This window comes from Kitasatospora sp. NPDC094019 (genome assembly GCF_044764505.1).
In the GTDB taxonomy this organism is placed as follows: Bacteria; Actinomycetota; Actinomycetes; order Streptomycetales; family Streptomycetaceae; genus Kitasatospora.
Map to the genome: position 1 here is coordinate 1 of NZ_JBIWIF010000004.1, position 55870 is coordinate 55870.

The following is a 55870-nucleotide window of genomic DNA, read 5'->3' on the forward strand; positions in this document are numbered from 1 at the left end:
CCCGGCGGGGGGGGGCCCGGCCGGCCCCCCCCCCCCGCCGCGGGGGCGGGGGGGGGGGCGGCCCCGGCCCGGGCCCCCCCCCACCGCCGCGTCTCCTCCGCTACACCTCCGCCGCGGGACCCGCGACCAGCGCGTCACCGAGCGCGGTACGGCGGTACAGCACCGCGCGGCCGGAGCGCGCCCGGGCCAGCAGACCGGACGCCCGCAGGACGGCGAGGTGGTCACCGACCGCACCCGGGGCCATGCCGAGGCTTCGGGCGAGCTGACTGGTGCTGGCGGGCGTCCCCAGCTCCGCCAGCAGTCGCGCCCGGGAACGCCCGAGGAGGGCGCCCAGCGTGGCCCGCGCGTCCGGGCCGGGGGCGGGCCGCTCCCGGAGCGCCGAGGTACCGCGCGCCGGATACACGAGCGCCTTCGGCCAGGGCTCGTCGTAGAACGCCGCCACGCCCGGCCGGACCAGTACCGAGGGAACCATCAGCAGTCCTTCCCCGGAGAGGTCGACCACCCTGTCCTCGGAGTGCAACGGCACCTGGAGGCTGAACCCGTTCCACACCAGTCCCCGGTCCAGGCCCTCGATCGCCTCCCGCCAGCCGCGCTCACCGATCACGCCGACACGGTGGACCACGTCGCGTTCGCAGATCGCCCGCAACCGCGACCAGTCGGGAGCCAGCAGCTCGTTCCAGGCGCGGTCGAGCGCGTCACCGACCAGGTCGACCACCCGGTCCGAATCCAGCAGCGCCCGCACCTGCGGGTCGCGGACCGGCGCCAGGCGTCCCAACCGGTCGATCTCGTCCCGCGCGACCGGGAGCGGGGTGGCCCGGACGGCGGCCAGGTCGTCGGCCCAGGTCTGGGCGAGACCGCGGGGCGGCGGGGCGACGAAGTTGGCTCCCGAGGAACCGGTCTGCAGGGCCAGCACGGCGTCCAGCGCCGTCTCGCGGCGGAGGCGCCGGAAACCGGGCGCGAGACGTGCGGCCCACCCGCCCGGCAGCGACGCGTTCCCGCCGTCGAGGCCGCGCAGCAGGCCGCAGAGCTCGAAGGCCGGCGACAGCGCGAAGCGGCTTCGCAACAGGTCCTCGGCGGTGGCGGTGTAGCGGAGCACGCCTCCACGGTAGACCGCGCCGGGCCGGACCTTACGTGCTGGGGCGAATCATTCGCGGCGCACCGGCCTTCGACCGGACGCTCCTCGCATGACGACAGCTCCCCCGAGTTCTGCGGCGCCGTCCGCCGAGCGTCGAACGACCTATCGCGAAGTGCTGGCCGAACCGCGCTTCCGGCTGCTCTTCCTGACCCGGGTGGTCGGCATCACGGCCGGATCGCTGCGGATCACCACCTTCTCGGTGCTGGTCTTCACCGGCACCGGCTCCGCGTTGCTCAGTGCCCTCGCCTTCGGGGCGGGCTTCCTCCCCCAGCTGTTCGGCTCGCTGCTCTTCGGCTCGCTGGCCGACCGCCTGCCGCCCCGGGCGCTGATCGTCGGCGGCTTCGTGCTGGAAGGCGCGGTGGCGGCGCTGCTCGCCCTGGGCCGGTTGCCGACAGCGGCCGGTCTGGCCCTGGTCGCCCTCGTCGCGCTGGCCGCACCGGTGTTCAACGGCGCCTCGGCGCGCCTGGTGGCCCACTGGCTGCGTGGTGACGCCTATGTGCTCGGACGTTCCCTCAACACCATGGCCTCCAGCGGAGCCCAGCTGTTCGGCCTGGCTCTGGGCGGCGTGGTCGTCGAGGCCCTGGGCCCGCGGCAGGCGCTGGCGCTCGGCGCGGCGCTGAACCTGCTGTGCGCGGCGGCCGTCCGGTGGCGGCTGCCACGTGTTCCGGTCGAGCGGGAGGACCGGGGGAACGCGAGCGTCGGCACCGTCCGGGACAGCCTGCGCGGCGGCGGCACCCTGCTGCGCGACCGCGCCGTACGCCGGCTGCTGCTCGCCCAGTGGCTGCCGAGCGCCTTCGTCACGGGCGCGGAGGGACTGATCGTCGCCTACACGGGCACCCGCGGCTTCCCCCCGGGCTCCTACGCGATCCTGCTGGCCTGCCTGCCGGTCGGCATGATCGTGGGCGATCTGCTGGTCGGCCGCCTCCTCCGGCCGCCCGCACGGGAGCGCCTGGTGGTGCCGCTGATCGCCCTGATGGGCGCGCCCCTGCTCGGCTTCGCCGCGGAGCCGAGCCGCCCGCTCGCGGCGGCGCTGCTGCTCTGCACCGGTTGCGGCTTCGCCTACGGCCTCGGCCTGCAGAGGGAGTTCCTGGCCGTCCTCCCCGAGCACGGCCAGGGCCAGGCTTTCGGCCTGCTCGGCTCCGGCCACATGACCCTGCAGGGCGTCGGCCCCGTCTGCTTCGGCGCGATCGCGGCGGCGAGCGGCACCGGCGGCGCGATGGCCCTGGCCGGCGCCGGCGCGCTGCTGACCGCCACCTGGGTCCTTTCTTGGCGGCGCGACAACCCCCCGGCGGCCGCCGACCGTCGTGCCGCGCAGCGGAAGGCGGGCGCTCAACAGGTGTCGTAGACGACGCGCGTCGCGCACCCCGCCCGAGGACGACCCACCGCGGTCTTCGGGGCCGAGGTGACCGAGGTGACCGAGGTGACCGAGGTGACCGAGGCGGCCGAGGCGGCCGGGAGCGAAGTCCCGGCGGCGAGAGGCCGAAGGCCCGGCGGATCCCGGCGGCGAGGGGCCGGCCGACCCCGGTCCGCCCGGTCCTCGCGGACGGTTCGAGCCCCCGCGGGTGTGCTCGCCGGACCAGTGGCGCGGCCCGAAGCGGACAGGAGGGACCGGCCGTGCGGGTGGCCGCCGTTCCGGTGGCTCGTACGTGGCCCCGGTCTACAGGCGGGCGTAGAGGGCGGAGGCGTCGTCGTGGGCCTTGCCCCGGGGCCAGCGTTCGCAGTCGGCGTCGGCGCGTTCGACCGCCCGGACCTGGGCGATGAGTTCGGCGGGGCCGGACTCGCCGAGCAGACGCAGGGCGTCGCCCCAGCTGCCCAGGCCGAAGCGGTCGGTGAAGCGGGCCGCGCCGTCGGAGAGGGCCGCCACCGCGCGCAGTCCGGTCAGCGGGACGAAGCCGGTCTCGGCGTGGGCGGCGGCCCTGGGGCTGGCGGCGGCGATCCACGGGCCGCTGCCGGAGTTGCGGGCGGCCCGGACGGCCAGCGCGTACTCCAGGTGCAGGGCGGCCCGTTCGGCGGAGCCGGGCACCGTCGACCAGACCTGCCGGCGCAGTTCCTCGCCGCCGGGGAAGCGCTGGTTGTCGCCGATCACCCGGGGCGGGCCCTCGGCCGGCTCCAGCACCAGCAGCGAGTCGCCGAGCACCAGGTACTCCAGCGAGGCGCCGTGCCGGCGGGCGGCGACCACCATCGCGGCGGGCGTGTTGGGGTGGGCGAGGTCGCAGCGGCCGCCGTGCAGGGCGGCCGTCTCCGCGATGGCGTCGGCCAGGCACTCGGCGATCGAGCGGTCCGGTCGGTCGGTGAGCCGGGTCAGCAGGTGCACCCCGAGTCTGCGGACGTACCAGGCGGTGCCGTGGCGGCAGCCGGACTCCAGACCGGTCGGCGAACTCGAACCGTCGAGGAGGACGAGTGCCTCGGAGGTGGCCGCCGCGAAGTCCTCGCTCTCGCGGTCCGGCCGCCGTGCTTCCCCTGCGAGCTGTACCTGCATCCCGACAGTGTGCGCGCCGGGTGCGGCGCGCGCCCAGACCCGTGCACGCGCCGCGCCGCGCGCCCCCGGTGGCAGCGCGGGTGATCCGGCCATACCGTCGGAGCACGAGTGGACATTTCGGCCGATCAGGGCCGTCCGGGTTTGGGACCACCTTCGGGGGATCCCCGCCCCCGGCGCTGACGAGGGCGAGGAGCGAGAGATGTTCTGGCAGTTCATCGTGCTGTTGGCGGCGACGATCGGCTTCCCGACCGCCGCGCTGCTGTTCCTGATCGGCGGCCCGCGCTTCCCCGACGAGCGGCGCGACGACCGCCGGGCCACCGGATCGCCGAACCGCTAGCCCGCGGAGCGGTCGGGCCGCCGGGCTAACGGACCGGGGCCCGCCAGGCCGGGTCGCGGCCGAGCAGGGCGAGCGCGCGGTCGAACGGACCGGCGCCGTCCGGCACCGCCCGGACGGCGCCGAACGCCTGCCCGGGTCCCCGGGCCGGCACCCCGGCCGGGACCGCCCCGGCCACCGCCAGCAGCGCTCCGACCAACGGCGGCTCGGCCTGCACCGCCGCCACCAGCCGGGCCGGCGAACCCAGCGCGGCCGCCACGTCCCAGGCGTGCACCAGGGTGTCCAGCAGGTGGAAGCCGATCGCCCGGTCGAGCGGGAACGGCCCGCCGTCGCCGATCTCCGGCAGGCACAGCGGGGCCGGCTCCGCCGCGGCGGCGGCGGTGGCGAACGCGGCGGTCAGCCGCGCCGCCGACCGCCGGAACGCGCCCGCCGGATCACCGTGGACCGGGACGTCGCGCCAGCGCGTCCGGTCCGCCCCGGCGCCGAGGGCGGCCGCGGCGAAGCCCCGGTGCTGCCCCACCTCGTGCTCCAGCAGCCGCCGCAGCGGCCACCCGGCGCACGGCGTCACCAGCACCAGCTGCTCCGGCTGCACGGTGTCCACCACGGCGGCGGCCAACTCCATTGCGCGGCCGTGCAGTTCGAGGACGCTCATATCGCGCCCACCGCCTTGCCCAGCCCGTCCGCCGGGCCGTCGACGGCCCGGCGGACGGGGTCGGTCCCGGCGGCCAGGAAACCGGTCACCTGGTCGAGCACGGTCGGCTCGGTGAGGATCCGGCGGTGGCCGAGGCCCCGGGTGGCCAGCAGTTCCAGCCGCTCGCCGTAGGCCGCCCGGAGCCGGCGGGCGTGCGAGAACGGGACCACGTCGTCGTCCTCGTCGTGCGCGACCAGGATCGGCGGCGCGATCTGCCCGGGGTCGCGGGCGGCGTCGAAGTGGGTACGGATGTCCGCCACCCCGGGGAACATCGCGCCGCTCGCCTCCCGGCGGCGCAACTCCCGCTCCACGGTGGCGTTCAGACCCAGCCGGTCGCAGAACGCGGTCGGCAGCCAGGAGAGTTCGGAGGCGCCGGCGAAGGCGACCAGCCGCCGCGCCCGCAGGCCCTCGCGCAGCGCCAGGAAGGCCGCGTTGGCACCCAGCGAGTGGGCGACCACCGCCTCGAACTCCCCGTACTCCTCCTGGAGCCGCAGGGCGACGGCACGGTGGTCCAGCACGGTCGCGGTGCGCCCGCCGGAGTCGCCGTGCCCGGGGGCGTCGTAGCCGACCGCGGTCAGGCCGAGCGCGCGCAGCCGGGGCACCAGCTCCGCGAAGCGGGAGGCCCGGGAGCGCCAGCCGTGCATCAGCAGGACGGGCCGGGCGCCGTCGCCCCAGCGGTGGACGACCACCCGCACCTCCCCGTGCCGGAGCGTCCCGGCGACAGCCCGGTCGTGGACCTCGCGTTCGCGGGGGCGGACCCGGCTGCGGCGGAAGGGGTGGCGGTAGAGCTCGAACGCGGCCCGGCCGGCGAGCCCGGGGGCGGCCAGCGAGACGGTGTTCAGGGTGGTGCGGATCAGTGCGACGGCCGGGTCCATGCGCAACTCCTGTGGGTGCCGGGGGATGCCGGGGTGCCGAAGGGGCGAGAGCCGAACTCGGCGAGATATTAGCACGACCGTTCGTGCTTTTTTCAGTCCGGCCGACGTCCCCCGCTACCCTGGCCACACGGACGAGCGGACGGAAGAGGCCGGGGAACGGCCCGAGGACTGGGGTGAGCGGTGGCCGGATCGACCACGGACGGACGGGTGCTGCGCGGCGAGGAGACCCGGCGGACGGTCCTGCGCCGGGCCGTCGCGATCGCCTCGGTCGAGGGGCTGGACGCGCTGTCGATCGGCCGGCTCGCCACCGACCTCGGCCTCAGCAAGAGCGGCGTCTTCGCCGGCTTCGGCTCCAAGGAGGAGCTCCAGCTCGCCACCGTGCGGGCCGCCCGGCGGATCTTCGCCGACGCGGTGCTCGGACCGGTCCGCGACGAGGCCCCCGGTCTGCGCAAGGTGCGGCTGCTCTGCGAGTCCTGGCTCGCCTACTCCCGTGCCCGGGTCTTCCCCGGCGGCTGCTTCTTCTACGAGGTCAACGCCGAGTACGACGCCCGGCCGGGCCCGCTGCGCGACGTCCTCGCGGCCAACTGGCGGGAGTGGCACGCCACCGTGCTCGGCCTGGTCACCGAGGCCGTCGGCACGGGCGACCTGCGGCCCGACTCCGAGCCGGAGGACATCGCCTTCACCCTGATCGCCCTGCTGGAGAACGCCAACCCGCAGGCCCTGCTGTTCGACGACGACACCCCGTACGACCGGGCCCACCGCGCCGTGCTGCGCCGGCTGCGCTCCGACGCCACCGACCCGGACGGGCCCGCGTTCGACTCCTGAGGGCCGGTGCCCGGAACGCCTCCGCACGCGGACCCACCGCTCGCGGCCGATGGACGCCCGGCCGCTCCGCCCACGGCTCAGGCGCCGTCCAGCACCCGCTCCAGGACGACCGCCAGCGCCAGCAGCCGCTCGTCCGCCCCGGCCTCGCCGACCACCTGGAGCCCGAGCGGCAGGCCCGCCGCCGTCACCCCGGCCGGCAGGCTGAGCGCGGGCAGACCGGCGTGGCTCCAGGGCAGGGACATCACCGCGCTGCCGGTGCCACCCAGCCCCAGTGGGGCCGGACCGGTCGCCGAGGGCGCCAGCAGCAGGTCCACCCCGGCCCGGTGCCGCTGCTCGGCCAGCCGCTCCCGGAACGCCGTCCGGGCGCGCAGCGCGGCCGCCCGGTCGGCCGGGTCGACGGTGCGCCCGTGCCGGATCGCCGCCGCCGTCTCCGGGCGGTAGAGCTCGCCGAACCGGGCGAACCAGTCCGCGTGGCTCGCGGCCGTCTCGAACCGGTTGACCGTCCGCGCCTGCCGCTCCAACTCGTCGAAGTCCGGCAGCAGATCGAGTCGGCGGACCGTCAGTCCGCGCGCGGCCAGCAGGGCCAGCTGCCGGTCGAACGCCCGCCGGGCCTCCGGTCCGGCCCGGTCCAGGTACGGGCCGACCGGGACGCCGAGCACGGGCGCCTCGTCCGCCCACGGCCCGCCCCCCGCGCCGTCCCCGGCCCCGTGGTCCCAGTCGTCGCACAGCAGCGGGGCGGCCAGCGCGACGCCCGCCAGATCGGCGGTGAACAGGCCCACGGTGTCGAAGCTGGGCGCGTTCGGGATCACGCCCGCCGTCGGGATCCGCCCGAAGGTCGGCCGGAAGCCCACCACCCCGCAGTAGGCGGCCGGGCGGACCACGGAGCCGATGGTCTGGGTGCCGATCGCCAGCGGCACCAGTCCGGCCGCGACCGCCGCCGCCGAACCGCTGCTGGAGCCGCCCGGAGTGTGCTCGGGGCGGTGCGGATTGCGGGTCCGGCCGGGCGCGCCGCCCGCGAACTCGGCGGTCACCGTCTTGCCGGCGACCAGCGCGCCCGCGGCCCGCAGCCGGTCCACCACGGTGGCCTGCGGCCCGGCCAGGACGCCCGGGGGCAGCACCGAACCCCCGTGCGTGGGCAGGCCGTCGACGTGCACGACGTCCTTGACCCCGACGGCCACGCCGTACAGGGGCGGCGCCTGCGCCGGGTCCGGACGGTCGGCGGCCAGCGCCCGTACCTCGGCCTGCAGGCGGTCGGCCCGGCCCGGTTCGGGCACGAAGGCGTGGATCAGCGGGTCCACCTGCTCGATCCGGGCGCAGAGCCGGTCGACGTGGACGGCCAGGGCGGGGACGCCCGCCCGCAGCGCGGCGGCCTCACGGACGAGCGAGCGCGGCCGGACCAGGGACTTGTCCATGGCGACCACGGTAGCCCCGGCCGGCCCGGAGCGGTCCACCGGACCGCCGGCCGGGGCCCGGCCCGTCGGCCGACCGCCCGCCGGGGCTCAGCCCGTCGGCCAACCGCCCGCCGGCTGCTCGCCGGGAGGTCCCGGCCGGTGCTCGTCCCCCAGGTAGGGGGACTCGCGCAGCACGTACGCGCCGCACGTGTGGCAACAGGTCTCGGGGGTGCGCCCCCAGTCCGTCGCCTCCCGGGCGGGTGCCGCCGCGTCGATCTCCCGGCCGCACATCGCCGCGTCCTCGCCGCCCCGGACCATGTGCCACAGCCGGACCCCGGCGGACGCGCCGCCGGCGCCGAACTCGGCCCGCATCTGGTGCATCATGCCCCCATCGTCCGGCGGGCCGCCGGACCCGGCAAACGGAGCGGGGGGCCGCCGGGCGTCCGGTGGCACCGGGCCGCCCGGCGGCCGCGGGTCAGACCAGCCCGCCGTACAGCCGCAGCCGGGCGATCCCGCCGTCCGGGAAGACGTCCAGCCGGACGTGCGTGGCCGGGCGCGGGGCGTCGACCAGCAGCCGGTGCACGCTGTCCGGCTGGAGCCGGGTGCGCGGCACCAGCTCGAACCACGCCCCGGGGTCGGCGCCCCGCTCGTCCCGGCCCCAGAGCGCCGCCCAGCCGGCCGCGTTGCCGACGTAGTAGCCGGTGTCGACCTCCACCGCCCGGACGGCGCCCCTCCCGGCCAGCCGCAGCCGGACCCAGTCGTGGCCGTCGTCCCGGCGCCGCCGGTTCTCCCAGCCGTCGCCCATCGCCGCGGACCGGCCGGGCAGGGCGAGGTTCACCGGGGAGGAGAAGAAGCGGTCCGAGGCGTCCTCGACGGCTCCGCCGTTCTCGACCGCGGCCAGGTCGAAGGTGCCGAGCGCGGCCAGCCAGGCCGGATCCGGACGCGCCTCGCCGTGCACCCGGAAGCGCGCGATGCCGCCGTCCGGGAACTGGCGGAGCCTCAGATGGGTGAAACGGCGGCGCTCGGCGACGGCGAAACCGTTGGCGGCGTGGCCGCGCACCGGCGAGCGGGGGACCAGCGGCTGCCACTCGGTCTCTGGGGCCAGCAGCTCCTCCGGCCCCGGGGTGCCCGGGAGTTCGGTGCCCTCGACGCCGATCTGCAACGGGAAGTTGCCGCGGAAGTGCGCCGTGTCGACGACCACACCGTGCACAACTCCCGGCACTCCCAGCCGGATCAGCGCCCAGTCGTGGTCCTCGACGGCCGGGTGCGGCTGCCCGGCGGCGGCGCCGCGCCGCCGCCGGGTCTCCCAACCGTCCATGATCTGGCCCTTGTTGCCGAAGGTGTGCGGGCGGAACTCGGCCGCGCCCGGCAGCAGCAGGTTCTCCCGCTCGGCGAACAGCTCGTCGTTGGCGGCGACGACCGCGCCGCCAAGCCGGCGGTCGGCCAGATCGACCAGGGCGGTGAAGGGGAACTCGGCGGCGCGGTAGTCGGCGTAGGGGTCGCCGCCCCCGTACGCCGGGGCGGCGGCGTCGGACAACTGGTCGGGACGGGGGTCAGGGGTCCGTTCGGTGGTCATGCCTCCACCCTCACGCCGGGTGACCCATCAGGTCCATCACAAAGAACTGAGCAAACCGTTCAGTCCGACTGAAGGGTCCTGGCGACGGCCGCCAGCTCCGCCAGCACCCGGCGCAGCGGGGGCGTCCGCTCCGTGCCCGCCCGGACCCCCGCCACCACCCGGCGGGTCGGCAGGTCCGCCGGCAGCGCCCGGACGACCGCCGCGCCACCCCGCCCGGCCGAGGCCAGCCGTGGGACCAGCGCCACTCCCAGCCCGGCCGCCACCATCGCGAGGATCGCGGTCCAGTCCGCGGCGGTGTGCGCCCGCTCCGGGGCGAAGCCGGCCTGGGCGCAGGCCGCCGTGGTGATCTCCCGCCAGGGCCCGGCCGCGCCGTAGATCCACGGCTCCGCCGCGAGGTCCGCCAGCCGCAGTCCCGGTGTCCCGGCCAGCGGGTGCCCCGGCGGCAGCGCGACGTCCAACGGGTCGCTGAGCAGCTCCGTCCCGACGAATCCGGGGCCCCGGCCGACCGGTCCGACGGCCAGCGACAGCGCCAGGTCGACGTCCCCCGCCGCCAGCAGCCGGACCGCCTCGTCCGCCTCGGCCTCCACCACCCGCACGGTCAGCCCCGGAGCGGCCTCGCGCAGCCGGGCCACCGCCGGGACGAGCAGCCCGGTGATCGCGGTGGCGAAGGCCCCCACCCTGACCTCGCCCGCCTCGCCGTGCAGATAGCCGGCCAGCTCGGCCTCGGCCCGCTCCAGCTGCCCGAAGACCACCGCCGCGTGACGCAGCACCAGCCGGGCCGCCGGGGTCGGCCGAACCCGGCGGCCGTAGGGCTCCAGCATCGGCGCGCCCACCTGCCGGGCCAGCGCCGAGATCTGCTGCGAGACCGCCGAGGGCGACAGACGGAGCCGCTCGGCCGCCGCCGTCACCGTCCCGCACTCGTCGACCGCCCGCAGCACCCGCAGCCGCCTCAGGTCCCACTCGCCCACCGCACCCATCGCGCCAGGGTAGGCCGTCCCGGACCGACTTCCGCCCCCTGGGCCGGACGGGCTCACCGAGCGCCACCCCGACCCCGAGCAGCACCGGCACGCCCTCGGCGAGCACCTCGCCCGGTGCCCCCCGGTACCACCGCCGCGCCGAAGCCGACCATCCTCCCGGCGCCTCCGGCGCCCACATTCACGAACCGCCACCAGGACGTTCGAAGGGTCGGTACAACCGTGCGGACCCTTCGAACGTCCCCCATGCGCAAGCGGTTTCGTCCGACCTCCACCGGAGCCCCCCTGTGCGCACTTCCCGTCTGGCGGCCACCGCCACCCTGTTCGTGCTGACCGGCGGAGCGCTGGTCGGCGGGACCACCGGCGCCGCCGCCGACAGCGGCCCGTCGCCCTCGGCGAGCGCGACGGCCGAACCGACGGCGAGCGCCACCGTCGCCACGCCGTCGGCCACCGCCGGCGAGCTCACCCCCACCACCTCCACCACCGTGACGCCGTCGGCCACCGGCACGCCCCCGGCCACCGCGACCGCGTCCTCCCCCGGCACGGCACCCGCCACTCCTTCGGCCACCTCGACGCCGACCGCCGGTTGCGAGTCCGAGCACCGGGTCACGATGCCGACCCACGCCGTGCCGAGCGCGGCGACGCTGGTCAGGAGCGGCCAGCCGCAGGACCTCGCCTTCTCCTTCTACAACGACAGCGACACTGTGCTGACGGACTTCCGGGTCACCTACCGGATCGAGGGCCCGCGGGGCGGCGCCCCGTTCAAGCCCCTGGTCAGGATCCAGGGCGGCCCCTTCACCCCGGTCGAACCGAACGACGGCACCGGGACGACGGCCGTCGGTTCCTTCCAGGTCCCGGCGCACGAGATGGTCACCGCCGAACTGAGGTTCACCGACGAGCCGGGCACGCTCTCCGGGGACTACGCCGTCACCGTCGCCGGCACCTCGGAGCCGCTGCCGTACGGGGACGCGAAGTACCAGTGCGACCGGCTGCTCGGCTCGCTCACCAGCAGGCTCACCCTCGCCGACCCGGCACCGGTCACCACCGTCCCGGGCACGGACACGGGCACGGACACCGCCGCGACCCCGGCCCCGGCCTCCACCGAGAGCGCCTCCCCCACCGTCCCGACCCCGCCCGCCCCCACGGCCGGCACCGGCCCCACCGGCGACAACCGCACCGGCACCCGACTGGCCGGCACCGGCACGGGCTCCGGCGACCTCCCGCTCGCGATCACCGGCGGCATGGCGATCGCCCTCGGCCTCGGAGCCGTGATCGTCGCCCGCCGCCGCAACCGGGCGGCCCCCACCACGACCACCCGCGACTGACCCCGGCCGGATTCGACCGGCGGATCCGAGTACCGGGTCCGACCGGCGGAGTGCCTCCGCCGGTCACGCCCACCGGGGCCGGAGTCAGGGGCGGCGGGACGGGAGGAAGGAAGCGGGGACCAGAGCCAGGGCGAGAAGGAGCGCGGCGACCGCGTACACGAGGCGGAACCCGGAGGGGGTCGTACCGCAGGAGCTCAGGAGTACGGACAGGAGGGCCGTCCCCACCGATGCCCCGACCTGGGAGTTGATGCTCAGGAGGGTGCTCGCCGCAGCCAGCCGGTCCTCCGGGAGGTCCCGGGTGGCGGTGGTCATCGTCGGCATCAGGGTCGTGCCCGCGCCGACGCCCATCAGCATCGCCGCGCCGACGACCCGCCAGGCCGGCACTCCCTCGGTGCCCGTTTGCAGGGCGGTCAGGGCCATGCCGAGGGCGCCGACGGCGATGCCGAAGCGGATCAGGTGGCGCGGCGTGACCTTGTCGATACGGCGGGACGCGATCTGCATGGTCAGGCCGACGGCCAGACCGACCGGTGCGCCGAGGAGCCCGGCCGCCGTGGCGCTGAGTCCGCGTGCCTGCTGCCAGTACATCGGGGCGAGCAGCATCGATCCGAAGTACCCGCCGGTGAAGAGGGCGAGGGTGCCGATGCCCGCGGCGAAGGTGCGGTGGCGCAGCAGCCTGAGGTCGAGCAGCGGGCTGTCGGCCGTCAGGGCGCGGCGGACGAAGGCGGCCACGAGCATCGCACCGGCGAGGGCGGGCAGGAGGGTGCCGGGGGCGGTGAAGTCGCCCTGTTCTCCGCCGCGGGCCAGGCCGTGGAGCAGGAGGGCGAGGCCCGGGGAGAGCAGCAGCAGGCCGGGGACGTCGAGCCTGGGCGGCTCGGGGGTCGCCGGGCGCGGCGGGTCGGGGCGGAGCAGCTTGGCGGCGAGGAGGAGCGCGACCGCTCCGACGGGCAGGTTGACGAGGAAGATCCAGTGCCAGGAAGCGGTGTCGAGCAGCCAGCCGCCGAGGGCGGGGCCGGCCACCGGGCCGGCCAGGACGGGCAGTCCGAGCAGGGCCATCGCCCGGCCGAGGCGGGCCCGGTCGGCGGTGCGCATCACCATCGCCATGCCGACCGGGGTGAGCAGACCGCCGCCGAGCCCCTGGACGGCCCGGAAGGCGATCAGGCTGCCGACGTCCCAGGCGCACGCGGCGAGGAGGGAGCCGAGGGTGAAGAGGGTGAGGGCGGTCAGGTAGGTGCGTCTGGCGCCGTACCGGCCCATCGCCCAGGCGGCGGTGGGGACGACGGCGGCGAGCGCGAGGGTGTAGGCGGTGGCCGTCCACTGGACGGTCGTCAGCGGTGCGTGGAGTTCTTCGGAGAGGCTGCGCAGCGCGACATTGACGATCGTCATGTCGAGCACGGACATGACCGAGCCGGTGATGACGACGGCGAGGATGCGGTTGAGCGCGGCGGAGGAGCTCGGCGGAGGAGGTTCTGCCGTTGCCCGGACGGCCCGTTCGGCGGATCGGCTGATGACGGCCATGGCCCTGTCCCTCTCAGCCCTGGTAGGGGCGGGTGGTGCGGGCGGAGCGCAGGGTCCGGCCCCACCAGGCGAGCTGGCCGAGCATGCCCTTGGCGGCGCCCTCGCTGACGGCCGCGTCGCGCGGGGCGCCGTCCTCGCCGAGACCGGACCAGGGGCCGTGCAGGCTGACCGAGTCCCGGACCGTGACGGCGTGCAACTCGGCGAACACCAGGCGCAGTTGCTCGACCGCGCGCAGGCCGCCACCGAGGCCGCCGTAGGAGACGAAGCCGACCGGCTTGGCCTGCCACTGGGTGTAGTGCCAGTCGATGAGGTTCTTCAGGGCCGCCGGGAAGCTGTGGTTGTACTCGGGGGTGACGACGACGAAGGCGTCGGCGGCATCCAGACGGGGCGTCACGTCCGCGAGGGCGGCGGCGGCCTCCGGGGCCGGGGCGCCGCCCCAGCCGGGCATGACGAGCGGCAGGGGGACGTCCGCGAGGTCGATGACGTCCAGGTCCAGGCCGGGGTCGCCGTCGGCGGTGCCGAGGAACCAGTCGGTGACGGCGCGACCCTGGCGGCCCTCGCGGACGCTGCCGACGATGACGGCCACGCGCAGCGGGGCGCCCCCGGCGTTGGCGTCGGCGGTGTCCAGGACCGTGGCGGTGGTGGCAGGCATGACGAAGTCCCCTCCTGAGGCGGTTCGGCCGCCCCGTGCGGCCTTCCTCCGGTAAACTACAACGAACGTTGCAGAAATTACAACGGTCGTTGTAGTCGATGAGGAGGCGGACATGGGGAGCGACAACCGGACCGGAACGGGCGCGGCGCCCGAAGAGGTCTCGCCGCGGAAACTGGCGAAGCAGCGGGCCATGGCGAGCGCGGCCTGCGCGGTCTTCGGACGCGAGGGCTACACCCGCGCCTCGGTCGACGCGCTGGCGGCTGCCGCCGACGTCTCGACGCGCACCCTCTACAACCACTTCCCCGGTGGAAAGGCGGAGCTCTTCCGCACCGTCGTCACGTGGACCTCCGGTGAGGTGCGGGACACCCAGATCGCCCGGATCCGCGCCCTGGTCGACCCCGCCCGGCCGCCCCGCCCGGAGGACCTCGAACGGGATCTCGGCGCCCTCGCCCGTGCCCTCGTCGGCATGATGACCGACTTCCCGAACCACTTCGCCCTCGTCCGGCACATCCACGCCGAGGCCGACCACGTACCGCCGGAGCTGCTGGCCGCGTGGCGGGACGCGGGCCCCAGGCCGGCCGGGGAGGCCCTCGCCGAGGCGATGACGGTCCTCGCCGACGCCGGGCTGATCGACGTCCACGGGGACCCGGCCACGACGGCCGGGCACTTCACGGCCCTGATCTCGCACGCGATCGTGCAGCTGTCGCACTACGGAGTCCTGCCGCTGCCGCAGGAGGAGACCGACCGCCTGATCGACACCGGTGTCGCGGCGTTCCTCCGGGCCTACCGGGCCGGGTGACGGCACGACGCCCCCGGCGCCACCGGCGTCCCCGATGGAATGCCGGTGCTACGAGGCCGCCCGCAGCAGCGCGCCGTCCTGCCACTTGAGGATCTTGTCGAAGCTGACGATCGCTCCCCGGAGCGGGTGGTTGCGGAGTCGGACGTGGTCGGTGAGGGCGTGGATGAGGAACAGGCCCCGGCCGGACTCGGCGGTGAGGTCGGGCAGCGAGTCCAGGTCCACCGGCCGGAAGGTCGGCACCGGGTCGGCGGCCGGCGGGAGGACGTGGGTGTCGTAGGGGCGGCCCTCGCGGCGTGGGCGGTGGGTGGTGAGCAGCGGGCCGGGGACGGTGGCGCGGCCGCGTCGTCCGCCCGGCCGGCGGGGCTGGGCCCGGCCCGCCGGGCGGGCCGGCGGCGCGGCCGGGAGGGCGAGGGGGGCCGGACGGTCGGGGCCGGGCAGGCCGGGGCCCGAGTCGGTCACCTCGATCCGCAGCAGGTCGCCGCTGATGGACGCGGTGACCTGGTAGCCGTCGTCGGGCCGCCCGCAGGCGCCGTGCTCGACCGCGTTGGCGCACGCCTCGCTGAGGGCGACGCCGAGATCGTGGGCGATCTGCGGATCGACGCCCGCGGTCGCCATCGCGCCCAGCAGTATGCGGCGCGCGAGCGGCACGCTGGCCGGGTCGCGCTTGAGGTGCAGAGTCCACCAGATGTCCACGGGAGGTCCCTCCTGGCTGCGGCTCCACATATAACGAGGTATCTCCGGACGGTGCGGAGGTGAACCGTGCCGGAGGCCCGCTACCGCCCGTTCGGCGGATGGACGGGGGGACGGGCATGTGCCGAGCAGCGCACACCGAGGGCCGTGCGCGGGGCCGAACGGGGCATTCGTAGGGATTTCCCACCCTGCCGATCCGGTGGGTGTGGGCGATGAGATGATGTCCCGGCCATGAATGCCCCAGCCGCCGCCCCGCACCCGGGCGCCCCCGCACCGGACGCGCCGGTGGGGGACGCCGCCTGGGACCTGCGGCTTGCCCGGGCGGTTCCGTTCGCCCTGGTGTGCACGCTGGTGGCGGCCGCCGGGCACGCGCTCGCGGCCGGTGGCGAGGTCGCCCCGCCCACGCTCGCGGCCGGGTTCGCCGCCGTCCTGGTGCTCGCCACCGCCCTCGGCGGGCGGGAGCGCTCGCTCGGCGCGATCGCCGGGGCCCTGGCGGCGGGCCAGTTCGGCCTGCACCTCCTCTTCCACACCTACGGCGGCCACGGGGCGACCGGTGCGCACCACCACGGCGACCCGCTGGGCCACGGCCCGCTGACGCTGCCGCAGGTGGCCAGCCGACTGGTCTGCAACGAGGCCCGTCCGGGCACCCTGATCGGCCTGCCCGGGAGTCCGACCGCCGAACAGGTGGTGGCGGGCGCCGGCCTGGACCCGCAGGCGTACGCGGCCGCGCCCTGGTGGCAGGGCGGCGTGCTCGGGATGACGCCGGCGATGCTGGCGGCCCACCTCGGCGCGGCGCTGCTGGCCGGCTGGTGGCTGCGGCGCGGCGAGGCGGCGCTCTGGCGGCTGGTGCGGATCACCGCCTCGGCGGCCCGGACCGGAGCGGCGGAGCCGCTGCGGACGGCGTGCGCGCTGGCCGCGGTGCTGCTGCGCGGCCTGCTCGGGCTGCCCGGCGGACCGGTCCGCCGGGCCGGTGGCCGCGACGGGGACGACCCGTTGCCGGCCGGTGCCGTGCTGCGGCACAGCGTGGTGCGGCGCGGGCCGCCCCTCGGGGCCCTCGCGTACTGACCCGCCCCCGAGTCCCCGGTGTCCCCCCACCGGTACCGGTCCGGTGGCGGTCGGGAGTACGCGGCGCCGTGCCGTACCCGCCCGGTCCCGTGCGGTGCTGCGGCCTCCCCCCACTTCTTCCCCCGCCGCGCGGCCCCACCGGGGCACGGACCCTTCCGTGCCCGGGAGCGGCCGAGCCTCCGATCGGAGACACGAACCCCATGCGTTCCCTTCCCGCCCGTCGTACCGCCGCCGTCGTCCTCGCCGCCGCCGCTTCCGTGGTCGCGCTGGCCGGCCCCGCCTTCGCCCACGTCACCGTGAACCCCGGCAGTGCCGAGCAGGGCGGCTACACCGCCGTCGACTTCCGGGTCCCGAACGAGAACGACGCCGCCGGCACCGTGAAGCTGGAGGTCAACCTCCCGCTGGACCACCCGCTGGCCTCGGTCCGCACCCAGCCGCTGCCGGGCTGGACCTCCACCGTCGAGAAGGCCAAGCTGGACAAGCCGATCAAGGTCCACGGCAACGACGTCAACGAGGCCGTCTCCAAGATCACCTGGACTGCCGACGCCGGCGTGAAGATCGCCCCCGGCCAGTTCCAGGAGTTCCGGGTCTCGCTCGGCCCGCTGCCGACCGACACCGACACGATGGTCTTCAAGGCCCTGCAGACCTACGACAACGGCGACGTCGTCCGCTGGATCGACGAGGCCAAGGCCGGCCAGCCGGAGCCGGCCAAGCCCGCCCCGGTGCTGAAGCTGACCAAGGCCGCCTCCTCCGACGGCCACGGCGCGACCGCCTCCGCCACCCCGGCGGCCACCCCCGACAACCACACCGCCGGGCACGGCGACGCCGCGAAGAACGAGACCGCCTCGGACGACAAGGCCAGCGACTCCACCGCCCGGGTGCTCGGCGTGGTCGGCATCGTGGTCGGCGTGATCGGCACCGCCGTCGGCGTCCTCGGCCTGCGCCGCCGGAACGGCGGCTCGGCCTCCTGATCCCAGCACCGGCGGGGCCGCGCCCGGCACCCGTCGCGGCCGCGCCCGCGTCCCGGGCGCGGCCCCGCCGGTGATCCACCGCACACGATCGGACCTTCCCATGCACCGCTCCGCCCGTACCCCCCGCGCCGCCCGCCTGGCCGGGGCCACCGCCGTCGCCCTGGCCGCCGCGCTCGCGCTGACGGCCTGCGGCTCCTCCGGCTCCGACACCGCCGGCCCCGCCAAGGTCGTCCAGCAGAAGAGCGACTCGCCCTACGAGGGCACCGTGCTCGGCAAGAACTTCGACAAGCCCGACCTCCAGCTGACCGACACCTCCGGCCAGCCCTACGACCTGCGGCAGAAGACCGGCGGCCGGACCACCCTGCTGTTCTTCGGCTACACCAGCTGCCCGGACGTCTGCCCGACCACCATGGGCGACATCGGCGTGGCGATGAAGAAGCTCTCCCCGGAGGAGCGGCAGAAGGTCGACGTCGTGTTCGTCTCCACCGACCCGCAGCGCGACACCCCGCAGGTGCTGCGCGCCTGGCTGGACTCGATGGGCAGCGACTTCATAGGTCTGACCGGGGACCTGGCCAAGGTGAAGGCCGCCGCCAAGGCGCTCGGCATCCTGATCGAGGACCCGGTGACCAACGCGGACGGCAGCGTCACCTCCACCCACGGCGCCCAGGTGCTGGCCTTCCTGCCCTCCGACGACAAGGCGCACGTGCTCTACCTGAGCGGCACCGAGGTGAAGACCTTCGAGCACGACCTGCCGCTGCTGGCCAAGGGGGTCGCCGCATGAAGGGCGCCCTCGGCTTCCGCCGGACGGCGCTGGCAGGGGCGGTGCTGGCGACGGCACTGGGCGGCGGCGCCTTCCTGGTCGCCTGCGGGAACGGCGGCCAGGACGGTGGCGGCGCGGCCGCCGGCGGAGGGGCGGCCCGACTCAGCGTCGCCGACTCCTACATCCCGATGCCGCCGGCCGGTGGCATGGCGGCCGGCTACCTGACGGTGCGCAACGAGGGCGGCGAGGGCGACGAACTGGTCAAGGTCTCCAGCCCGGGCGCCTCCTCGGTCACCATGCACCGTTCCACCGCCAGCACCATGGAGCAGGTCGAGAAGCTCGACGTCCCCGCGCACGGCGCGCTGCAGCTCGCCCGGGGCGGCACCCACCTGATGATCATGGGGTGGCAGAAGGCCCCGGTCCTGGGCGACGAGCTCGAACTCGACCTGACCTTCACCCGCACCGGCACCATCTCGGTCAAGGTGCCGGTCAAGGAGCTCACCTACCGGCCCGGCCAGCAGTAAGGGATCGCACGATGCTGATGGGACGGACGACGCCGGAGGCACGACCGGCGACGGCGGGAACGACCACCGCAGGGGCGGCGACGCGGACGACGGCTCGGACGGCGACGCGAACGGCAGCTCGGACGACGGCTCGGACGACGGCTCGGGCCGCGAAGCCGAGGCTGCTGGGCCGGCGGATCACCGGACTGCTCGGCGTGCTCGGCGCCGTCCTCGCACTCCTGCTCGCCGGCGCCGGACCGGCCGCCGCGCACGCCGCGCTGCAGTCCACCGACCCGGCGCAGAACGCCGTCCTGCCCACCGCGCCGCAGGCCGTCACACTGACCTTCAGCGAGGCCGTCTCGCTCTCCTCGGACTCGGTGCGGGTGCTCGACCCGGCCGGCCGGGCGGTGGACTCGGGCAGCCCCGCGCACGCCGACGGCAAGGACAACACCGCCCGGGTCGGGCTCGGCCCCGGACTCGCCAACGGCACCTACACCGTCGCCTGGCGGGCCGTGTCGGAGGACTCGCACCCGATCGGCGGGGCCTTCACCTTCTCGATCGGCGCGCCCTCGGCCACCACCGTCTCCACCACCGCCCTGCAGAGCGCCGAGGCCGACGGCCTGGTCGCCGCGCTCTACGGCACCGGCCGGACGGTCGCCTACGCGGCGTTCGCGCTGCTCGCCGGGGCGGCCGCCTTCGTCCTGCTCTGCTGGCCGGCCGGGGCGGCCCGACGCCCGGTGCAGCGCCTGCTGATGACCGGTTGGGTGGCCCTGCTGGTGTCCACCGTCGCAGTACTGATGCTGCGCGGACCGTACGAGCGGGGCTCCGGCGTCGGCAAGGCGTTCGACCTGTCGCTGGTCCGGGCCACCCTGGACGAGCGGATCGGGACGGCGCTGGCGGCCCGGCTGCTGCTGCTCGCGGCGAGCGGGGTGTTCCTCTCCCTGCTGGTCGGTCAGCTCGGGCTGCCGCAGGCCCGCACCGCCAGGACCGCCGGGCCGGGTGCTACCGGATCCGGAACCGCCGGCGCGGGGACGGCCGGCGCGGACGCCGATCCGGAGGAGGCCGAGCTGCGGGAGCTGGAGCGGCGCGCCGCCGAACGCCCGCAGCGCGAGGCCCGGCTCGGCCTCGGGGTCGCCGGACTGGTGCTGGCCGTCGCCCTCTCGGCGACCTGGGCCGGCGCGGACCACGCCTCGGTGGGCATCCAGGTCTGGCTGGCGCTGCCGCTCGGCATGCTCCACCTGGTCGCCATGGCGCTCTGGCTGGGCGGCCTGGCCGCGATGCTGGTCGGGCTGCGCGAGGGGATCGGCGCGGACGTCGCGGACCGCTTCTCCAGGATCGCGTTCGGCGCCGTCCTGGTCCTGGTCGGCACCGGCGTCTACCAGTCCTGGCGCGGCGTCGGCAGCTGGGGCGCGCTGACCGGCACCGACTACGGGCGGCTGCTGCTGGTGAAGACCGGCTGCGTGATCGCCATGCTCGGCGCCGCCTGGATGTCCCGCGGCTGGCTCGCCCGGCTGCGCGCCGCCCCCGAGGAGGCGGCCGAGGTCGCGCCGGAGCCGGTCGCGGTCACCGCGACCGCCGCGGCCGCGTCCGGTACCGACAGCGCTTCCGGCGCGGACGCGGACGCCGAGGACCCGGTCCGGCAGGCCCAGCTGGCCCGTCAGCGGACGGCCCGGGCGAACGCGGACCGGGACCGCGGACTCACCCCGACCCGGGCCGGGCTGCGCCGCTCGGTGCTGGTCGAGGCGGCGGTCGCGGTGGCCGTCCTGGTGGTCACCACCCTGCTCACCAACTCCCCGCCCGGACGGGTGGCGGGCGAGGTCGCGGCCGCCGCGGCGAACGGCGCCGCCACGACGTCCGGCGGCACCACCGGAGGCAGCACCGGCGGGGCACCCGCCCCGCAGACGGTGCCCGGCCGGACCGTCGAGCTCAAGCTCCCGTACGACACCAAGGGCCGGACCCCGAACGCCAAGGGCACCGCCACCGTCACCCTCAACCCGGCCGGCACCGGGTCGAACGAGGTCCACCTGAAGCTGGACGGCGCGGACGGCTCGCCCGTCGAGGTGCCCGAGGTCGAGCTCGCCTTCACCCTGCCGGACCGCGACCTCGGCCCGCTCACCGTCCCGCTCACCGCCGAGGGCACCGGCCGCTGGACCGGGACGGCGCAGCTGCCGCTCGCCGGGAACTGGGTGGTGTCGGTGGTGGTCAGATCCTCCGACATCGACCAGACCACGGAGATCCAGCAGCTGAAGATCGGATAGGGCGGACCATCCCCATGGAGACCAGCACCAGCGTGAACTCCGGCACCGCCGGACCCGGCCCCGACGCCGACGGGGCCCCCGCGGGCCGTGCGCCCGGCCTGACCCGGCGGACCCTGCTGGGAACCGCCGGGGCCGGCCTCGTGGTCGGCGCCGGCGCCGGGGCGGCGACGGCCCTGGCCGTGGAGCGGCGCGACCCGGGTCCGGCCCGGGCGGCGACCGGCGCGGACCCCCGGCTGGGAGCCGCCGCGGTGGGATTCCACGGCGAGCACCAGGCCGGGATCCTCGAACCCCAGCAGGCCCGGGTCCAACTGGCCGCCTTCGACCTGGCCACCGGCGTCGGCCGGGACGGCGTGCGGGCCCTGCTCCGGCGCTGGTCGCGCACCGCCGCCCGGATGGCGGTGGGAGAGCCGGCCGACGAGTTCGAGAACCAGATCGCCCTGGACGCCGGTCCCTGCTCGCTCACCGTCACCTTCGGCTTCGGCGGCTCGCTGTTCGACCGGACCGGACTGGCCGACCGGCGCCCGGCCGGGCTGGAGCCGCTGCCCGCCTTCCCGGCCGACGCGCTGGACCCGGCCCGCGGCGACGGCGACCTGTTCGTGCAGATCGGCGCCGACGACGCCCTGGTCGCGGTGCACGCGCTGCGGGTGCTCCAGCGGCAGGCGGCCGGCACGGCGGCGCTGCGCTGGCAGACGGCCGGCTTCGCCAGGACGCCCGGCGCCACCGCCGGCCCCATGACCGGGCGCAATCTGATGGGCCAGGTCGACGGCACCAACAACCCCCGGCCGGACGAGGACGGCTTCGCGGCCAAGGTGTTCGTCGCCGTCGGCGGCGAGCAGCCGGCCTGGCTGGCGGGCGGCTCGTTCCTCGTGTTCCGGCGGATCCGGATGCTGCTGGACAACTGGGAGGCGCTGCCGGTGGACCGCCAGGAGCGGGTGATCGGACGGCGCAAGTCGGACGGCGCGCCGCTCGGCGCGGCCGCCGACGCGGGCGAGCGCACGCCGGTGGACCTCGCCGCCCAGGCGGCGGACGGGTCGCTGGCCGTGCCCTCGGACGCGCACATCCGGGTCGCGGCCCCGGCCGCCAACGGCGGGGCGGCCATGCTGCGGCGCGGGTTCTCGTACCACGACGGGCTGCTGCCCGACGGGTCGCCGGACGCCGGACTGCTCTTCCTGGCCTTCCAGTCCGACCCGCGCAAGGGTTTCACCCCGGTGCAGCGCAAGCTGGCCCGGGGGGACGGGCTGTCCCGCTTCCTGCGGCACGAGGCGAGCGGGCTGTACGCCGTCCCGGCGGGCGCGGCGCCGGACGGCTACGTCGGGCAGGCCCTGTTCGACTGACCGGCCCGGCCCGACCCGGCTCGACCGACCGGACCGGGCCGACGACCTGGTGTCCACCACTCGTCCCGACTCCTCCCACGGAGCGGAACACGATCGTGGGCGGCGCCCGAAGTGGCTAAGGTTGCTTCTTTCGGCGGTCCGCCGATCCCTTGCCCGTCCTGTTCCCTGGAGGCGTCATGTCGGCCACCCGCTACACGTACCTCGGGCCGGCGGGCACCTTTACCGAGGCGGCCCTGCGCACCCTGCCGGAGGCGGCGACCCGGGAGCTGGTACCGATGTCCTCGGTGCAACTGGTGCTGGACGCGGTGCGCACCGGCGACGCCTCCGGCGCGTTCGTGCCGATCGAGAACTCGGTCGAGGGCGCCGTCACGGCCACCAACGACGAGCTGGCCTCCGGCGCCCCGCTGATGATCTACCGCGAGGTGCTGCTGCCGATCACCTTCGCGCTGCTGGTGCGGCCGGGCACCGGGATGTCGGACATCAAGACCGTCACCAGCCACCCGGTGGCGCAGGCCCAGGTCCGCCGTTGGCTCGCCGCCAACCTCCCGGACGCGCACTGGGAGTCGGCCGCCTCGAACGCCGACGGCGCCCGGCTGGTCGCCGAGGGCCGGTACGACGGGGCGTTCGCGGGCGAGTTCGCGGCCCCGATCTACGGCCTGGACCCGCTGGTCAAGGACATCGTGGACGCGCAGAGCGCGACCACCCGGTTCGTCCTGGTGGGCCGCCCGGGGCGGGTCTCCTCGCCGACCGGGGCGGACAAGACCTCGATGGTGGCCTGGCTGCCGGACGACCACCCGGGCGCGCTGCTGGAGCTGCTCCAGGAGTTCGCGGTGCGCGGGGTCAACCTGATGCGGATCGAGTCCCGCCCGACCGGTGAGGGGCTCGGCAACTACTGCTTCCTCATCGACTGCGAGGGGCACCTCAGCGACCGCCGGGTCGGCGAGGCGCTGATGGGGCTCAAGCGGATCTGCCCGCAGGTGCGGTTCCTCGGTTCCTATCCGCGCGCCGACCGGCAGGTGTCCGGGCACCAGCGGCCCGGTACCTCGGACGCGGATTTCGGCGCGGCCGCCGACTGGCTCTCCCGCTGCCTCGACGGCCGCGGCGACATCTGAGTCCGTCCGGGGACCGCGGACATCCGGGGGACATTCCCCGGCCACTTGTCCTTTTCGAACCGTTTTCTGCAGTGCCGGGCGGTCGTCCACAGGGCGGCCGCCCCGGCCCCCGGCTTGTCCACAGGGGCCTCCACTGTCCACAGGCCCGAGTTATCCACAGGCTTGGGGACGAGTCGACAAACCGGTATAGCCACTGCGCACATCGGTCGGATCATCGGTTTGCGTCGTAGAGATGACTAATCGGACCAGAGTCACCCGGGTGTCGGCAAATCACCCGTCCGAGTGCTTCAATTCCCTCACCCGGGAAGGTCAAATGAGGTTTCAAACCTGAATTCCATGGTTCGTTCCTCGGTCCACCGGCGGCACTCGACGATCCACAGCCCCGGCCCCGCGCCTGTGGATAACCGGTCCCCGGATCGTTTCCCACAAGAGTTATCCACAGGCTGTGGCGAGTTATCCCCAGGGGAAAACCGGTACCGGTGGACGGGTCCCCGCCCGGTAGGCTTGGGCGCGTGATTGACCTTCGCCTGCTCCGTGAGGACCCTGACCGAGTGCGCGCCTCGCAGCGCGTCCGTGGCGAGGACGTCGACCTGGTCGACGCCCTCCTCTCCGCCGACGAACGGCGCCGGTCCTCGGGCACGCGCTTCGACGAACTGCGTGCCGAGCAGCGGTCGCTCGGCAAGCTCGTCGCCAAGGCCCAGGGCGAGGAGAAGGCCGCCCTGCTCCAGCGCACCAAGGAGCTGGCCGCCGAGGTCAAGGCCGCCGACGCCGAACAGGGCGAGGCCAAGGACGAGGCCGAGCGCCTGCTCCGCTCGCTGGCGAACCTCATCGACCCGGCCGCCCCGGTCGGCGGCGAGGAGGACTTCGTCACCCTGGAGGAGATCGGCACCCCGCGCGACTTCGCCGCCGAGGGCTTCGAGCCCCGCGACCACGTCGAGCTGGGCCGGCTGCTCGGCGCGATCGACACCGAGCGCGGCGCCAAGGTCGCCGGTGCCCGGTCCTACTACCTGACCGGTGTCGGCGCGCTGCTGGAGCTCGCCCTGGTCAACATGGCGATCGCCCAGGCCACCGCCGCCGGCTTCGTGCCGATGATCACCCCGGCCCTGGTCCGCCCGGCCGCCATGGACGGCACCGGCTTCCTCGGCCAGGCCGCGGAGAACGTGTACTACCTGGAGGACGACGAGCGCTACCTCGTCGGCACCAGCGAGGTCCCGCTCGCGGCGTACCACATGGACGAGATCCTCGACGCCGACAAGCTGCCGCTGCGCTACGCGGGCTACTCGTCCTGCTTCCGCCGCGAGGCCGGCACCTACGGCAAGGACACCCGCGGCATCATCCGCGTCCACCAGTTCGAGAAGGTGGAGATGTTCGTCTTCACCACCCCCGAGGACGCCGAGAACGAGCACCGCCGTCTGCTCCAGTGGGAGAAGGACTTCCTCAACGCGCTCGAACTGCCCTACCGAGTCATCGACGTCGCCTCCGGCGACCTCGGCTCCTCGGCCGCGCGCAAGTTCGACATCGAGGCGTGGGTCCCCACCCAGGGCAAGTACCGCGAGGTCACCTCGACCTCCAACACCACCGAGTACCAGTCGCGCCGCCTCTCCATCCGGATGCGCGAGGACGGCAGGACCCGCCCGCTGGCCACGCTGAACGGCACCCTGGTCGCCGTTCCGCGCACCATCGTGGCGATCCTGGAGAACCACCAGCAGCCCGACGGCTCGGTCGTGGTCCCCGAGGCGCTCCGCCCGTACCTCGGCGGCCGCACCGTGCTGGAGCCGGTCAAGTAGCACCGGCCCCGCCGGTCCGCAGCGAAGAAGCAACTCCCGGGAGACGCACGGCCCATGAGCACCACCAGCACCAGCCCCGTCTCCCCCTCGGACGGTGGCGACCTGCCCTTCAAGCTGGTCGCCACCGACCTCGACGGCACGCTGCTGAGCAGCTCCGAGACCGTCACCGCGCGCACCCGCGCCGCGCTGGCCACCGCCACCGCGGCCGGGGCGCTGCACATCATCGTCACCGGCCGTTCGGCCACCTGGGCCCGCCCGGTCTTCGACGAGATCGGCTACCGGGGCATAGCGGTCTGCGGCCAGGGCGCCCAGGTCTACGACGCCGGCGCGCACAAGCTGCTCACCTCGCTCACCCTGGACCGCCGGGTGGCCGCGCTCGCGATCGAGAAGATCGAGGCCGAGGTCGGCCCGCTGGCGATCGCCGCCAACCAGGACGGCCTGGAGGGCGACGTCCTGGCCGGCCCCGGCTACCGGCTGCAGATCGGCTCCGAGCTGCCGGTCGTCGAGGTCCCGCCGTCCGAGCTGCTCGCCTCCCCCATCAGCAAGCTGTACATACAGCACCGCGAACTCGGCGACGACGCCCTCGCCGAGGCCGCCCGCAACGCGGCCGGCGACCTGGTCGGCGTGGTGATGGCCGGCGCCGGTGTGGTCGAGCTCCTGCCGCTCGGCCTCTCCAAGGCCACCGGGCTGGCCGTCGCCGCCCGCCGGCTAGGGGTGACGGCGGCCGACACCATCGCCTTCGGCGACATGCCCAACGACGTGCCGATGTTCGGCTGGGCCCGGCACGGTGTCGCGATGGCCAACGCGCACCAGGAGCTGCTCGCGGTGGCCGACGAGGTCACCCTGAGCAATGACGAGGACGGCGTCGCCGCCGTTCTGGAGCGCCTCTTCCCGGCTCTCTGAGCTCCGGCGCCCCGCGGCACCGGCCGACCCGGCCGCCACCCGCCCCGACCTCCCCGCGACCCCGGTGCCCCGCACCGGGGTCGCGGTCGTCCCGCCGCTCGCCGGGGTGAACCCGCCCGCGTCACCAGGTGGTTCAGCCGTTGGAGTGACCGTACGACGGCCCGGTCCGGCGAACGCGCGGGTCGGCGGGGGTGCGGCCCGGTTCGGCCGGGTCAGGCGGCCGGGCGGCGGCGGAAGAGTTTGTATGCTCCCAGGGTTGCCCGCTTCGATCGCCGGGAGGTGCGCGCCATGTCGGTCCCGTGGGACGGGAGCCCGCCGGATCCGGCGGGGCGGAGGCGCGCCGACGGCGGCGTCCGGACCGACGGCGGCGTCCGGACCGAGCGGCCCGAGGACGGCCCCGGCCGGCTCCCGGCGCCCCGCCCCGGCGGCCGGGCCGAGGCCCGGAGGATCGCCCAGAACCGCGCCGCCACGGTCCGCCCGGGCCGGACCGGTACCGGCGAGGGCGGCCGGGCGGCCACCCGGGCCGGACGCCGCGACACCCCCGGGGAACCCCGCGCCGATGGCCGGGCCGGGAGCGGCGGGGGCGGTCGGCGGACCTCGGCCCGGAGCCCCGAACGGGACGGCCGGAACGGCGCCCGACGGCTGATCGCCTGGTCCGTGGCCGGGGTGCTGGTGGTCCTGGCCGGCGCCGGCGGCGCGGTGTACTACAAGCTGAACGGCAATCTCCGGTCCTTCGACGCGGATGCCATCGCCCCCGACCGTCCGCCCGAATCGGCCCCCGACTCGCACGGCCACCGGCCCGTCAACCTGCTGCTGATCGGCTCCGACTCACGCGCCGGGAAGAACAGCGACCTGGGCGGCGGCGACGAGGCCGGCGCCCGCTCGGACACCACGATCCTGCTGCACGTGTACGCGGACCACCGGCACGCGGTCGGCATCTCCATCCCCCGCGACGCCCTGGTGACCGTGCCCCGGTGCAAGCTGCCGAACGGCAAGTGGACCCGGGAGCAGCCCGGACAGATGTTCAATTCGGCTTTCTCGGTGGGCAATTCCGAGACCGGGAACCCGGCCTGCACGCTGAACACGGTGGAGCGGCTCACCGGCATCCGGGTGGACCACACCATCGAGGTCAACTTCGAGGGCTTCGCCGCGATGACCGCCGCCGTCGGCGGGGTCGACGTCTGCCTGCCGAACGACATCCACGAGGGGAACATCAACCCCAACCTCGGCCGGAAGGGCAAGGTGGTGCTCGCCAAGGGCCGCCAGCGGGTCTCCGGCCAGCAGGCCCTGGACTACGTCCGGCTGCGGCACGGCATCGGCGACGACTCCGACGTCGGCCGGATGAAGCGTCAGCAGGCTTTCCTGGCATCCCTGCTGGCGAAGATCAAGAGCAAGGGCCTGAGCCCCGGCACCCTGCTGCCGCTGGCCGACGCCGCGACCCGTTCGATGACCGTCGACCCCGGCCTCGACTCGGCCGCCAAGCTGGTGGATTTCGCGCTGACGCTGAAGGGCATCGACCTGCACGAGGTCAAGTTCCTGACCACGCCCTGGCGTTACTCCGGCGCCCGGATCGATCTGGTGCACCCGGCGGTCGACAGCCTGTGGCGGACCCTCCAGGCCGACCGGACCATCGACGGCCAGGACGCCACCGGCCACCAGGAGGACCCGGGCACCCCGGCCGCCGACCCGACGCCGACCGCCACGCCCGTGCCCGCGCCGGGTGCCGAGTCCGCTCCGGCGGTCGGGGCCGACGGCGCGCCGATCCGGGTCACCGTCCACAACACCGGCAACGCCTCCGGTCTCACCGCCCGGGCCGCCGAGACCCTCCGGGCGGCCCAGGTCACCGTCGCCGGGACGTCCACCACCCGCGGCACCGCGCGGGCGACCACCACCGTCGAGTACGGCAGCGGACAGCGGGCCGCCGCCGAGAAGGTCGCCGCGCTGTTCCCGGGCGCCGCGGTGACCCCGGGGCAGGGGGCCGGGATCAGTCTGCGGCTGGGCCGGGACTACGCGGCCGGTGTCGGCGCGAGCGGCTCCCCGTCCCCGGCCGCCACCGGCCCGGCCGGCGCTCCGGCCCCGCTGCCCACCGAGGTGGTCAGCGAGGCCAGATCGGGTGACGACGACATCTGCAGCAACGTCTCCTACGGCTGACCCCGGGCCGGGGCCGCGACCGCCCGGCCCAGGGGCACGGCCTCAGAGCGCGGCGCGGATCCAGCCGTCCACCAGCGCCGTGAGGTCCTCGTCCGCCTGGCCGTGGCCGACCACATGGGTGCGGATCACGTCCCCGCCGCCGCCGAACAGGCCGCCCCGGCGGTCCGCCTCCAGCACCACCTCGACCTTGTCGGGGGTGGTCACGAAGCTGATCTCCAGCGAGTTGCAGGAGTGCGCGTACTGCGGCGCCGAGGAGTACTCGATCTCCTGGTAGAAGGGCAGGGTCTGCCCGGTGCCGCGGATGTGCCCGGCCTCCAGGTCCGCCGCGCGGAACCGGAAGCCCAGCTGGAGCAGGGTCTCCAGGATCCGGTGCTGCACCGGCAACGGCTCGACCTCCAGCGGGTCGGAGTCGCCCTTGTCGAGCGCGCCGGCGATGTCGACCTCGGTGCGCACTCCGAGCTGCATGCCGTGCAGGCGCTGCCCGGCGACGCTGGTGACCGGGGTCTCCCACGGCACCTGGACGGCGAACGGGATCGAGCGGTTCTCCCCCGGTGCCAGCTTCAGCGGCGCGGTGACCGAGAACCGCGCGAACGGGTACAGGCCGGTGCTCTCGCCGTCCTCGTGCTCGATCTCCACCCGGGCGACCAGGGTCAGCGTGATCCCCCGGATGTCCGCCTCCACCGTCCCCCCGGTGAGCTCGACCGTGCCCGCCATCGTCCCGCCGGGCCGCACGACCGGCGTGCTGAGGACGGTGTCGACACCGGGACCGCCGACGCCCAGGGCACCGAGCAGCTTCTTGAACACCATGCGGACGCTCTCCTCGCATCAGGGGGTGTGGACCGGGCCCGTCCGTCCGGATCCTTCCGGAACGGTCCGGAGCGCCGGTCGTCCGGAGGAACGCCAGGCCGCCGCGGACGGTTCCCGAGCCGTTCATCCCCAGTTGTAGGATGACCGGGCAAGCAGTTGTAGGATGACCGACGACCGAGTCCGACGTACCGAGCCCCGACGTACCGGGAGGAGCCCGCCATGAGCAGCGCGCACAGCGGCAACGACACGCTGCAGACCGCCGGCCGGCGCTCCCTGGTGGACACCGCGATCGACCAGCTGCGGGAGCAGCTGAGCGGCGGTGTCTGGCCGGTCGGCTCGCGGATTCCGACCGAGCACGAGCTCGCCGAGCGCCTCGGCATCGGACGGAACACCGTCCGCGAGGCGATCCGGGTGCTGGTGCACGCGGGGATGCTGGTCTCCCGGCAGGGCGAGGGCACCTTCGTCCGCTCCACCAGCGACCCGGCCGCCGTCCTGCGCGGGGTCCAGCGCTCCGGTGTGCGGGACGTCCTGGAGGTCCGGGCCGCGCTGGAGGCCGAGGCCGCCCGGCTGGCGGCGCTGCGGCACACCCCCGAGGACATCGTCCGGATGCGGGCCGCCCTGGCCCGCGAGGCCGAGGTGATCGCCTCGCACCCCGAGCGGGCGGGCCGCGAGGCCACCGTCGAGCACGACCTGGAGTTCCACACCGCCATCGTCGAGGCCGCGCACAATCCGGCGCTGACCGAGGTGTACCGCTACTTCGGCGCCTCGGTGCGCGAGTCGATGCGGACGGCGTTCGGCGACCACGACATGCCCGAGGTGGTCGTGGCGACCCACGCCGCGCTGGTCGACGCGATCGAGAGCGGTGACCCGGACCGCGCCGAGCGGGCCTGTCGCGAGCTGCTCGCCGAACCCACCGCGGCCGTCGAGCAGCTCCTCGCCGCCATCGCCGCCCGGAAGTGAGCGGGCCGAGGCCCCCCTTCCGTTCCGTCCGTCTGCCCGGACGCACTCCGAATCCCACGAAAGAGCAGCACCACCCATGGCCGTCACCCGTGCCCAGCAGCCGGTTGTCACCACCACCGTCGCGCTCCCCGTCCGCTCCCGGCTCGCCCACCCGGCGCTGCTGCTGACCGGCATCGTGCTGGTCGCCCTGAACATGCGCGCCTGTCTGGCGGCGGTGTCGCCGATGGTGGGCGAGATCCAGCGCAGCTTCGGGCTCTCCGCCACCGCGAGCGGACTGATCACCACCGTGCCGGTGCTCTTCCAGGGCGTCGGCGCGCCGCTCACCCCCCGACTGACCCGGCGGTTCGGCACCGAGCGGGTGGTGCTCGGCGCGGTGCTGGTGCTCGGCGCCGGCGTACTGCTCCGGGTACTGCCCTCGGTGGCGGCGCTGTACGCCGGGTGCGTGGTGATCGGGGTCGCGATCGCCGTGCTGAACGTCTCGATGCCCGGCCTGGTCAAGCGCGAGTTCCCGGACCGGGCCGCCGCGATGACCGGCGTCTACTCGACCACCATGCTGGTCGGCGCGACCATGGCGGCCGGTCTGTCGGTGCCGCTGGAGCGCGCGCTCGGCGGGGGCTGGGAGGCGTCCCTCGGCGCCTGGTCGCTGCTCGCGCTGGTCGCGGCGGTGGCCTGGCTGCCGCAGGTGCTGCGGGCCCGGGCCGCCCGGCCCGGCGCGGGTGCCGGTGCCGGTGCCGGTGTCAGTGGCCCCGCCGGTGCCGGCCCGGCCGCCGCCGTCCGGCCGATCCAGGGGATCTGGCGCTCGCCGCTGGCCTGGCAGATCAGCCTGTTCATGGGCATCTCGTCGCTGCTGGTCTACACGCTGGTCGCGTGGATGCCGACCATCCTGGCCGACCAGGGGATGGACCGCGGCGAGGCCGGCCTGGTCTTCGCCTTCTCCAACCTGGTCCAGGTGGCCGGCGCCTTCCTGGTCCCGCTGTTCGCCGGGCGGATGACCAACCAGCGGGCGCTCGCCGTCTCGATGGCCCTGCTCAACGCGGTCGGCATCGCCGTCCTGCTGATCGCCCCGGTGCCCGGCGCCTGGGTCGCGGCCGTCATCCTCGGCGTCGCCCAGGGCGGTTCGCTCGGCCTCGGCCTCGCCTTCATCGTGCTGCGGACCGACAGCGCCGCCGGCGCCGCCCAGCTGGGCGGGATGTCGCAGGCGGTCGGTTATCTGGTCGCGGCCGCCGGACCGGTCGGGGCCGGGGCGCTGCGCCAGGCGACCGGCGGCTGGACCACGCCGCTGGCGCTGATGCTGGTCCTGGTCAGCGTGGTCGCCGTCGCGGGCTGGGGCGCCGGGCGCGACCGCACCCTCTGAAACCCCGCGCGCCCCGGCCCGTCCGCCCTCCGGGGCGGGCGGGCCGGGGCGCGTGCCGCTCCTCCGGGCCGGGGGGCCGGGGCGCGTCCTACTCCTCCGAGGCCAGGGTGAGCCCGGCCAGCTTCACCGAGGCGAGCACCGTCGCCGCCACCGCGACCACCAGCAGCAGCGTGACGGCCGCGCCGAGCGAGACCACCGCGGTGATCGACCCCTCGGCGGCCACCGACTCGGCCACCGCCATCCCCCACTGCTGGATGCTCAGCTTGCGGGCGCCCTCGACGAAGTTGCCGATCACGGCCTCCCACACCAGCGCGTACGCCAGCCCGGCCACCACCGCGTGCCGGGTCACCACGCCGAGCAGCAGGAACAGCGCGCTGTACGCGGCGCCGGAGACCAGCGCGGCGACCGTGTAGGCGAGCGCCAGGCCCTCCTTGGTGCCGTACATCAGCAGCCCGGACAGCAGCATCGGCACCGCCGAGAAGGCCCAGGTGATGCCGATCGCCACCGTGAGCTTGGTGGTGATGATCTTCCAGCGCGGCAGCGGCTTGGCGAGCAGGTAGACGATCGAGCCGTCGTCGATCTCGGTGGCGATGGCGCCGGTGCCGACGACCAGGCCGAGGATCGGCAGCAGGGTCCCCAGACCGAGCTTGCCGAGGATGTCGACGACCAGGTCGTGGTGGTTCCCGCTGGACGCGGCGGCGATCGCCGAGACGAGCAGCAGCAGGACGGGGACCACCAGCAGCAGCAGGCCGCGGCGGCGGCCGAGCAGGCCGCGCAGCGTCAGCCTGGCGACGGTCGGGTTCATGGTGGGTCGGCCTTCCTGGGGTTCCTGGTCCTGGTGAGCGGTGCGGGTGCGGGGTGCCGGTCGGTGGCCCCGGGAGGGGCCGGTACCCGGACTACGCGGAGACGAGGTAGGAGAACACGCTCTCCAGCGACTCGTCCGCCGGTGCCACGGTGTACAGCCGGATCCCGGCCCGCTGGGCGACCTGCGGCAGCAGGGTGGTGAAGCCCTGGAAGTTCACCGCCTGGATCCGCAGCGCCTTCTCCTGCCAGTCCAGCTCGATACCGGCCGTCGACGGGTCCGCGATCAGCGCCGCCGCGAGCTTCCGGTCGTCGCTGGAGCGGACCAGGTAGCGGTGCGGGCGGTCGGTCATGAGCCGGCGGATCCTGCGGAAGTCGCCGGAGGCCGCGTGCCGGCCGGCCACCACCACCTCGATGTGCCGGGCCAGCTGCTCCACCTCCTCCAGGATGTGCGAGGAGAACAGCACCGTCCGGCCGTCCGAGCCGAACCGCCGCAGCAGGTCCATCAGCTGGAGCCGCTGGCGCGGGTCCATGCCGTTGAACGGCTCGTCGAGCAGCAGCACCTCCGGGTCGTGGACCAGCGCCGAGGCCATCTTGACCCGCTGCTTCATGCCCTTGGAGTAGGTGCCGGTGCGGCGCTCCTGGGCGTACTCCATCTCCACCAGGGCGATCGCCTTGCGGGCGGCGGCGCCCGGGTGGGGCAGGCCGTGCAGCTCGGCGTTGGCGAGGACGAACTCCCAGCCGGTCAGGTAGTCGTACATCGACTCCCGCTCGGGGACCAGGCCGATCTGCCGGTACACCTCCTGGTTGCGCCAGATCGGCGCGCCGTCCAGGGTGACCGTGCCGGTGGACGGAGCCAGGAAGCCGCTCATCATGTGAATGAGGGTCGACTTGCCGGCGCCGTTCGGACCGAGCAGGCCCGTGATGCCCGGGCCGATCGTCATGCTGACGTCGTTGACGGCGACCACGTTCCCGAACCAGCGGGAGACCTTGTCGATGGTGATGGTGGCCATGACGCCCTCTCAAACGTTCCGATAGCGGCGCAGCAGCAGCCGGTACGAGCCGGCCACCATCGCCACGGCGACCAGGGTGAACACCAGCAGCCCGAGCCCGCCCGGCGCGTGCATCCGCTCCGTGCCGGAGCCGAGGTCGAACAGCTCGTTGGTCAGGCTCTCCACCAGACCGCTCGGCGACAGCAGCACGGCCCACTGCGCGGAGTCCGGCACCGGCTCGCCGAAGCCGACCGTGGTACTGGCCAGCCCGACCACGACCCCGACCACCGCGGTGCTCACCGCCAGGTAGCCCATGATCGCGGCCACCCCGAAGCCACGCCGCGGCGTGGTGGCGGCGATCACCACCGCGACCGAGGTCGGCACCAGCGCGTACAGCACCGCCGCCGTCAGACCGTAGAAGAGGTGCGCGGTCTGGTCCCCGAACTTCAGCCCGACCAGCAGCGAGCCGATGTAGAGCACCAGCAGCGGCGCCAGCATCAGCAGCAGCTGGGCGCAGGCCATCGCCCCGAACTTGGCCCGGACGTAGTCGGTGCGGGTGATCGGCCGGGAGAAGTACAGCGGCACGGTGTGGTGGCGCAGGTCCCGGGAGAACAGCACCGGCGCCTGCGAGGCCAGGAAGATCGAGATCACCAGCCCGATCGCGCTCAGGTACTCGGCGTAGTCCACCGGCAGCTTGTCGACCCCGGTGACCACGGCGACCGCGACGATGACCAGGGCCGGCACGGTGGCCACGCCCAGCACCAGCATCGGCAGCACCTTGGACTTGCCGGACCGCCCGAGGCCGTACGCGGAGCGCAGGCTCTGGGTGAACAGCGAGCGCGCGGCGTAGCCGCGGCCGAGCCGGGGCCCGGTGTAGCCGCGGTAGCCGATGTCGTGGATGACGCCGGTGTCGGCCGGCCGGAGCTCAGGAGGAAGCGACATCTGCGGTACTCCCCTCGTTCTCCGTCGTGCGGGTGCTCGCGGTGCTCGCCGCGCCGTCCGTGCCCTGCGCGCCGTCGGCGGTGTCCGCGCTGTTCCGCGCGCCGCCCTCCGCGCCGTCGGCGCTCCCGGTGAACAGCTCCGCGACCCGGTGCCGCCGCTGCTCCAGCCGGACCAGGCCCAGCCCGAGCCCCGCGACCGCGTCCCGGATGGCGTCGTAGGTCTCGTCGCCCGCCAGCCGCACCAGCAGGATCCGGGTCCCCTCCGTCTCCACCGACAGGCCCGCCGCCACCAGCCGCGCGCGCACCGCGGCGCTCGCGTCCAGACCGTGGTCCTCCGGGTGGTCCGTCACCTCGACCGCCAGGGTGGCCGTCGCGCCGGTGAAGGAGGCGGTCGACGAGGAGCGCAGCAGCTTGCCGCCGTCGATGACGACCAGGTGGTCGCAGGTCCGCTCCAGCTCGCCCAGCAGGTGGGTGGTGACCAGCACCGAGATGCCGAAGTCGCTGTACACGCGGCGGATCAGCGCCAGCATGTCGTCCCGGCCGACCGGGTCCAGACCGTTGGTCGGCTCGTCGAGCAGCACCAGCTTCGGGTCGTGCACCAGCGCCTGCGCCAGCTTCACCCGCTGCTTCATACCGGTCGAGTAGCCGCCCATCGGGCGGTACCGCTCCTCGTACAGGCCGACGTGCCGCAGCGTGTCCGCCGTCCGCTCCCTGGCGGCGGCGGCCGGCAGCCCGGCCATCCGCGCCATGTGGACCACGAACTCCGTGGCCGAGACGTCCGGCGGCAGGCAGTCGTGCTCCGGCATGTAGCCGACCTGCTCGCGGATCTCCGATCCCTGGGTGGCGATGTCCAGCCCGAGCACCCGCCCGGTCCCGGAGGACGCCGGGGACAGCCCGAGCAGGATCTTGATGAGTGTGGACTTGCCCGCGCCGTTCGCTCCCACCAGGCCGACCACCCCGGGCTCGACCTCTACGGTCAGCTGATCGAGGGCAGTCACCCGGGGGAACCTCTTGGTGAGGCCGTCCGTCTTGATGACAGTGGGCACGGGCTCACGGTAGTGGGCGCGCGGCTCCGTGACCATGAGCTGCGATGACGAGCCCGCATGCTGCTCCGGTATGACGCCGCCCCGCCCGTCCCCTAAGGGATCACCGCCCGGGCGACGCCACTCGGCCCGCCCGGGCGACGTCCGTCAGCCCAGCTGGGCGAGGCCCTCGGTGGCGATCCGCTCGAAGACGTCGAGGTCGTTGGCGAAGATCGAGTCCGGCACCGGCCAGTGGACCGCCAGCTCGGTGATGCCCAGCTCCCGGTACGTCCCGGCCCAGTCCACGAAGGCGTCCAGCGACTGGAGCGGCTTCTCCGCCGTCGACCCCTGGAGCAGCACCTTCTCCAGCTCGGCGACGTCCCGGCCCCTCTCCTCGCAGGCCGCCGTCAGCTTCGCGATCTGCTGCGCGACCACCCCGGGCGCCTGCTCCACCGGCACGTCCGCCGGGCCCTTCGCGTCGCCGTACGTCACCCAGCCCTGCCCGTGCTCCGCCGCCAGCCGCAGCCCCCGCGGCCCGGTCGCGGCCACGTAGAACGGCACCCGCGGCGTCTGGACGCACCCGGGGATGTTCCGTGCCTCCACCGCCGAGTAGTACGTGCCCTCGCGGGTCGTCGCGTCGTTGGTCAGCAGCTCGTCCAGCAGCGGCACGAACTCCCCGAACCGGTCGGCCCGCTCCTTCGGCGACCACGCCTCCTGGCCCATGGCCGTCGCGTCGTACCCCGCCCCACCGGCCCCGATGCCCAGCGTCAGCCGCCCGCCCGACACGTCGTCGAGAGTGATCAGGTCCTTCGCCAGCGTCACCGGATGCCGGAAGTTCGGCGAGGTCACCAGCGTCCCCAGCCGGATCCGCTCGGTCGCGGAGGCCGCCGCGGTCAGCGTCGGCAGCGAGCCGAACCACGGCTCGTCGCGGAACGACCGCCAGGACAGGTGGTCATAGGTGTACGCGGTGTGGAAGCCGAGGTCCTCGGCCCGCCGCCAGACCTTCTGCCCCTCGCTCCACCGGTGGATGGGAAGGATCACGGTGCTCAGTCGCATGACTTCGACCCTACGACAGCCGTCGGAGGCCGGCGCTCTCCGACGTGACGGCCGTCGTCGCCGCCACGGGTTCAGCGCAGCAGCCAGCTCAGCAGCGTCGTCACCGCGAACACCGTGCCCGACGCCAGCCACACCGCGCGCGGGGTCGGCCACCCGGGGCGATCCCGGGGCCGGAGCTGCGGGGCCGGAGCCAGCAGCGCGTCCGCGAAGGCCCGGGCGGTCGGCGGCCGGTCCGCCGGCTCGACGGACATCGCGGCCCGCAGCACCACGGCGACGTTCGGCGGGAGCTCCGCTCCGGCCGGGAGCACCGGCAGCGTCGAGACGCTCTGCCGGTCGGTCATCAGGGCCGTGGCGCGCCCGCCCGGGCCGAACGGCTTCTGCCCGGTCAGCAGCTCGTAGGCCACGACGGCCAGCGCGTACACGTCGGCCCTGCCGTCGAACCCGCCGGTCTGGAACGCCTGTTCCGGCGCCATGTAGGCGGGCGTGCCCGTGGTCACCGTGAGCCCGGACGCGTCGGCCAGCTGCTTGGCGCTGCCCAGGTCCGCCACCAGCACCGCGGCGGGCTCGACGTCGGCGTCGAGCAGCAGGTTGGACGGTTTGACGTCGCGGTGCACCACGCCCGCCTCGTGCAGGACCTGGACCGCGTGGCCCGCCTCCGCGGCCAGCCGCAGCGCCTCCTGCGGGTCGCACCGCCCGACCTGGTCCGCCAGGGTGCCGCCGCGCACGTGGTCCATGACGAAGTAGGGCCGGTCCTCCTGCACCCCGACGTCGTGCACCCGGACCACCCGCGGGCTCGCGATCCGGCGCAGCAGCCTCGCCTCCGCCAGGAACCGCTCGCGCACATCCGCGTTGGCGGCCCAGTTCTCGGCCAGCACCTTCACCGCGACCTCGGTGTCGAGCTCCGGGTCGTAGGCCATCCAGACCGTCGCGAAGGAGCCGGCTCCGAGCCGCTCCAGGAGGAGGTAACGGCCGAGCTTGCGCATGTGGCAGCATTCTGCCGGAGTCGGGGGGAGCACGGAACTCCTCTTCGACGGACGGGATACCGGCGGGACGAACGGGGGGATCCGGGTGTTCGAGGAAGGCGAGCTGGAACGGCTCGTGGCGGCGGCCCAGGCGGGGGAACCGGGGTCGATGGAGTACCTGCTGGCCAGACTGCGGCCGGTGGTGCTGCGCCGCTGCTCGCGTTTCCTTCCCCACCACGCCGACGCGGAGGAGGCCGCGCAGGACGCGCTGCTCTCCATCAGCCGGCATCTGGACGCCTACCGGGGCCGCGGCTCCTTCCTGGGCTGGGTGACGGTGATCGCCTCGAACGCCGCCCGGTCCACCTACCGCTCGATGCGCCGACGCGCCGAGGACAGCCACGCCGATCTCCCCGAGTCCGTCGACCCGCGCACCACCAGCGTCATCGCCGGGACCAGGCTGGACCTGATGGAGGCGCTGGCCGCGCTGGAGCGGCAGCACCCCGCCCTGGTGGAGTCCTTCGTGCTGCGCGACCTCGGCGACCTGACCTACTCCCAGGTGGCGGCGGAACTGGACGCCCCCTTGGGCACGGTCAAGGACCGGATCCAACGGGCCCGCCTCTTCATGCGCGAGCGCCTGGCCACCGGTCTGTGAACGACGGTCCCGCGGCGGGCGGCGGCCGCGCCGTCGTCCGGACCTGGTCCGCCGTCGCCGCCCTGCTGGCCGCGCTCGCGCTCGGGGTGGCGACCGGCCGGTTCGTGCTGCCGGCCCCTCCCCGCGCCGACGCGCACCCGCGGGCCGGGTCCGTCCCGACACCCGGGCCCCCGGCCCCGGCCTCCGGCTCCGCCTCACCGACCGGTACCGCGAGTGCTGCCGGCACCGCCAGTACCGGCACCGCTGTCGGTGCGACCGGGCCGCTGACGACGGCGAACCTGCTGGGACCGGCGGCCTTCGGCCCGTACCTCGACACCGGGCGGATCCGCGTCACCGACCGCTACGGCGACGGGGCCTACGCCAACGCGGCCTGCTCCGGCGAGAAGACCCTCGCCCAGACCCTGGGCGGGCCCGGTGCCCACTTCCGCGGGCTGGTGACCGGCACCCGCACCACCCCGGACGACCCCACCCAGGCCGCCGACAACGCGGACCAGGTCGCCCGCGAGGTCGCCGCCGAGGCATCCAGCCCTTCCCGCGCGCAGAACCTCGCCGAGCGCCTGCTGCTGGAGGAGGCGTCCTGCCAGGAGGCGGCGCCGGGGCACTGGGTCTACGGAAGGACCATGACGGTGCGGCTCGGCCCGGCCGTCAGCGCGAGCTGGATGGGCACCTACCGGGGAGACCTCAACACCACCGGTACGGCACCCGAGGGCAAGGAGCCCTGCGGCGGCATCGCCGTGCTGCGCAGCGGCACCCACTACGCGGTGCTGGAGGTCGATGCCTGCCTGGGCACGGCCGCGATGGACCGCGTCGTCAGGACCGCTCTGTCACAGCTGTGAAACAGCCGCTCGGGGCCCCGACTTTCCCTTCCCGGACGGCATCTCCCCGGTTGTACGAGGACGCAGCAGGCGTCCCGACCACCAGGGGGACCAGATGACCGAGAACCGGGCCGTCCAGCCGAAGTCCGTTCGCCGCAACCGGGTCGTCGCCGCGGCCTGCTTCGCCGCCGCGCTGATCACGGCCGGCGTCGTCGGCACCCAGTCGGCCACCGCCGAGGCCCCGCGCGGCGTCGCGGACCGCACCGCCGTCGCCGCCACCCCGGCCGCGGCCGCCGTCGCCGCCGCCCAGCCGGCCGCGGCCGCCGTCCCCGCGACCGGCCTCGGCTCCGCCGGCCTCGTCCAGAGCGAGGACGCCGTCCGGCAGGGCCTGCGTCCGGTCGCCGCCACCATCGCGCTGACCGGACGCCAGGCACTGTCCGCCTGCTCCGGCGAGCAGACGATGCGCGACCTGACCAAGGGCGGAGCCACCGCGTACGCGTCCGCGGCCTGGACCCTCGACGCCGACGGCCTGCTGAACGAGGCGGCCGCGAGCGCCCCCACCGGGGCCGCGGCCGCCGCCTGGGAGCAGCGGCTCGTCGCGCTCGTCGAGGACTGCCAGGACGAGCCGGCCGGCCACTGGCGCTACGGCAAGGCCCACACCCTGACCACCGCCGGCGGCACCGCCCGCTGGTACCCGGCCTACAGCGGCGACGGCACCGCCGGCGGCGGGGTCGCCGTCCTGCGCAGCGGCACCCGGGTCGCCGTCGTCGAGCTCACCGGCGCCGCGACCTCGGTCGAGGGCATCACCACCGCGGCCCTGAAGCGCCTCGGCTCCTGAACCGCGGCCCGCTCCGCCCGCGCCGGCGGGCGGAGCCGCCTTCCTCCGCCATCCGGGACAGGCTCGCGCATACTGGCGGTATGCTCGTCTCATGGCAGCCACCACACGGATCACCGTCACCCTGCCCACCGAGCAGGTCGTCGAGCTGAAGAAGCTCACGGACAACGTCTCCGGCTACGTGGCCGAGGCAGTGGCACGGCAGATCAGACACCAACTGCTCGGTGAGGAACTCCGCCAGTACGAGGAGGAGCACGGCGCCTTCACGGAGGAGGAACTCGCTTCCGCCCACGCGAGGATCCTCGGTCCGTCCGAACCCGGCAGCGGAGCGGCCGCCGCGTGAGTGGGCGCATCGAGACCGTCGTCCTGGACTCCGAGGGGATGTCCGCCTGGATCTCGCGGGATCGTGGCGTCCTCGCGCTGATCAAGGCGTTCCACGCGATGGCGGCCGGTCTGGTGATCGGCGCCAACACCATCGTGGAGATCTCGCACGCCAAGGCGAACACCGCCCGGCTGAACTGGGTCCTCTCCCAGGTCCGGATCGAGCCGGTGACCGAGCATTCCGCCAGAGCCTCGGCAGCACTGCTCAAGCAGGCCGGTCTGCACGGCCACAAGTACGCCATCGACGCCACTGTCGCCGAGATGGCGCTCCGCCAACCGGGGCCGGTAGCAATGCTCACCTCGGACGTCGACGACATGGCCCGGCTCTGCGACGCGCGGGTCCGGCTCATCGCCGTCTGAGCCGGACCCGGCCGAACGCGGCGACGCCGACCGCACCGCCTCCCGGCCCCGGCCTCAGGGGTGCGGCCGTTGGGCGGGGAGGCGCAGGGGGTGGGCGGGGGTGGTGCGGCGGGCGAGCTCGGCGAGGGTGTCGAAGAGGATGTCGCCGATCAGCACCGGCTCGCGGGAGGGCGGCGGGGCGTCCTCGGGGGCGGTCGGGGGGCTCTCGTCTCGGACCTGGCGAGTTGGCATGGCTCTTCCTGCCGACGGGGTGGCCGTGGGAAGTCCTGCCCGGTCGGGGGCGGTGGGACACCCCGGGGGCGGGGTGATCGGCCGGAAACCGTTGCGGCCGGGGCCGAAACGTGCCGGAAGGGAGCGGGCCGGCGCCGGTCCCGGAGCCGGGCCACCCGCCCCGGTGACCTCCCGGCGGTGGTGGGCGAAGATGGAGCGGTGACCACACCGCGCACCGCTCCCCCGATCCGGCTGATCGCCACCGACCTGGACGGCACCCTGCTCTGCTCCGGCGGCACCGTCACCGGGCGCACCGCCGCCGCGCTGGCCGCCGCCGAGGCGGCCGGGATCCAGGTGGTGTTCGTGACCGGGCGCCCGCCGCGCTGGATGCAGCAGGTGAGCGCGCACATCGGCGGCCACGGGGTGGCGATCTGCTCGAACGGCGGCGCCGTGGTGGATGTGCACCGCGGCGAGCTGCTGGAGTCGTTCCCGCTCGGGGAGGCGGAGTCGCTCGCCGTGATCGCACGGCTGCGGGCCAAGCTGCCCGGGGTCGCGTTCGCCTTCGAGTACCCGGACGGGTTCGCCCGCGAGCCCGGCTACGAGGTCCGGATGTGGGGCTCGGACGAGAACCACCCGGTCGGTCCGGCGGAGGAGCTGCTCGGCGCCGACGGTCCGGTGCGCGGGCTGTTCAAGGTGCTCGCCAAGCATCCGGACCTGGACCCGGACAAGCTGCTCGGCGAGGCCAGGGAGGCCGCCGGGGACCTCGCCGAGATCACCCGCTCGGCGCCGATCCCGCTGCTGGAGATCAGCGCGCCCGGCGTCACCAAGGCCAGCACGCTGGCCCGTTGGTGTGCCGGGCTGGGGATCGGGCGGAGCGAGGTGGTGGCCTTCGGCGACATGCCGAACGACCTGGAGATGCTGGCCTGGGCGGGGACGGCGTACGCCGTCGCCAACGCCCACCCGCAGGTGCTGGCGGCGGTGGCGCGGCACACCGTGAGCAACGAGCAGGACGGCGTCGCCGCGGTGCTGGAGGAGATCCTCCGGCACCGCGGCGAGTAGGCGCGAGCGGGCGGGCACCCGGGTCCGGTTGCCCGGGTCCGGTTACCCGAAGCGGCCGTTGACGTAGTCCGAGGTCCGCTGGTCGCGCGGCTGGTGGAAGACCTGCTCGGTCGGCCCGGCCTCGACGATCCGGCCCGGGGTGTCGTGGGTGGCCAGGAAGAACGCGCAGGACTGCGAGACGCGCTGGGCCTGCTGCATGTTGTGGGTGACGATCACGATGGTGAGCTGCCCGCGCAGCTCCGCGATGGTCTCCTCGACCCGGCGGGTCGAGGTCGGGTCGAGGGCCGAGCAGGGCTCGTCCATCAGCAGGATGTCCGGCGAGACGGCCAGCGACCGCGCGATGCACAGGCGCTGCTGCTGCCCGCCGGAGAGCGAGCCGCCCGGGGCCTCCAGCCGGGCGGCCACCTCGTCCCAGAGGCCGGCCTGGCGCAGGCTGGTCTCCACCAGGTGCTCGCGCTCGTCCCGGCCGACCTTGATGCCGGCGAGCTTGAGCCCGCTGGAGACGTTGTCCTTGATCGACATCGCCGGGAACGGGTTGGGCCGCTGGAACACCATGCCGATCCGGCGGCGCACCTCGGCCGGGCGGCGGCCGGGGCGGTAGACGTCGTCGCCGTCCAGCAGGACCTCGCCCGAGAGGGCGGCGCCGCGGACCATCTCGTGCATCCGGTTGAGGATCCGCAGGTAGGTGGACTTGCCGCAGCCGGACGGCCCGATCAGGGCCGTCACCTCGCCGGCCGGCATGGCGAGCGAGACCCGCTCCAGCACCTTGCGGGCGCCGAACCAGGCGGAGACCTCACGGGTCTCCAGCCCGGCCAGCACGGGCTGCTCGGCGTAGCCCTGGTAGTGCGCGTCCTGCGGGTAGAGCAGCTGCCCGTCGTCGCCGGCGGGTCCGGCGCCCGCCGGGACGACCGGCAGGGTCATCGTGGCCTCGTCGGCCCCCGGGACGTGGTTGGGCGGTATGTCGGTCATCGGTGCGTCGGTCATCGGTACGGTCCTCCGGGCGCGCGTCAGTAGAGATTGGGCAGCAGGGCGGCGGCGTTCTCGTAGACCGCCCAGAGCAGCGCGCCGACGACCGGCGCGAGGCTGAGGTAGGCGGCCGAGCGGTGCCAGTACCGGGCCAGCACGACGACGGCGACCACCGCGCCGAGCAGTCCCAGCGACCACAGCTGCAGCGCGGCCAGCGCGCCCTTGTCGGCGGCCAGCGCCTTGTCGTACGGCACGGCGGCGGGACGCCCGCCCGGGTTGACCACCGGGTCGCCGTCCAGCCGGGCCCCGATCATCACCGTGGACTCCGGGATCCAGTCGGAGTCGCTGGTGACCAGCACCAGCCGGTTGCGGACCGGGTCGACGATCGGGTGGTCCTCGCTGCCGTACACGTTGACGGTGTAGGTGAACCTGCCCTGGCCGGTGGTGGCCTCGATCCGGTCACCGACCCGCAGCTTGTTGAGCTCGCCGAAGGGCGCCCCGAAGGTCGCCCCCCGGCCGAACAGCACCGCCACCCCGGTCTGCCCGGGCAGCGCGGTGTCCCGGCGGTGGCCGGGCCCCCGCATGAGGTCCCGGCCGGTGGTGCCCTCCACCACGACCACCTGGTGCAGCCCGATCGCCGGGATGTCCAGCAGTGCGACGGGGGAGCCGTCGGCGGCCTTGCCGGTCGGGGCGACCGCCTTGGCGAGCTGGTCCCGGAAGGACTTGTAGGCGGTGGACTGGAAGTGCTTCTGCTGGACGTGGGACAGGGTGAACAGGTAGCCGACGAACCCCATGGTGAGCGCCGCGAGCAGGCTCACCGCCCAGGCCGCCTGGAGGAACCTGACCCGCTTGGCCGTCCGGCCGGAGCCACCGCCCCCGGCCGGAGCGGTCTCCGGCGCCGGGGCGGCGGGCGGTGCCGCCTCCGCCGGGGACGGCGCGGTGCGCGCCGTCCCGGCGGGCTTCTCCAGGGCGGGCGCCGTCATGACCGGCCGCCCGTCTGCGACCGGCGGCGCAGCAGCCGGCGGCCGAGCAGCGGCGGGACGATGACGACGGCGAGCAGTTCCAGCGCGGTGAGCGTGCTCAGGGTCCAGTCCTCCGGACGGCCCGCGACCTCGACCACGTCGGCGGCCACCTCGGTGGCGGTGCCGCTGCCCCGGCCGCGCGCGACGACCTGGCCGGTCTGCGGGTCCACGACCTGCTCCGCGGTCGGGTCGTCGCCGTCGACGACCGCGTTCGGGTCGCCGGCGGCCGCGGCGTTGGGGTCGGCCGCCGCGCCTCCGGTGCCGGCGTCACCGCCGGTGCCGCCCGTGGTTCCGGCGCCGCCGGTCGCGGAGCCGGTGGAGCCGGTGGAGCCGGTCCCGGTGGCACCCGGGGTCTTGGTGGTGGTGGCCTTGCCGGTGCCGCCGGTGGTGGCCGCGCCGCCGGTGGCCGCGCCGCCCGAGCCCGAAGCGGAACCGCCGGTGGCCGCGCCACCGGTCGCGCCGCCGGTGGCCGCGCCGCCGGAGCCCGAAGCGGAACCGCCGGTGGCCGCGCCACCGGAGGTGGCGGAGCCGCCCGAGGTGGTCCCGCCGGTGACCGGCTTGCCGTTCTCCACCTTGCAGTCCAGCGGGGCGCCCTTGGCGTCGCAGGGGCTGGGCTGCGGGGCGTTCTTGAGAACGGTCAGCTCCTCGCCGGTGAAGGTCGGGTTGGGGCAGTTGGCGAGCGTGTTGGGGTCGACCGTGCTGGCGTTGCCCGGGATGTGCTGGGTCTGCAGGATGCCGCCGCGGACCAGGTTGCGGGGGATCGGCGAGTACCCCAGCTCGTCGGCCTTGCCCTGACCGGCGCAGAGCACGTACGAGATGAAACGGCTGAGCGCGTTGCCCTTGGGGTCGTCGAAGCGCGGCGGCGGCGGGAGCGCGGCGTCCTTGCGCGGGACGATCAGGTAGCTGTAGCTGGAGACCGGGTAGGACCGCGGGTCGCTGTTGACGTAGACGCCGTCGAGGTTCTGCTGCAGGAAGTTCGGGTCGCTCGCCGGGGTGCTGTCGTCGACGCCGCGGATCTTGGCGGCGGTCAGGGCGACGGCGACGTTGGAGGCGGTGGGCAGGGTGAAGTAGCCGGCCGGGTTGAGGACCTTGACGACCGGCCAGTCGCTGCCCTTGGCGAAGGCGTACTCGTCGTAGCCGATGGTGCCCGCACCGGCGGAGCCCATGATGTAGTTGGCGACGACGTCGGAGCCGTTCAGCGCCTTCGTCTGGGACGTCCTCGGGAAGAACTCCGTGTAGTCGCCGCAGGTGACGCTGTTGATGCTCCGGCAGTACTCCTCCCAGTCGGCCTGGAAGGTGTGCTGCATCCACCGGGTGAACTGGGCGGTGGCGCCCGAACCGTCCGAGCGGACGATCGGGATCATCGGGATCGAGGGCAGGGCCTTGCCGTAGTCGGCGGCGATCCTCGGGTCGTTCCAGTTGGTGATCTTGCGGGTGAAGATGTCGACGATGGTCTTGGGCGAGAGCCGCAGGTCGCGGACCTGCTTGCCGGCGACGGTCAGGTTGTACATGAACGCGGTGCCGCCCGCGGTGATCGGGACGTAGGAGTACCCGTACACCGGGTTCTCGACGTTGCCCGAACCGTTCTCGTGACCGCCCTGGCCGACGCCGGTGTCCTGCTGGGTCCGGAAGGGCACGTCGGAGGCGGTGAAGTCGTTCTGGCCGATCGCCCACTGGCTGCGGCCGGCGGCCGAGCCGGACGGACTGAAGTTGATCTTGATGCCCAACGGGTTGACGTCATTGCGCCACTGGTCGATGGCCGGACCGGCCCAGCTCGACCCGTCGGCGTTCAGCGTGGTGGCCGCGAACGCCGGGACGGCCTGTCCCAGCAGCAGTGCCGCCGCGGTCAGGCACAGGGTGAGCAGCATGGCGGCGGTACGTGCCACGGGTCGGCGAACAGCCTCCCACGACATGGGAACTCCTCTGGTTCGGTGGGTGGTTGTTACGGACATCAGCTCGCTCCTGCCGCGGCGGTTCCGGAGGTTCGGTGCGCTCCCGCCACGGCGGGTCCGGCGGCCGCGGCCGTCCGGCGCTCGTGGGAGGACCGCTCGGCGGCCCGGGCTCCCCGTTCGATCCGCCGGCGCTGGCGGCGGGTCAGCTGACCGGGACGGCGGCCGCCGAGCACACGCGCGGTGACGAAGAGGATCAGCACCATGAGCATCAGTGCCAGGGCCGCCGCGAAGGCGCGCGCGACCATGTCGGGGTACGGCTGCTTGACGTAGTTCCAGATGAAGAGCGGCAGCGACACCTGACGGTCGCTGAACGGGTTGGTGTTGAGCTGGGTGGTGAAGCCCGCGGTCAGCAGCACCGGCGAGGTCTCGCCGACACCCCGCGCCATGCCGAGCACCACCGCCGTCACCAGACCGGGCCGGGCGGTCGGCAGCACGACGTTCCACACGGTGCGCCACTGGCTGGCGCCGAGGGCGAAGGAGGCTTCCCGCAGCGTGCCCGGCACCAGCCGGATCACCACCTCGGCGGCCCGGGTGACGATCGGCATCATCATTACCGTCAGGGCCAGCGAGGCGGCGAAACCGCTCTTCTCGAAGCCCAGGGTGATGATCACGACACCGAGGACGAAGAGGCCGGCCACGATCGACGGCAGCGCCGTCATCGCCTCCACCAGGGTCCGCACCGGGCGGGCCAGCCGGCCCCCGACCTCGGACATGAAGACGGCCGCCGAGATGCCCAGCGGCACCGCGAACAGGGTGGCCAGGCCGAGCTGTTCGAGCGAACCGAGGATCGCGTGCAGCGCGCCGCCCGAGGTGATCGGCGAGAGCGCGGAGGTCGTCTCCATCGACTCGGTGAAGAAGTTGAGGTGCTGGGCCGCCTCGTAGCCGCGCATCGCGACGTAGCCGATCTGGTCGGCGATCAGCGCCACCACCGCCAGGCCCGCGCTCCAGGCGACCACCGACACCAGCCGCTCGCGCACCAGCATCGGACCCCACTGGAGCCGGCCGAGCAGGCCGTAGCCGACGATGAACAGCAGGTACCAGCAGAGCAGGAAGCCGAACGCTCCGCTGAACGGCATGACGCGCTCGTAGAGGATCCAGTCCAGCGCCAGCGAACCGGTCAGGGCGCCGAGGATCGTCAGCACGTCCTCACGGGTCACCCCGCCGATCCTGATCCGGCGCTCGGTCGGCGGCGCGGCCTCCCGCGGGGCCGGGGCCGGAGCGGTTTCGGCCGGCAGATCGAGTGTGGTCATCGGGTCGTCCCTTCACAACGGGGCGGCAACGGGCGGGGGCGGGGGATTCGGTTCACGGGTCAGTCCGCCGTGGCCGCGCCGGAGCGGGACCGGTTGATCACGAGCCCGGCCGCCATGTTGACCAGCAGGGTGAGCCCGAACAGCACCAGACCCGCCGCCATCAGCGCCGAGAGCGAGAGCGGGTCCGACTCGCCGAAGCGCAGGGCGATCAGCGCGGAGATCGAGTTGGCACCGCTCTCCAGGACGTGGCTGATCCGCTCGAAGTTGGGCGAGATGATCAGCGCGACGGCGATGGTCTCGCCCATCGCGCGCCCGAAGCCGAGCATCACGGCGCCGATCACACCGCCGCGGCCGAACGGCAGCACCACGGTCCGCACCATGCCCCAGCGGGTCGAGCCGAGCGCGTAGGCGCCCTCCCGCTCGCCCTGCGGCGCCTGGGAGAACACCTCCCGGCTGAGCGAGGTGACGATCGGGATGATCATCAGCGAGACGACGACGCCGGCGATGAAGGTCGACGAGGTGTAGGAGCTGGCGATGTCACCGGTGCGCACCTTGAGGAAGGGGATCGCGCCACCGAGGTGGTCGGACATCCAGCGGACGAAGCCGATGATCCGCGGCTGGAGGAAGAACAGACCCCAGAGGCCGTAGACGATGCTGGGGATCGCGGCCATCAGGTCGACCAGCGAGATCAGGGTCGCCCGGAGCCGGACCGGGACGTACTCGGAGATGAACACGGCCGAGGTCAGTGCCACCGGGACCGCGATCAGCAGGGCGATGACGGCGATCAGCAGGCCGTTCGGCAGCACCGCGGCGATACCGAAGATGTGCGCCTGGGGCAGCCACCTCTGCTCGGTGAAGAAGGAGAAGCCGACCGCGCGGAGCGCGTCGGCGCCGCGCAGGAGGAGGAAGAAGGCGATCAGGCCCATGATCGCGAAGACTGAGAGCCCCGACGCCCGCAGGAAACCGCGGAACACCCGGTCACCGGGCGTGGACGGGGCGGTGATGGTGCGAGGTGTGTCGTGGTCCGGCTGGCCTGGAGTCTCGGCGAACGGTGTCGCGGGCTCGGCGGCGGCTGTCATGGTCTGCTCTCCGGCGCGCTCGGTACGGGCAGGTGCGGGGGGAATGACGGGGTCGGGGAAGGGACTCGGCGGGGCCGGGACAGCGGCCCCGCCGAGTCGGAACGTGCGTCGTCAGCCGCGACGGCCCGGACGCAGACGCGTCCAGAGCCCGGACGCCCCGGTGGCGATCCGCGCGCCGGCCGGAGTACCGGCCAGGACGAGCGCCAGCGGGCCTCCCACCAGCAGGACCGCGCCGGCGATCAGCGCGATCGGCAGCAGCAGCCTGGCTCCGCCGGACCGGTCGGCGACCGGGGTTCCGGCGGCGACCGGAGCGGCGGCGAGCGGCCCGGTGGTGGCGGCCGGGGTCGGGGCCGGGGTCGGGGTCGCCTTGGCCGAGGCCGCGGGTGCGGCGGCCGCGGGAGTCGCGGCGGTGCCGGATCCGGTGCCGGTCGAACCGGTCGAACCGGTCGAACCCGAACCCGAACCCGTCGACCCCGAACCCGTAGTGCCCGAGCCGGTGGACACCTTGCTGCCGGTCGAACCCGAGGTACCGGTCGAACCCGAGGTACCGGTCGAACCGGTGGTCCCGGTCGAACCGCCCGTGCTCGTGGAACCCGTGGAGCCGCCGGTCGTACCGCCGGAGCCGCCGGTGGTCCCACCGGTGGTTCCGCCGTCGCCGCCGCCGGTCCCGCCCGTGCTCCCACCGTCGGTGCCACCGGTGGTTCCGCCGTCGGTGCCACCGGTGGTTCCGCCGTCGGTCCCGCCGGTGGTTCCGCCGTCGGTCCCACCGGTCTGGCCGCCGTTCTCACCCTCGGGCTCGGTCGGCTTGGGCGCGGTCTGGTTGCCGGGGTAGGTGCCGTCCTGCGCCGCGACGTGCGTCACGGCCGACCGCGCCTGGGCCTGCTGGGCGTCCGTCAGAGCGAGGAACCCGGGGCTCAGGAGACCGGGCTCGTTGCCGTAGCGCTGGCCCTCGGCCGGGTCGGTCACCCGGCGCAGGAAGTCCGACGCCGCCTTCGCCTTCGCCGCGGACAAACCGCCGGTCGGCGTCATCGCGTACTGCACGACGGACAGCGGGTACGCCTGCGCCGCATTCGCGAAATCGGTCCCGGCCACGCCGTACGGCAGCTTCTGGGTGCCGGTGACGGGGTCGACGGGCATGACACCGACGGCAGCCCCGAGGCTGTCCAGGGTCGGCTTCACGAACTGCCCGGCCGGGTTGCGGAGCGCCGCCTCCGGCATGCCGTACGCCTTGGCCTGGCCACTGTCCATGATCGCGAACAGCCCGCGGCGGCCGGGGTCGACCGGTGCGCACCCGGGGTGCTTGCCGTCCACGTCGAGGTACGGGGACTGGCAGGTCGGCTTGGCCATCAGGAGGTTGCGCGCGACCTGGGCCAGACCGTTGTTGAGCGGGTTCATCTCGTACATCTTCCAGTCGCCGGGACCGGAGTAGTCCTGCACCCTGATGGCGTCCACCGGGTAACCCGGGAAGGCGGGCTGCTGGTAGAAGGTGTTGACGTGCATGCCGTTCGGGTCCGGCTCGCCGCGCAGGAAGGCCGCGGCCTCCGGGTCCGCGGCGATCCACGAGGTCAGCTGGTAGATCAGGTCGGTGGTGCCACCGAGCACGATCGGCGCCGAGTCGGCCAGCCACGCCTGGTCGGTGCACTTGGGCCAGCGCTGGCCGCTCTCCGGGTCCAGCTGGTTGAGGTCGAGGAAGTCCTTGTCCTCGAAGATGCAGACCGGGTTGTTCGCGACCGAGTCGATCGTGACGCCCTTGACCATCGCGTAGGACTGGGTCAGCATCTTCGCCAGCAGCCGCGGGGTCAGGTTCAGCGTCTTGATCTGGCCGGAGTTCGCCACGTCGTCGACCACGTAGGCGACCGAGATCGCCGTGGTCGCGAGTGGCGCGTAGACGTACGGCCGGTTCGCCGGCTCGCTCTCCGGGAGGGCGGTCAGGCCGATGTCCGGCCCCGTCTGCTTGCGGAAGTTCGCCCGGGTCTGCGGCTCGCCCTGGTTCCCGATGTAGTCCACCCCGAGCGCGTTCGAGCCCTGGCACAGGCCCGCGCGCCACTGCTGCATCGCGCGGTTGGCCATGGCCAGGCCGGCGACCAGCAGGTCCTGCGAGGCGCTGGGGCAGTCGCCCGCGGTCGGCGCGAAGGAGAGCGGGACGACGACCCGGTTCGCCCAGGCGCAGCTCTCGCCCGGGTTCCAGGTGTCGTTCTCCGCGCCGCTCATGGCGAAGATCGACTCCGAGGCGGTCGCGAAGTAGCCGCTCTCGACCGGGTTGTCGAGGGTGTGGTTCGCGCAGTCGATCTGGTAGTTGTCGTTGCTCCAACCGAGCGAGTCACCGCCGTAGTTGGCCTCCACCACCAAGGAGCACGGGTGGGTGGAGTCGCAGCCGAGGCTCTGGCTCTCCTGGGAGGTCCACACCTCGATGTCCGCCTCGCCGCGGCCGTCGGGGCCGGTGACCCGGACCGCGCCGTTGAAGGGGTACTCCGGCGTGGTGGTTCCCGGCGGGGGCGCCGGCTGGAGGAAGCCCTTGGCCGGGTCCTGGTTGAACTTGGTGCTGCCGTAGCAGTCGTGCACGGTGGGGTTGGTGCCCCGGCACTGGTAGATCCGGACGGGGTAGAGCTCCTGGCCGGTGGGGCTGTTCAGCTTGACGAACTTCACCGGCACGCCCAGCGGGTCGACGGTCGGGGTGAAGCCCTCCCAGGAGACGTGGACGACCTCGTTGCCCAGGTTGCTGGTGGAGGAGACGGTGATCTTGCCCTTGGGGCCGTAGTCCTGGGTGGCGGGGCGCCAGACGGCCGGCCCGTCCACGGTCGTCGCCGTGGCCGCCGCCGCCTGCGGAACCGTTCCCGCGCCCAGTGGCAGGATCGCCGAGACCCCCACAACGGCCCAGGCCGTCCCCAGTGCCAGAAGTCCCCTCCTCCACCTCCCCACGGCTCTCGAACCCGGTGGACGGACTCTCATGACGTGCACCTCCAGGACCGCGCTTCGCGCGTAGACGGGGAACCGGCCGGACCCCGGCGCGAGTTGGCCAGATGCCGCCGATGGTCAGTCACCATTCGGCCAGCCGTACATGGCCGCCGTGGATCGCCAGGGTGTACGAGGCCACAACTCGCCTGCGAACAGCACTGTTTGATCACGACTCACGGCAGCGCTCCCCGAGCGCGGAACAGCGGGGCCCGGACATCCGGACCCCGCCGCCGTTACCTGGTGCGTGTCAGCTGCCGGCCTTGAAGGTGAGGTTCAGCGAACCCACCGACTGACCCGCGGTGAAGAAGGTGGTGTTCAGCTTGGTGTCGAGATACTTCGCACCCTCCTCGTCCACCTGGAGGTCGCTGGCGGTCAGCGTGCTGGCGGCGGCGTTGCCGGCGACCGAGGTGTCGCCGGCCGGGTCGAGCAGCGCGACCGGGGTGGTGCCGCCCTGCGGGACACCGGTGATCTGCCAGTTGCCCACGTTGAAGGACAGGTTCTTGAACACGGCGGTCTTGCCGGTGCGCAGGTTGATGAAGAGCAGCCCGCCGCCCAGCTGGACGTCACCGTAGTAGCCGGGGAGGTTGGCGGCACCGCCGGTCACCGGGAACGCGGCCGACAGGCCCGTGGCGCTGTCGTAGGAGCCCGTGGCCGTCGGGAGGGCAAAGACCATGACGCCCGCCGAGAGGGAGTTGATCAGGAAGGTGTTGCTCTCGTTCACCACGGCACTGCCGGTGGCCGGGGTGGCGGCGGAGGCCGAGGTGGCCGCGCCGGTGGTGGCGAGCACAACAGCGGTGGCAACGGCGGCGAGACGGGCGCTGGTGCGGGACATACTGCTCTCCTTGGTGTGCAACGTGGAACGGTTCGGCCATGGGGCCGTGGTGCGGTGGTGCGTTCTCAAGGTGGTGCGGTCCTGCGGTGGTGCGGTGGTGCCGCCGGCCCGCCCGGAGTCGCTCCGGACGTCCCGGCGTGGCCGGCGGCCAGGGGCGCGAGCCCCCGGCCGCCGGAAGTACGGTGTGCTGCGATCGGAAGTGCTGCGATCAGATCGCGTGGGTGGTGCTGCCGCAGGCGCCGGCCGGCAGGGTGCGGAAGCCGTAGCTCTTGATGTCGGCGGTGGCGGTGGCGTTCTTGCAGACCCAGCCGTTGGTGCCGAAGATCGCGCGGAGCGCGGTGCCCTGGGTGTCGGTGGCGTTCCAGTTGGCCTCGCGGACCACGTTGTAGACCACGCGGCCGAAGGCGGTGTTGGCGAAGGTCGCCGACAGGGCGTTGGTGCCGTCGACCGGGGCGATGCCGTCGATCGAACGGATGGTCAGGGCGCCCGCAGCGTCGCTGCCGCTGCTGTGGCCGTTGTAGACCTGGCCGATGTAGTGGGCGGCGGAGTAGGGGACGATCGCGTTCGGGTCGTTCAGGAGCGTGTCGGTGCCCTGGTTCTCCTGGACGGTCGGGTTCGCCAGGACGCAGGCGCCACCGTTGCTCAGGCCGAGGGCCTGCAGGAAGAAGGAGCGGGTGCCGGAGCCGACCTGCGGGAGGAACGCCTTGATGGTGCCGCCGGCGCCCGTGTAACCCGGGATCTGGTTCCAGTTGGTGTAGGTGCAGTTGTAGATGTTGATCAGGTCGTTCTTGGACAGGTTGGTCGGCGCGTTGCTGCCCGTGGTGGTGGTGGCGACGGAGACCGCGTCCTTGGCGAAGGCCACGAACAGGTCGGTGGTCGGGTCACCCGGGACGGTCGGGGTGCTGTTCTTCGGGCCACGCGAGGAGCGGGCGAAGTCGACCGTGGTCTTGGAGGTGGCGTCCAGCGCGGAGATGCCGGCGCTCGAACCGTTCGGACGGTTGAACGGCGTGGTGGCGCCGGTCTTGGTGACGATCGGCGAGGTGCCCGTCGCGTCCCAGCTGTACAGACGCGGGAGGGTGCTGCTGGCGCCCAGGAACGCGTTGTAGTCGGTCGAGAACTGGTTCAGGACGGCCTGGGTGGTGTCCGAGCCGACACCCACGATGTCCTGCGCGAGCGGCAGGGTCGACGGGTCGGCGACGGCGGTGCCCGAGGCGACGGTCGCGACCGAGGTGGCGATGGCGGCGATGGCGAGCAGCTTGGCAGCGGTCTTGCGCATGTTCCTCTTCCTCCGGTGGGAGAGCAGTACATCGCTGTGCCCGGGTACTGGTGGTCAGTTCCCAGGGCCGGTGGCCACGTCCGCGGTGGCCGCTCCGGCAGTGCCGATCCTGTCGGTCGGCCCGGTTCCGTCGGAAGGGCCGACCAAGGCCGCCGCCGATTGTCGATTTCTCGGTTCGGAGAGGTTTAGCGACAGGTCAGCCCGGCCGCGGAGGGTGGGAAAGTCGCAGGTGGGAGGCCGGTGACGTTCTTCTCCAGGTGGCGGCTCGGGGGGTTGCCGGATACCTGGGCTTCACCGGAAGAGGGGGAAGGCGGTTCTTGCGCCGGGCCAGCACGAACAGCCGCCCGAGGGCGGCTGCGGGACGGCGGACGGGCCGTCAGAACGGCCAGTTGTCCTCCCGGTCGGGGCGGCGCGACTCCTGGCCCAGGCGCTGGAGTCCGGCCAGGAATCCGGTCACGCCGGCCTGGCACTGGTCGCGCCGGAGATAGCCCCGGGCGCTGCGGGCCACCGGGCCGGCCGCCTCGGCGGCGCCCGGCCGGGTGGTGCGGACCGGCAGGTGCGCCGTCCACACCCAGAGCCGGGCCTCGGACTGGCCGACGGCGCACCGCAGCGCGGTCCGCTCGATGATCAGTTCCCTTACGGCGTCGGTGAGTTCGAGCTCGGTGCGATAGGTGCGCACGCCGACGCCGAGCTGTCTCCCGTTAGCCGCGCGCAGCGCCCAGGTCAGCGAACGGTCGCCGACCGGGACGGAGAGCAGGCGCGGCCCGCGTCGCTCAGCGGACATCGGACGTTCTCAACGACGGCCCCCGCTCGATCGGTTCGGGGCGTTCGAGGGCCGGCTGCTTCGCCAGCAGCACCACGAAGCGCCGGAAGGCGTTCTGACAAGTGGCGTACCGCTCGTAGGCACGGCTCGACCGCACCTCCGGGAGGTTGCGGCTGCCCGGGATCACCCAGACCCAACCGATGCCGTCCCGGACGTGCGTGATCCGGGCGGTGAGCCCGTCCGCGACGACCCGTAAGCCGTCGAAGCCGCGCTCCGCCTCCGCGGCCGTCTCGTACGCGGCCGCGGTGACCGCGACAACACGCCCGTTCGGCGCCTTCAGTTGCCAGCGGTACCGCCCGTCCGGTGCCCGTTCGGCCCGGAATCCCCCTCGACTTGCCCCTGCTGCGGTGTGACCGCGGCCAGACGCGTCCACTGCTCCCCCACGGTCCGGTTTCTCTCCGAGACGGGAGTAAAGCTATGTGTGCACACGAGAGCGCCGGAAGGCCACGAAATGCACAACTTTCTCCGTTGGCCGCGAAGTTCTCTCTCGTTAAACTTTCACCGACTGCACACCTTCCGCGCGCCAAGCACTCCCGGTGCCGCTGCGCGTCGTTCACCAACCGTTCGAAAATGTCCCGAGTCGCCCCGACCATTCCGACGAGCGCTCCGACCGCCCCGGCCGACCGACCCGCCTGCTCCGGTCCGCCCTCAGAGCCGCGCCGTCCAGAGCACCCTGGTGCCGCGGCCGTACGGCCCCGGCTCGTGCCAGGCGTCTCCGCCGAGCGCCTCGGCCCGCCGGGTCAGGTTGAGCAGGCCGCTGCGCCGCCCGCCCTCGGGGATGCCCACCCCGTCGTCGGTGACGGTCAGCAGGACGCCGGGACGCCCGCCCCGGTCGAGCGACTCCGGGTCGCCGCCGACGGGCCGGCCGTCGTCGTCCAGGTGCACGGTCGCGTCGACCTCGGCCCCGACCCGGGAGGCCCGGGCGTGCCGGGCCGTGTTGGAGAGCATCTCCCGGAGGGCCGCGAGCAGTTGACGACCCGTCTTCTCCCCGACCAGGCTCTCCACCGGACCGACGAAGGAGACCGAGGGCTTGAAGCCGAGCGCCGCCGCGGTCTGGCTGCACTCGCGCAGCACCCGGGTCCGCAGGGTGTCGGGCGCGTCGCCGTGGTCGTCGTGCTGGAGCGCGTAGATGGTGGTGCGCACCTCCTGGATGGTGGCGTCCAGTTCGTCGACGGCTTCGCCGATGCGGACCTTCACCTCGGGGACGATGGCGCGCCGGGCGGCCCCCTCCAGCATCATCCCGGTCGCGAACAGCCGCTGGATGACCAGGTCGTGCAGATCGCGGGCGATCCGGTCGCGGTCCTGGAACACCGCGAGCCGCTGCTGGTCCCGCTGGCCCTCGGCCAGCCGCAGCGCGAGCGCGGCCTGCGAGGCGAAGGTCTCGGCCAGCTCCTTCTCGCCACCGGTGAACGGCATCGCCCCGCGCGGGCGCCAGACGCACAGACCGCCGAGCACCCGCTGGGCCGCGATCATCGGCACCGCCAGCGAGGGGCCGAAACTGCGGGCGAGCCGGATCACCACGGTCGGGTCGGTGGACATGTCGTCGAGGTGCACACTCTCCCCGGCGAGCAGCCGGGAGGCGAAGCTGCCCGGCGGCAGCAGCTCGCCGCGGACGAACTCGGCGGCCTCGCCGGAGGCGTGGGCGACCCGCATCCGCACGGTGCCGGCGCCCTCGTCCGCGATCGGCAGCAGGATCATGCCGAGCGCGGCGTCCGCCAGCTCCCGCACCTGCTCGGCGGCGACGGTGAGCGCGACCTCCGCCTCGTCCGTGGACAGCAGCGCCGTGGTCACGGCGGACGCGCCGGCGATCCACCGCTCCCGGCGCAGGCCCTCCTCGTAGAGGCGGGAGTTCTCGATCGCGACACCGGCCGCGGCGGCGAGCGCGTGCACCACCTGCTCGTCCTCGGGGGTGAAGGCGCCGCCGCCCTTCTTCTCGGTCAGGTAGAGGTTGCCGAACACCTCGTCGCGGATCCGGATCGGCTCGCCGAGGAAGGTCTTCATCTCCGGGTGGTGCGGAGGGAAGCCGTACGAGCGGGGGTCCGCGCCGAGGTCGGTGAGGCGCAACGGCTCGGGGCGGTCGATCAGCGCGCCGAGGATGCCCCGGCCGACCGGCAGCTCACCGATCCGGGCCGCCACCGCGTCGTCGACCCCGACGTGGATGAAGTCGGACAGCCCGTGCCCGCCGGGGGCGATCACCCCGAGCGCCGCGTACCGGGCGTCGACGAGCTCGGCGGCCCCGGTGGCGATCCGGTGCAGGGTGGCGTGCAGGTCCAGCCCGGAGCCGACCGAGACGACGGCCTCCAGCAGCCGCTGCATCCGGTCGGTGACGGCGGCGGCGGACTGCAGCCGCTCCGAGACCTCGGTGACCAGCGTGTCCAGCCCCAGCGAGGAGATCTCCGGTAC

53 protein-coding genes (1 of these 53 cut by a window edge) are annotated in these 55870 nt (G+C 74.2%); 23 read left to right on the forward strand and 30 right to left on the reverse strand.

Annotated elements, in window-relative coordinates:
- Window positions 1-100: 100 nt before the first annotated feature.
- A complete protein-coding gene (locus ACIQ9P_RS10140) occupies window positions 101-1096 on the reverse strand; it encodes an ArsR/SmtB family transcription factor (protein ID WP_402352738.1) in 996 nt (331 codons plus the stop codon).
- Window positions 1097-1184: 88 nt separating this feature from the next.
- Between ACIQ9P_RS10140 and ACIQ9P_RS10145 the strand changes: the two genes are divergently transcribed.
- Window positions 1185-2480: an MFS transporter gene (locus ACIQ9P_RS10145; RefSeq protein ID WP_402352740.1), complete on the forward strand. Its 1296-nt coding sequence runs from the start codon at window positions 1185-1187 to the stop codon at window positions 2478-2480.
- Between the two features lie 312 nt (window positions 2481-2792).
- Here the strand turns inward: ACIQ9P_RS10145 and ACIQ9P_RS10150 are convergent, their stop codons facing one another.
- Window positions 2793-3614 carry an integrase gene (locus ACIQ9P_RS10150; RefSeq protein ID WP_402352743.1) on the reverse strand — a complete coding sequence of 274 codons (822 nt, stop codon included), beginning with the start codon at window positions 3612-3614 and terminating at the stop codon, window positions 2793-2795.
- Window positions 3615-3813: 199 nt separating this feature from the next.
- Here ACIQ9P_RS10150 and ACIQ9P_RS10155 point away from each other — a divergent pair, with 199 nt between their 5' ends.
- Window positions 3814-3951: a hypothetical protein gene (locus ACIQ9P_RS10155; RefSeq protein WP_402352746.1), complete on the forward strand. Its 138-nt coding sequence runs from the start codon at window positions 3814-3816 to the stop codon at window positions 3949-3951.
- A gap of 25 nt (window positions 3952-3976) precedes the next feature.
- Here ACIQ9P_RS10155 and ACIQ9P_RS10160 read toward each other — a convergent pair whose 3' ends face one another.
- Together ACIQ9P_RS10160 and ACIQ9P_RS10165 are read right to left on the reverse strand one after the other, a co-directional pair.
- Window positions 3977-4600, reverse strand: coding sequence for a TIGR03086 family metal-binding protein (locus ACIQ9P_RS10160; RefSeq protein WP_402352748.1), 624 nt, complete (start codon window positions 4598-4600; stop codon window positions 3977-3979).
- Entirely contained in the window at window positions 4597-5514 is a 918-nt protein-coding gene (locus ACIQ9P_RS10165) for an alpha/beta hydrolase (protein ID WP_402352751.1), read from the reverse strand. Before ACIQ9P_RS10165 ends, ACIQ9P_RS10160 begins: the two co-directional genes overlap by 4 nt.
- Before the next feature lie 180 nt (window positions 5515-5694).
- Between ACIQ9P_RS10165 and ACIQ9P_RS10170 the strand changes: the two genes are divergently transcribed.
- Complete coding sequence (locus ACIQ9P_RS10170; RefSeq protein WP_402352753.1) at window positions 5695-6339, forward strand: TetR/AcrR family transcriptional regulator; 645 nt, start codon at window positions 5695-5697, stop codon at window positions 6337-6339.
- Window positions 6340-6416: 77 nt separating this feature from the next.
- On the opposite strand, the gene ACIQ9P_RS10175 is transcribed toward ACIQ9P_RS10170, so the two are convergent.
- The 4 genes from ACIQ9P_RS10175 to ACIQ9P_RS10190 all read right to left on the reverse strand — a co-directional run bounded on the left by ACIQ9P_RS10175 (window position 6417) and on the right by ACIQ9P_RS10190 (window position 10274).
- Window positions 6417-7751, reverse strand: a complete 1335-nt coding sequence (locus ACIQ9P_RS10175; RefSeq protein WP_402352756.1) for an amidase — start codon at window positions 7749-7751, stop codon at window positions 6417-6419.
- Window positions 7752-7838: 87 nt separating this feature from the next.
- Window positions 7839-8114: a hypothetical protein gene (locus ACIQ9P_RS10180; protein ID WP_402352759.1), complete on the reverse strand. Its 276-nt coding sequence runs from the start codon at window positions 8112-8114 to the stop codon at window positions 7839-7841.
- Window positions 8115-8205: 91 nt separating this feature from the next.
- Window positions 8206-9306, reverse strand: a complete 1101-nt coding sequence (alc, locus tag ACIQ9P_RS10185) for an allantoicase (RefSeq protein WP_402352762.1) — start codon at window positions 9304-9306, stop codon at window positions 8206-8208.
- 59 nt (window positions 9307-9365) lie between these two features.
- Window positions 9366-10274: a LysR family transcriptional regulator gene (locus tag ACIQ9P_RS10190; RefSeq protein WP_402353881.1), complete on the reverse strand. Its 909-nt coding sequence runs from the start codon at window positions 10272-10274 to the stop codon at window positions 9366-9368.
- Window positions 10275-10567: 293 nt separating this feature from the next.
- Here ACIQ9P_RS10190 and ACIQ9P_RS10195 point away from each other — a divergent pair, with 293 nt between their 5' ends.
- Window positions 10568-11605: a hypothetical protein gene (locus ACIQ9P_RS10195; RefSeq protein WP_402352765.1), complete on the forward strand. Its 1038-nt coding sequence runs from the start codon at window positions 10568-10570 to the stop codon at window positions 11603-11605.
- 84 nt (window positions 11606-11689) lie between these two features.
- On the opposite strand, the gene ACIQ9P_RS10200 is transcribed toward ACIQ9P_RS10195, so the two are convergent.
- Window positions 11690-13120, reverse strand: coding sequence for a DHA2 family efflux MFS transporter permease subunit (locus ACIQ9P_RS10200; RefSeq protein ID WP_402352768.1), 1431 nt, complete (start codon window positions 13118-13120; stop codon window positions 11690-11692).
- 13 nt (window positions 13121-13133) lie between these two features.
- Window positions 13134-13772: an NADPH-dependent FMN reductase gene (locus tag ACIQ9P_RS10205; RefSeq protein WP_402352771.1), complete on the reverse strand. Its 639-nt coding sequence runs from the start codon at window positions 13770-13772 to the stop codon at window positions 13134-13136.
- 112 nt (window positions 13773-13884) lie between these two features.
- Between ACIQ9P_RS10205 and ACIQ9P_RS10210 the strand changes: the two genes are divergently transcribed.
- On the forward strand, window positions 13885-14571 hold the full coding sequence (locus ACIQ9P_RS10210) for a TetR/AcrR family transcriptional regulator (RefSeq protein WP_402352774.1): 687 nt from the start codon (window positions 13885-13887) through the stop codon (window positions 14569-14571).
- A gap of 48 nt (window positions 14572-14619) precedes the next feature.
- On the opposite strand, the gene ACIQ9P_RS10215 is transcribed toward ACIQ9P_RS10210, so the two are convergent.
- Window positions 14620-15264, reverse strand: coding sequence for an ATP-binding protein (locus ACIQ9P_RS10215; protein ID WP_402352777.1), 645 nt, complete (start codon window positions 15262-15264; stop codon window positions 14620-14622).
- Between the two features lie 228 nt (window positions 15265-15492).
- On the opposite strand from ACIQ9P_RS10215, the gene ACIQ9P_RS10220 reads away from it, so the two are divergent.
- The 10 genes from ACIQ9P_RS10220 to ACIQ9P_RS10265 all read left to right on the forward strand — a co-directional run bounded on the left by ACIQ9P_RS10220 (window position 15493) and on the right by ACIQ9P_RS10265 (window position 28105).
- The gene (locus ACIQ9P_RS10220; protein WP_402352780.1) at window positions 15493-16326 is read left to right on the forward strand and encodes a hypothetical protein; all 834 of its coding nucleotides are present in this window, start codon (window positions 15493-15495) and stop codon (window positions 16324-16326) included.
- Between the two features lie 200 nt (window positions 16327-16526).
- On the forward strand, window positions 16527-17297 hold the full coding sequence (locus ACIQ9P_RS10225; protein ID WP_402352783.1) for a YcnI family protein: 771 nt from the start codon (window positions 16527-16529) through the stop codon (window positions 17295-17297).
- Window positions 17298-17397: 100 nt separating this feature from the next.
- Window positions 17398-18078, forward strand: a complete 681-nt coding sequence (locus ACIQ9P_RS10230; protein ID WP_402352788.1) for an SCO family protein — start codon at window positions 17398-17400, stop codon at window positions 18076-18078.
- Entirely contained in the window at window positions 18075-18581 is a 507-nt protein-coding gene (locus ACIQ9P_RS10235) for a copper chaperone PCu(A)C (protein WP_402352791.1), read from the forward strand. Before ACIQ9P_RS10230 ends, ACIQ9P_RS10235 begins: the two co-directional genes overlap by 4 nt.
- A gap of 194 nt (window positions 18582-18775) precedes the next feature.
- Complete coding sequence (locus ACIQ9P_RS10240) at window positions 18776-20818, forward strand: FixH family protein (RefSeq protein WP_402352794.1); 2043 nt, start codon at window positions 18776-18778, stop codon at window positions 20816-20818.
- 14 nt (window positions 20819-20832) lie between these two features.
- Complete coding sequence (efeB, locus tag ACIQ9P_RS10245) at window positions 20833-22152, forward strand: iron uptake transporter deferrochelatase/peroxidase subunit (RefSeq protein ID WP_402352797.1); 1320 nt, start codon at window positions 20833-20835, stop codon at window positions 22150-22152.
- 176 nt (window positions 22153-22328) lie between these two features.
- The gene (gene pheA, locus ACIQ9P_RS10250; RefSeq protein WP_402352800.1) at window positions 22329-23264 is read left to right on the forward strand and encodes a prephenate dehydratase; all 936 of its coding nucleotides are present in this window, start codon (window positions 22329-22331) and stop codon (window positions 23262-23264) included.
- A 512-nt stretch (window positions 23265-23776) separates the two neighbouring features.
- Complete coding sequence (gene serS, locus ACIQ9P_RS10255) at window positions 23777-25051, forward strand: serine--tRNA ligase (RefSeq protein WP_402352803.1); 1275 nt, start codon at window positions 23777-23779, stop codon at window positions 25049-25051.
- A 54-nt stretch (window positions 25052-25105) separates the two neighbouring features.
- Window positions 25106-25954: an HAD family hydrolase gene (locus tag ACIQ9P_RS10260; protein WP_402352805.1), complete on the forward strand. Its 849-nt coding sequence runs from the start codon at window positions 25106-25108 to the stop codon at window positions 25952-25954.
- A 288-nt stretch (window positions 25955-26242) separates the two neighbouring features.
- The gene (locus tag ACIQ9P_RS10265) at window positions 26243-28105 is read left to right on the forward strand and encodes an LCP family protein (protein ID WP_402352808.1); all 1863 of its coding nucleotides are present in this window, start codon (window positions 26243-26245) and stop codon (window positions 28103-28105) included.
- A gap of 42 nt (window positions 28106-28147) precedes the next feature.
- On the opposite strand, the gene ACIQ9P_RS10270 is transcribed toward ACIQ9P_RS10265, so the two are convergent.
- Window positions 28148-28912 (reverse strand): sporulation protein, encoded by a 765-nt coding sequence (locus ACIQ9P_RS10270; protein ID WP_402352811.1) that lies wholly within the window; start codon window positions 28910-28912, stop codon window positions 28148-28150.
- A gap of 219 nt (window positions 28913-29131) precedes the next feature.
- On the opposite strand from ACIQ9P_RS10270, the gene ACIQ9P_RS10275 reads away from it, so the two are divergent.
- Window positions 29132-29872, forward strand: coding sequence for a FadR/GntR family transcriptional regulator (locus ACIQ9P_RS10275; protein ID WP_266270494.1), 741 nt, complete (start codon window positions 29132-29134; stop codon window positions 29870-29872).
- Between the two features lie 76 nt (window positions 29873-29948).
- On the forward strand, window positions 29949-31226 hold the full coding sequence (locus ACIQ9P_RS10280; protein WP_402352815.1) for a CynX/NimT family MFS transporter: 1278 nt from the start codon (window positions 29949-29951) through the stop codon (window positions 31224-31226).
- Between the two features lie 88 nt (window positions 31227-31314).
- Here the strand turns inward: ACIQ9P_RS10280 and ACIQ9P_RS10285 are convergent, their stop codons facing one another.
- The 6 genes from ACIQ9P_RS10285 to ACIQ9P_RS10310 form a co-directional block, all read right to left on the reverse strand.
- On the reverse strand, window positions 31315-32031 hold the full coding sequence (locus ACIQ9P_RS10285) for an ABC transporter permease (protein ID WP_402352818.1): 717 nt from the start codon (window positions 32029-32031) through the stop codon (window positions 31315-31317).
- A 91-nt stretch (window positions 32032-32122) separates the two neighbouring features.
- Window positions 32123-33040, reverse strand: coding sequence for an ABC transporter ATP-binding protein (locus ACIQ9P_RS10290; RefSeq protein WP_402352821.1), 918 nt, complete (start codon window positions 33038-33040; stop codon window positions 32123-32125).
- A 9-nt stretch (window positions 33041-33049) separates the two neighbouring features.
- Window positions 33050-33961, reverse strand: a complete 912-nt coding sequence (locus tag ACIQ9P_RS10295) for an ABC-2 transporter permease (protein WP_402352824.1) — start codon at window positions 33959-33961, stop codon at window positions 33050-33052.
- Window positions 33945-35006 (reverse strand): ABC transporter ATP-binding protein, encoded by a 1062-nt coding sequence (locus tag ACIQ9P_RS10300; protein ID WP_402352827.1) that lies wholly within the window; start codon window positions 35004-35006, stop codon window positions 33945-33947. Before ACIQ9P_RS10300 ends, ACIQ9P_RS10295 begins: the two co-directional genes overlap by 17 nt.
- Before the next feature lie 144 nt (window positions 35007-35150).
- A complete protein-coding gene (locus ACIQ9P_RS10305) occupies window positions 35151-36038 on the reverse strand; it encodes an LLM class flavin-dependent oxidoreductase (protein ID WP_402352830.1) in 888 nt (295 codons plus the stop codon).
- Window positions 36039-36109: 71 nt separating this feature from the next.
- Window positions 36110-37021, reverse strand: coding sequence for a serine/threonine-protein kinase (locus ACIQ9P_RS10310; RefSeq protein ID WP_402352833.1), 912 nt, complete (start codon window positions 37019-37021; stop codon window positions 36110-36112).
- Between the two features lie 85 nt (window positions 37022-37106).
- Between ACIQ9P_RS10310 and ACIQ9P_RS10315 the strand changes: the two genes are divergently transcribed.
- From ACIQ9P_RS10315 to ACIQ9P_RS10335, 5 genes are all read left to right on the forward strand, one after another.
- A complete protein-coding gene (locus ACIQ9P_RS10315) occupies window positions 37107-37652 on the forward strand; it encodes an RNA polymerase sigma factor (RefSeq protein ID WP_402352836.1) in 546 nt (181 codons plus the stop codon).
- On the forward strand, window positions 37649-38488 hold the full coding sequence (locus ACIQ9P_RS10320) for a hypothetical protein (protein ID WP_402352839.1): 840 nt from the start codon (window positions 37649-37651) through the stop codon (window positions 38486-38488). The genes ACIQ9P_RS10315 and ACIQ9P_RS10320 overlap by 4 nt, the downstream gene beginning before the upstream one ends.
- Before the next feature lie 94 nt (window positions 38489-38582).
- Complete coding sequence (locus tag ACIQ9P_RS10325) at window positions 38583-39305, forward strand: hypothetical protein (protein ID WP_402352841.1); 723 nt, start codon at window positions 38583-38585, stop codon at window positions 39303-39305.
- A gap of 91 nt (window positions 39306-39396) precedes the next feature.
- Window positions 39397-39645, forward strand: a complete 249-nt coding sequence (locus ACIQ9P_RS10330; protein WP_402352844.1) for a hypothetical protein — start codon at window positions 39397-39399, stop codon at window positions 39643-39645.
- Window positions 39642-40043 (forward strand): DNA-binding protein, encoded by a 402-nt coding sequence (locus ACIQ9P_RS10335; protein WP_402352847.1) that lies wholly within the window; start codon window positions 39642-39644, stop codon window positions 40041-40043. Before ACIQ9P_RS10330 ends, ACIQ9P_RS10335 begins: the two co-directional genes overlap by 4 nt.
- Before the next feature lie 54 nt (window positions 40044-40097).
- Here the strand turns inward: ACIQ9P_RS10335 and ACIQ9P_RS10340 are convergent, their stop codons facing one another.
- Window positions 40098-40274, reverse strand: coding sequence for a hypothetical protein (locus ACIQ9P_RS10340; RefSeq protein WP_375918863.1), 177 nt, complete (start codon window positions 40272-40274; stop codon window positions 40098-40100).
- A 198-nt stretch (window positions 40275-40472) separates the two neighbouring features.
- On the opposite strand from ACIQ9P_RS10340, the gene ACIQ9P_RS10345 reads away from it, so the two are divergent.
- Window positions 40473-41312: an HAD-IIB family hydrolase gene (locus tag ACIQ9P_RS10345; RefSeq protein WP_402352850.1), complete on the forward strand. Its 840-nt coding sequence runs from the start codon at window positions 40473-40475 to the stop codon at window positions 41310-41312.
- Window positions 41313-41354: 42 nt separating this feature from the next.
- On the opposite strand, the gene ACIQ9P_RS10350 is transcribed toward ACIQ9P_RS10345, so the two are convergent.
- From ACIQ9P_RS10350 to ACIQ9P_RS10400, 11 genes are all read right to left on the reverse strand, one after another.
- Entirely contained in the window at window positions 41355-42131 is a 777-nt protein-coding gene (locus ACIQ9P_RS10350) for a phosphate ABC transporter ATP-binding protein (RefSeq protein WP_402353884.1), read from the reverse strand.
- A 188-nt stretch (window positions 42132-42319) separates the two neighbouring features.
- Entirely contained in the window at window positions 42320-43261 is a 942-nt protein-coding gene (locus ACIQ9P_RS10355) for a sortase (protein ID WP_402352853.1), read from the reverse strand.
- Complete coding sequence (locus tag ACIQ9P_RS10360) at window positions 43258-45186, reverse strand: substrate-binding domain-containing protein (RefSeq protein WP_402352856.1); 1929 nt, start codon at window positions 45184-45186, stop codon at window positions 43258-43260. The genes ACIQ9P_RS10355 and ACIQ9P_RS10360 overlap by 4 nt, the downstream gene beginning before the upstream one ends.
- A gap of 65 nt (window positions 45187-45251) precedes the next feature.
- Window positions 45252-46502, reverse strand: coding sequence for a phosphate ABC transporter permease PstA (gene pstA, locus ACIQ9P_RS10365; protein WP_402352859.1), 1251 nt, complete (start codon window positions 46500-46502; stop codon window positions 45252-45254).
- 59 nt (window positions 46503-46561) lie between these two features.
- Entirely contained in the window at window positions 46562-47581 is a 1020-nt protein-coding gene (pstC, locus tag ACIQ9P_RS10370) for a phosphate ABC transporter permease subunit PstC (protein ID WP_402352862.1), read from the reverse strand.
- 111 nt (window positions 47582-47692) lie between these two features.
- On the reverse strand, window positions 47693-50377 hold the full coding sequence (locus ACIQ9P_RS10375; protein WP_402352865.1) for a hypothetical protein: 2685 nt from the start codon (window positions 50375-50377) through the stop codon (window positions 47693-47695).
- A gap of 406 nt (window positions 50378-50783) precedes the next feature.
- Entirely contained in the window at window positions 50784-51368 is a 585-nt protein-coding gene (locus ACIQ9P_RS10380; protein WP_402352868.1) for a hypothetical protein, read from the reverse strand.
- Between the two features lie 208 nt (window positions 51369-51576).
- On the reverse strand, window positions 51577-52644 hold the full coding sequence (locus ACIQ9P_RS10385) for a substrate-binding domain-containing protein (protein ID WP_402352871.1): 1068 nt from the start codon (window positions 52642-52644) through the stop codon (window positions 51577-51579).
- 376 nt (window positions 52645-53020) lie between these two features.
- A complete protein-coding gene (locus ACIQ9P_RS10390) occupies window positions 53021-53428 on the reverse strand; it encodes a hypothetical protein (protein ID WP_402352874.1) in 408 nt (135 codons plus the stop codon).
- A complete protein-coding gene (locus ACIQ9P_RS10395; RefSeq protein ID WP_402352877.1) occupies window positions 53418-53840 on the reverse strand; it encodes a DUF1508 domain-containing protein in 423 nt (140 codons plus the stop codon). Before ACIQ9P_RS10395 ends, ACIQ9P_RS10390 begins: the two co-directional genes overlap by 11 nt.
- A 275-nt stretch (window positions 53841-54115) precedes the next feature.
- On the reverse strand, window positions 54116-55870 hold the 3' portion of the coding sequence (locus tag ACIQ9P_RS10400; protein ID WP_402352880.1) for a GAF domain-containing protein. Its footprint extends 192 nt past the window's final position; the window shows 1755 of its 1947 coding nt (coding positions 193-1947); its start codon lies off the right edge, out of view; the stop codon is at window positions 54116-54118.

Excerpts from the sequence above, each read along its gene's own strand:
- ACIQ9P_RS10145 (WP_402352740.1), top strand. The coding sequence starts at position 1,185 with ATGACGACAGCTCCCCCGAGTTCTGCGGCGCCGTCCGCCGAGCGTCGA.
- ACIQ9P_RS10150 (WP_402352743.1), bottom strand. The coding sequence starts at position 3,614 with ATGCAGGTACAGCTCGCAGGGGAAGCACGGCGGCCGGACCGCGAGAGC.
- ACIQ9P_RS10155 (WP_402352746.1), top strand. The coding sequence starts at position 3,814 with ATGTTCTGGCAGTTCATCGTGCTGTTGGCGGCGACGATCGGCTTCCCG.
- ACIQ9P_RS10160 (WP_402352748.1), bottom strand. The coding sequence starts at position 4,600 with ATGAGCGTCCTCGAACTGCACGGCCGCGCAATGGAGTTGGCCGCCGCC.
- ACIQ9P_RS10165 (WP_402352751.1), bottom strand. The coding sequence starts at position 5,514 with ATGGACCCGGCCGTCGCACTGATCCGCACCACCCTGAACACCGTCTCG.
- ACIQ9P_RS10175 (WP_402352756.1), bottom strand. The coding sequence starts at position 7,751 with ATGGACAAGTCCCTGGTCCGGCCGCGCTCGCTCGTCCGTGAGGCCGCC.
- ACIQ9P_RS10180 (WP_402352759.1), bottom strand. The coding sequence starts at position 8,114 with ATGATGCACCAGATGCGGGCCGAGTTCGGCGCCGGCGGCGCGTCCGCC.
- alc (WP_402352762.1), bottom strand. The coding sequence starts at position 9,306 with ATGACCACCGAACGGACCCCTGACCCCCGTCCCGACCAGTTGTCCGAC.
- ACIQ9P_RS10200 (WP_402352768.1), bottom strand. The coding sequence starts at position 13,120 with ATGGCCGTCATCAGCCGATCCGCCGAACGGGCCGTCCGGGCAACGGCA.
- ACIQ9P_RS10205 (WP_402352771.1), bottom strand. The coding sequence starts at position 13,772 with ATGCCTGCCACCACCGCCACGGTCCTGGACACCGCCGACGCCAACGCC.
- ACIQ9P_RS10210 (WP_402352774.1), top strand. The coding sequence starts at position 13,885 with ATGGGGAGCGACAACCGGACCGGAACGGGCGCGGCGCCCGAAGAGGTC.
- ACIQ9P_RS10220 (WP_402352780.1), top strand. The coding sequence starts at position 15,493 with ATGAATGCCCCAGCCGCCGCCCCGCACCCGGGCGCCCCCGCACCGGAC.
- ACIQ9P_RS10225 (WP_402352783.1), top strand. The coding sequence starts at position 16,527 with ATGCGTTCCCTTCCCGCCCGTCGTACCGCCGCCGTCGTCCTCGCCGCC.
- ACIQ9P_RS10230 (WP_402352788.1), top strand. The coding sequence starts at position 17,398 with ATGCACCGCTCCGCCCGTACCCCCCGCGCCGCCCGCCTGGCCGGGGCC.
- ACIQ9P_RS10235 (WP_402352791.1), top strand. The coding sequence starts at position 18,075 with ATGAAGGGCGCCCTCGGCTTCCGCCGGACGGCGCTGGCAGGGGCGGTG.
- efeB (WP_402352797.1), top strand. The coding sequence starts at position 20,833 with ATGGAGACCAGCACCAGCGTGAACTCCGGCACCGCCGGACCCGGCCCC.
- pheA (WP_402352800.1), top strand. The coding sequence starts at position 22,329 with ATGTCGGCCACCCGCTACACGTACCTCGGGCCGGCGGGCACCTTTACC.
- ACIQ9P_RS10260 (WP_402352805.1), top strand. The coding sequence starts at position 25,106 with ATGAGCACCACCAGCACCAGCCCCGTCTCCCCCTCGGACGGTGGCGAC.
- ACIQ9P_RS10265 (WP_402352808.1), top strand. The coding sequence starts at position 26,243 with ATGTCGGTCCCGTGGGACGGGAGCCCGCCGGATCCGGCGGGGCGGAGG.
- ACIQ9P_RS10270 (WP_402352811.1), bottom strand. The coding sequence starts at position 28,912 with ATGGTGTTCAAGAAGCTGCTCGGTGCCCTGGGCGTCGGCGGTCCCGGT.
- ACIQ9P_RS10275 (WP_266270494.1), top strand. The coding sequence starts at position 29,132 with ATGAGCAGCGCGCACAGCGGCAACGACACGCTGCAGACCGCCGGCCGG.
- ACIQ9P_RS10280 (WP_402352815.1), top strand. The coding sequence starts at position 29,949 with ATGGCCGTCACCCGTGCCCAGCAGCCGGTTGTCACCACCACCGTCGCG.
- ACIQ9P_RS10285 (WP_402352818.1), bottom strand. The coding sequence starts at position 32,031 with ATGAACCCGACCGTCGCCAGGCTGACGCTGCGCGGCCTGCTCGGCCGC.
- ACIQ9P_RS10290 (WP_402352821.1), bottom strand. The coding sequence starts at position 33,040 with ATGGCCACCATCACCATCGACAAGGTCTCCCGCTGGTTCGGGAACGTG.
- ACIQ9P_RS10295 (WP_402352824.1), bottom strand. The coding sequence starts at position 33,961 with ATGTCGCTTCCTCCTGAGCTCCGGCCGGCCGACACCGGCGTCATCCAC.
- ACIQ9P_RS10305 (WP_402352830.1), bottom strand. The coding sequence starts at position 36,038 with ATGCGACTGAGCACCGTGATCCTTCCCATCCACCGGTGGAGCGAGGGG.
- ACIQ9P_RS10310 (WP_402352833.1), bottom strand. The coding sequence starts at position 37,021 with ATGCGCAAGCTCGGCCGTTACCTCCTCCTGGAGCGGCTCGGAGCCGGC.
- ACIQ9P_RS10325 (WP_402352841.1), top strand. The coding sequence starts at position 38,583 with ATGACCGAGAACCGGGCCGTCCAGCCGAAGTCCGTTCGCCGCAACCGG.
- ACIQ9P_RS10330 (WP_402352844.1), top strand. The coding sequence starts at position 39,397 with ATGGCAGCCACCACACGGATCACCGTCACCCTGCCCACCGAGCAGGTC.
- ACIQ9P_RS10340 (WP_375918863.1), bottom strand. The coding sequence starts at position 40,274 with ATGCCAACTCGCCAGGTCCGAGACGAGAGCCCCCCGACCGCCCCCGAG.
- ACIQ9P_RS10355 (WP_402352853.1), bottom strand. The coding sequence starts at position 43,261 with ATGACGGCGCCCGCCCTGGAGAAGCCCGCCGGGACGGCGCGCACCGCG.
- pstA (WP_402352859.1), bottom strand. The coding sequence starts at position 46,502 with ATGACCACACTCGATCTGCCGGCCGAAACCGCTCCGGCCCCGGCCCCG.
- pstC (WP_402352862.1), bottom strand. The coding sequence starts at position 47,581 with ATGACAGCCGCCGCCGAGCCCGCGACACCGTTCGCCGAGACTCCAGGC.
- ACIQ9P_RS10380 (WP_402352868.1), bottom strand. The coding sequence starts at position 51,368 with ATGTCCCGCACCAGCGCCCGTCTCGCCGCCGTTGCCACCGCTGTTGTG.
- ACIQ9P_RS10385 (WP_402352871.1), bottom strand. The coding sequence starts at position 52,644 with ATGCGCAAGACCGCTGCCAAGCTGCTCGCCATCGCCGCCATCGCCACC.
- ACIQ9P_RS10390 (WP_402352874.1), bottom strand. The coding sequence starts at position 53,428 with ATGTCCGCTGAGCGACGCGGGCCGCGCCTGCTCTCCGTCCCGGTCGGC.